The 57671-nt window shown below is 43.0% G+C and carries 44 protein-coding genes (2 of these 44 cut by a window edge); 18 read left to right on the top strand and 26 right to left on the bottom strand.

All coding sequences use genetic code 11. The features are described 5' to 3' along the window. Nucleotides 1–90, top strand: the final stretch of a protein-coding gene (gene gcvP / locus FTD44_RS15510; protein WP_222167289.1) for an aminomethyl-transferring glycine dehydrogenase. It extends 2793 nt beyond the left edge of the window; the window shows 90 of its 2883 coding nt (coding positions 2794–2883); its start codon lies beyond the left edge, outside the window; the stop codon is at nucleotides 88–90. A gap of 114 nt (nucleotides 91–204) precedes the next feature. Beyond that, nucleotides 205–852 (top strand): outer membrane beta-barrel protein, encoded by a 648-nt coding sequence (locus FTD44_RS15505; RefSeq protein WP_222167288.1) that lies wholly within the window; start codon nucleotides 205–207, stop codon nucleotides 850–852. A 195-nt stretch (nucleotides 853–1047) separates the two neighbouring features. On the opposite strand, the gene plsX is transcribed toward FTD44_RS15505, so the two are convergent. From plsX to trhO, 5 genes are all read right to left on the bottom strand, one after another. Then, nucleotides 1048–2004 carry a phosphate acyltransferase PlsX gene (gene plsX / locus FTD44_RS15500; protein ID WP_246625459.1) on the bottom strand — a complete coding sequence of 319 codons (957 nt, stop codon included), beginning with the start codon at nucleotides 2002–2004 and terminating at the stop codon, nucleotides 1048–1050. A gap of 79 nt (nucleotides 2005–2083) precedes the next feature. Beyond that, a complete protein-coding gene (gene rpmF, locus FTD44_RS15495; protein ID WP_222167287.1) occupies nucleotides 2084–2293 on the bottom strand; it encodes a 50S ribosomal protein L32 in 210 nt (69 codons plus the stop codon). A 23-nt stretch (nucleotides 2294–2316) separates the two neighbouring features. After that, complete coding sequence (locus tag FTD44_RS15490) at nucleotides 2317–2904, bottom strand: YceD family protein (RefSeq protein WP_222167286.1); 588 nt, start codon at nucleotides 2902–2904, stop codon at nucleotides 2317–2319. 52 nt (nucleotides 2905–2956) lie between these two features. Then, nucleotides 2957–3856, bottom strand: a complete 900-nt coding sequence (locus FTD44_RS15485) for a DUF58 domain-containing protein (RefSeq protein WP_222167285.1) — start codon at nucleotides 3854–3856, stop codon at nucleotides 2957–2959. Between the two features lie 160 nt (nucleotides 3857–4016). After that, nucleotides 4017–5081, bottom strand: a complete 1065-nt coding sequence (gene trhO / locus FTD44_RS15480; RefSeq protein WP_222167284.1) for an oxygen-dependent tRNA uridine(34) hydroxylase TrhO — start codon at nucleotides 5079–5081, stop codon at nucleotides 4017–4019. 172 nt (nucleotides 5082–5253) lie between these two features. On the opposite strand from trhO, the gene FTD44_RS15475 reads away from it, so the two are divergent. Further along, nucleotides 5254–6063, top strand: coding sequence for a prolipoprotein diacylglyceryl transferase (locus FTD44_RS15475; RefSeq protein WP_222167283.1), 810 nt, complete (start codon nucleotides 5254–5256; stop codon nucleotides 6061–6063). 67 nt (nucleotides 6064–6130) lie between these two features. Here the strand turns inward: FTD44_RS15475 and FTD44_RS15470 are convergent, their stop codons facing one another. The 6 genes from FTD44_RS15470 to FTD44_RS15445 form a co-directional block, all read right to left on the bottom strand. Continuing rightward, nucleotides 6131–8686, bottom strand: a complete 2556-nt coding sequence (locus tag FTD44_RS15470; RefSeq protein WP_317196844.1) for an ATP-dependent Clp protease ATP-binding subunit — start codon at nucleotides 8684–8686, stop codon at nucleotides 6131–6133. Between the two features lie 129 nt (nucleotides 8687–8815). Continuing rightward, entirely contained in the window at nucleotides 8816–9307 is a 492-nt protein-coding gene (locus FTD44_RS15465) for a phosphoribosyltransferase family protein (protein ID WP_222167282.1), read from the bottom strand. Between the two features lie 52 nt (nucleotides 9308–9359). Then, nucleotides 9360–11321: an LTA synthase family protein gene (locus tag FTD44_RS15460; protein WP_222167281.1), complete on the bottom strand. Its 1962-nt coding sequence runs from the start codon at nucleotides 11319–11321 to the stop codon at nucleotides 9360–9362. 90 nt (nucleotides 11322–11411) lie between these two features. Further along, nucleotides 11412–13550: a thioredoxin family protein gene (locus tag FTD44_RS15455; protein WP_222167280.1), complete on the bottom strand. Its 2139-nt coding sequence runs from the start codon at nucleotides 13548–13550 to the stop codon at nucleotides 11412–11414. Between the two features lie 76 nt (nucleotides 13551–13626). Beyond that, on the bottom strand, nucleotides 13627–14145 hold the full coding sequence (locus tag FTD44_RS15450; protein ID WP_222167279.1) for a TlpA family protein disulfide reductase: 519 nt from the start codon (nucleotides 14143–14145) through the stop codon (nucleotides 13627–13629). Nucleotides 14146–14177: 32 nt separating this feature from the next. Beyond that, nucleotides 14178–15521, bottom strand: a complete 1344-nt coding sequence (locus FTD44_RS15445; RefSeq protein WP_222167278.1) for a serine hydrolase domain-containing protein — start codon at nucleotides 15519–15521, stop codon at nucleotides 14178–14180. A 327-nt stretch (nucleotides 15522–15848) separates the two neighbouring features. On the opposite strand from FTD44_RS15445, the gene FTD44_RS15440 reads away from it, so the two are divergent. The 3 genes from FTD44_RS15440 to FTD44_RS15430 all read left to right on the top strand — a co-directional run bounded on the left by FTD44_RS15440 (nucleotide 15849) and on the right by FTD44_RS15430 (nucleotide 19956). Beyond that, nucleotides 15849–17318, top strand: coding sequence for a poly(R)-hydroxyalkanoic acid synthase subunit PhaE (locus tag FTD44_RS15440; RefSeq protein WP_129021958.1), 1470 nt, complete (start codon nucleotides 15849–15851; stop codon nucleotides 17316–17318). A 179-nt stretch (nucleotides 17319–17497) separates the two neighbouring features. Next, a complete protein-coding gene (gene porX / locus FTD44_RS15435) occupies nucleotides 17498–19051 on the top strand; it encodes a T9SS response regulator signal transducer PorX (protein ID WP_222167277.1) in 1554 nt (517 codons plus the stop codon). 119 nt (nucleotides 19052–19170) lie between these two features. After that, nucleotides 19171–19956, top strand: coding sequence for a DUF3050 domain-containing protein (locus tag FTD44_RS15430; protein WP_222167276.1), 786 nt, complete (start codon nucleotides 19171–19173; stop codon nucleotides 19954–19956). Between the two features lie 83 nt (nucleotides 19957–20039). Here FTD44_RS15430 and FTD44_RS15425 read toward each other — a convergent pair whose 3' ends face one another. Together FTD44_RS15425 and FTD44_RS15420 are read right to left on the bottom strand one after the other, a co-directional pair. Continuing rightward, nucleotides 20040–20576 (bottom strand): hypothetical protein, encoded by a 537-nt coding sequence (locus tag FTD44_RS15425; RefSeq protein WP_222167275.1) that lies wholly within the window; start codon nucleotides 20574–20576, stop codon nucleotides 20040–20042. 81 nt (nucleotides 20577–20657) lie between these two features. Continuing rightward, nucleotides 20658–20888 carry a hypothetical protein gene (locus FTD44_RS15420; RefSeq protein WP_129021954.1) on the bottom strand — a complete coding sequence of 77 codons (231 nt, stop codon included), beginning with the start codon at nucleotides 20886–20888 and terminating at the stop codon, nucleotides 20658–20660. A 110-nt stretch (nucleotides 20889–20998) separates the two neighbouring features. Between FTD44_RS15420 and FTD44_RS15415 the strand changes: the two genes are divergently transcribed. Then, the gene (locus FTD44_RS15415) at nucleotides 20999–22771 is read left to right on the top strand and encodes an ABC transporter ATP-binding protein (RefSeq protein ID WP_222167274.1); all 1773 of its coding nucleotides are present in this window, start codon (nucleotides 20999–21001) and stop codon (nucleotides 22769–22771) included. 752 nt (nucleotides 22772–23523) lie between these two features. Here the strand turns inward: FTD44_RS15415 and FTD44_RS15410 are convergent. From FTD44_RS15410 to FTD44_RS15375, 8 genes are all read right to left on the bottom strand, one after another. After that, nucleotides 23524–26055 (bottom strand): outer membrane beta-barrel family protein, encoded by a 2532-nt coding sequence (locus tag FTD44_RS15410; RefSeq protein WP_222167273.1) that lies wholly within the window; start codon nucleotides 26053–26055, stop codon nucleotides 23524–23526. 382 nt (nucleotides 26056–26437) lie between these two features. Further along, entirely contained in the window at nucleotides 26438–27025 is a 588-nt protein-coding gene (locus tag FTD44_RS15405) for a hypothetical protein (RefSeq protein WP_222167272.1), read from the bottom strand. 108 nt (nucleotides 27026–27133) lie between these two features. Then, nucleotides 27134–27619: a hypothetical protein gene (locus FTD44_RS15400; RefSeq protein ID WP_222167271.1), complete on the bottom strand. Its 486-nt coding sequence runs from the start codon at nucleotides 27617–27619 to the stop codon at nucleotides 27134–27136. A 270-nt stretch (nucleotides 27620–27889) separates the two neighbouring features. Next, nucleotides 27890–31210: a preprotein translocase subunit SecA gene (gene secA, locus FTD44_RS15395; RefSeq protein WP_222167270.1), complete on the bottom strand. Its 3321-nt coding sequence runs from the start codon at nucleotides 31208–31210 to the stop codon at nucleotides 27890–27892. 158 nt (nucleotides 31211–31368) lie between these two features. Beyond that, entirely contained in the window at nucleotides 31369–32151 is a 783-nt protein-coding gene (locus tag FTD44_RS15390; RefSeq protein ID WP_222167269.1) for an ABC transporter substrate-binding protein, read from the bottom strand. After that, complete coding sequence (locus FTD44_RS15385; protein ID WP_129021947.1) at nucleotides 32148–32462, bottom strand: hypothetical protein; 315 nt, start codon at nucleotides 32460–32462, stop codon at nucleotides 32148–32150. Before FTD44_RS15385 ends, FTD44_RS15390 begins: the two co-directional genes overlap by 4 nt. Nucleotides 32463–32558: 96 nt before the next feature. After that, entirely contained in the window at nucleotides 32559–33137 is a 579-nt protein-coding gene (def, locus tag FTD44_RS15380) for a peptide deformylase (protein ID WP_129021946.1), read from the bottom strand. Nucleotides 33138–33250: 113 nt separating this feature from the next. Continuing rightward, nucleotides 33251–33961, bottom strand: a complete 711-nt coding sequence (locus FTD44_RS15375) for a hypothetical protein (protein WP_222167268.1) — start codon at nucleotides 33959–33961, stop codon at nucleotides 33251–33253. A gap of 178 nt (nucleotides 33962–34139) precedes the next feature. Here FTD44_RS15375 and lon point away from each other — a divergent pair, with 178 nt between their 5' ends. From lon to nhaA, 3 genes are all read left to right on the top strand, one after another. After that, nucleotides 34140–36545: an endopeptidase La gene (lon, locus tag FTD44_RS15370; RefSeq protein WP_222167267.1), complete on the top strand. Its 2406-nt coding sequence runs from the start codon at nucleotides 34140–34142 to the stop codon at nucleotides 36543–36545. Nucleotides 36546–36695: 150 nt separating this feature from the next. Continuing rightward, the gene (locus FTD44_RS15365; protein ID WP_222167266.1) at nucleotides 36696–40214 is read left to right on the top strand and encodes a LamG-like jellyroll fold domain-containing protein; all 3519 of its coding nucleotides are present in this window, start codon (nucleotides 36696–36698) and stop codon (nucleotides 40212–40214) included. Nucleotides 40215–40331: 117 nt separating this feature from the next. After that, nucleotides 40332–41660: a Na+/H+ antiporter NhaA gene (gene nhaA, locus FTD44_RS15360; protein ID WP_222167265.1), complete on the top strand. Its 1329-nt coding sequence runs from the start codon at nucleotides 40332–40334 to the stop codon at nucleotides 41658–41660. Between the two features lie 65 nt (nucleotides 41661–41725). Here the strand turns inward: nhaA and FTD44_RS15355 are convergent, their stop codons facing one another. Next, entirely contained in the window at nucleotides 41726–42652 is a 927-nt protein-coding gene (locus tag FTD44_RS15355) for a hypothetical protein (RefSeq protein WP_222167264.1), read from the bottom strand. 193 nt (nucleotides 42653–42845) lie between these two features. On the opposite strand from FTD44_RS15355, the gene FTD44_RS15350 reads away from it, so the two are divergent. The 3 genes from FTD44_RS15350 to FTD44_RS15340 all read left to right on the top strand — a co-directional run bounded on the left by FTD44_RS15350 (nucleotide 42846) and on the right by FTD44_RS15340 (nucleotide 46535). Beyond that, on the top strand, nucleotides 42846–44828 hold the full coding sequence (locus FTD44_RS15350) for a T9SS type A sorting domain-containing protein (protein ID WP_222167263.1): 1983 nt from the start codon (nucleotides 42846–42848) through the stop codon (nucleotides 44826–44828). 168 nt (nucleotides 44829–44996) lie between these two features. Continuing rightward, nucleotides 44997–45353: a hypothetical protein gene (locus FTD44_RS15345; protein ID WP_222167262.1), complete on the top strand. Its 357-nt coding sequence runs from the start codon at nucleotides 44997–44999 to the stop codon at nucleotides 45351–45353. Nucleotides 45354–45410: 57 nt separating this feature from the next. Further along, nucleotides 45411–46535 (top strand): hypothetical protein, encoded by a 1125-nt coding sequence (locus tag FTD44_RS15340; RefSeq protein ID WP_222167261.1) that lies wholly within the window; start codon nucleotides 45411–45413, stop codon nucleotides 46533–46535. Between the two features lie 279 nt (nucleotides 46536–46814). Here FTD44_RS15340 and FTD44_RS15335 read toward each other — a convergent pair whose 3' ends face one another. Both FTD44_RS15335 and FTD44_RS15330 read right to left on the bottom strand, forming a co-directional pair. Then, entirely contained in the window at nucleotides 46815–47930 is a 1116-nt protein-coding gene (locus tag FTD44_RS15335; RefSeq protein ID WP_222167260.1) for a ligand-binding sensor domain-containing protein, read from the bottom strand. Nucleotides 47931–48667: 737 nt separating this feature from the next. After that, nucleotides 48668–50059 carry a serine hydrolase domain-containing protein gene (locus FTD44_RS15330; protein ID WP_222167259.1) on the bottom strand — a complete coding sequence of 464 codons (1392 nt, stop codon included), beginning with the start codon at nucleotides 50057–50059 and terminating at the stop codon, nucleotides 48668–48670. Between the two features lie 163 nt (nucleotides 50060–50222). Between FTD44_RS15330 and FTD44_RS15325 the strand changes: the two genes are divergently transcribed. From FTD44_RS15325 to FTD44_RS15315, 3 genes are all read left to right on the top strand, one after another. After that, a complete protein-coding gene (locus tag FTD44_RS15325; RefSeq protein ID WP_222167258.1) occupies nucleotides 50223–50732 on the top strand; it encodes a GNAT family N-acetyltransferase in 510 nt (169 codons plus the stop codon). A gap of 57 nt (nucleotides 50733–50789) precedes the next feature. Continuing rightward, nucleotides 50790–51170 carry a VOC family protein gene (locus tag FTD44_RS15320; protein ID WP_222167257.1) on the top strand — a complete coding sequence of 127 codons (381 nt, stop codon included), beginning with the start codon at nucleotides 50790–50792 and terminating at the stop codon, nucleotides 51168–51170. Nucleotides 51171–51334: 164 nt separating this feature from the next. Further along, nucleotides 51335–51697 carry a PKD domain-containing protein gene (locus tag FTD44_RS15315; RefSeq protein ID WP_222167256.1) on the top strand — a complete coding sequence of 121 codons (363 nt, stop codon included), beginning with the start codon at nucleotides 51335–51337 and terminating at the stop codon, nucleotides 51695–51697. Nucleotides 51698–52313: 616 nt separating this feature from the next. On the opposite strand, the gene FTD44_RS15310 is transcribed toward FTD44_RS15315, so the two are convergent. Both FTD44_RS15310 and FTD44_RS15305 read right to left on the bottom strand, forming a co-directional pair. After that, complete coding sequence (locus tag FTD44_RS15310; RefSeq protein ID WP_222167255.1) at nucleotides 52314–52967, bottom strand: phage tail protein; 654 nt, start codon at nucleotides 52965–52967, stop codon at nucleotides 52314–52316. 462 nt (nucleotides 52968–53429) lie between these two features. Next, the gene (locus tag FTD44_RS15305; RefSeq protein ID WP_222167254.1) at nucleotides 53430–55592 is read right to left on the bottom strand and encodes a T9SS type A sorting domain-containing protein; all 2163 of its coding nucleotides are present in this window, start codon (nucleotides 55590–55592) and stop codon (nucleotides 53430–53432) included. Between the two features lie 202 nt (nucleotides 55593–55794). On the opposite strand from FTD44_RS15305, the gene FTD44_RS15300 reads away from it, so the two are divergent. Both FTD44_RS15300 and FTD44_RS15295 read left to right on the top strand, forming a co-directional pair. After that, on the top strand, nucleotides 55795–55983 hold the full coding sequence (locus tag FTD44_RS15300; protein WP_222167253.1) for a hypothetical protein: 189 nt from the start codon (nucleotides 55795–55797) through the stop codon (nucleotides 55981–55983). A gap of 163 nt (nucleotides 55984–56146) precedes the next feature. Continuing rightward, a protein-coding gene (locus FTD44_RS15295; RefSeq protein WP_222167252.1) for a helix-turn-helix domain-containing protein crosses the window boundary here: on the top strand, nucleotides 56147–57671 show its 5' portion. The gene runs 74 nt beyond the window's last position; 1525 of the gene's 1599 nt are visible here — the first part of the coding sequence; the start codon lies at nucleotides 56147–56149; its stop codon lies beyond the right edge, outside the window.

Genomic DNA, 57671 nt, shown 5'->3' with positions numbered 1-57671 from the left:
TGGCCTACTGTGGGTCGTGTAAACAATACACATGGAGATCGTAACCTGATCTGTACCTGTGAGCCGATCGAAAGCTATATGGAAGCTTAATCAGTTTTCAATTAAATATCATAATATAACAAATACTACTCATCATTGGGTAGTATTTGTCATTTATGGTATATTACATCCTGAAACATTTACTTCTATTTAATTAAAATGACTATGATCAAACAAAGCTTGCTGGCTATGGCCCTGCTCGCTGCTTGTACTACCGCACAGGCACAATTTACCGTGGGTGCACAATACGGCCTTACCTTCTCCCGGACCGATGTGACACCAAACGGGACTAATAATCATTATGGCGTTTATGGTGAGTGGCAATCCGGTTTCAGGTTTCTGTCTCTTGCCATCAGCTGGAATGCCGGTACTTTAAGCGGAGGCAATAAGGAGACGGCCAATGATCTGTATTACAGCAATAAGTATAACCAGGGTGATCTGCAGCTGAAAGTGTACCCTTTACGCACCTTTGGCAAAAGTGACTCCAGCCGTGTCCTGTACTATCTTTCGGGGATTTATGCAGCAGGTGGATTCGGGCTTATGGGCAGCACAACTACCATACATGAAATACCCAATGGCAATTTCCGCTACCAGGGTAATTATAGTGGTGTAAACAGTGTGATACCTGTTTCTTTCGGTATCGAAATCCCATTGCGTAAGGCTTTTCAGCAGAAAGGACTTAGCCTTAATTTCAAATACCAGATCAATTACTGCATGAGTGATAAAATAGATGGGTACGATCCTGATCTGACGTCCAACAAAAACAAGGATGTATACAATATGGCTACTTTCGGATTGAGCTATAGCTTTTAGCCAATAGCCATCAGAAGTGTACTTATGGGGGGCTCAACAACCGGAAATTTAGCGCCCTTATGGGCTCGAAGGGAGATAACCCGATCAACGCGTATAATAGTCCAGAATGGCTGCAATTCCCTTGCAGGTCATTATAAAATAATAAAGCAGCCGTTTGATACGGCTGCTTTATACATAATTATTTGTCTTAACAGATTAAGCTTCTTTTACTACCTGGAAGTGCTTTTTCATCGCATCGATCAGGCCGGTAGAAATCACTTTCTCCGCGCTGCGGATCATTGCTTTGAATGCAATGGCATTAGAGATACCATGACCAATCATAACCGGTGCATTGATACCCAGAATAGGTACACCACCATATTGCTCATAGTTAAAGCGCTCCAGCAAAGGATCATGGATCTTATCGCGCTTCTTGAACAAGTCATATACAGACTCTGCCATTTTGAGTACGATATTACCGGTAAATCCTTCACAAACGGCTACTCTTGCTCTTTCGCCAAAGATGTCTCTGCCTTCGATATTGCCAATAAAATTAATGGCCGTATTTTCTTTCAGCAAAGGATAGGTAGCCTGGCACAGGATATTTCCCTTACCTTCTTCCTCTCCCAGGTTCAGCAGACCCACTTCCGGTTGCTTAATGCCCAGTACATACTCTGCATACAGTGCGCCTAATACGGCAAACTGATTCAGGTGTTCCGGTTTGCAATCAGCATTGGCACCAACGTCGAGCAGTAAATTATATCCTTCATCTTCTCTGGGTACCAGAGAAGCAATTGTAGGACGCAATACGCCTTCGATCGGGGCTACGGTATACATAGCACCTACCAGCATAGCACCGGTGTTACCAGCGCTTAAGAATGCATCAATTTTACCTGCTTTCAACATACCGAATCCCATAGCAATGCTGGATTGTTGTTTCTCCTTCAGCGCTTTGGTCGGATGTTCATTCATTTCAATCACCTGAGGAGCATGCACAAATGTGTATCTGCCGGAATACGCGTCCAGAGAGGACAGGTATTCCTTGCATGCATCTTCATTTCCTATCAACACTAAATGACTATCGGCAAATTCCTGGAAATAAGCCAATGCTCCCAGTACCGCTTCTTTAGGGGCTAAATCGCCACCCATCAAATCGAGCCCTATATTCATCATAATATAATTGGTGTGCAATATTTAGTATGATATAAAATAAAAATGTTGGTAAAATTTCCCTTACCAACATTTTTATATATTATTCAGCAGTTTCTGCAGTCTCTGTGGTAGCGTTATCAATAACTACTTTACCACGGTAGTACATTTTACCTTCGCTCCAGTGAGCGCGGTGGCGTAAATGTGATTCTCCAGTAGTTGCATCTGTACTGATTGTAGCTGCTACAGCTTTGTAATGCGTACGACGCTTAGCTCCTCTTTGTGCAGAATGACGACGTTTAGGATTTGGCATGATTTCTAGATTTTACTTATTGATTAATTCTGATTATTATTATTTTTAAAGGCATCAAGGCCCTTCCAAATATTATTTTTTTGTTGTTCTTTAGCGGCTTCTTCATCTTCCTCTGCCTGCTGCTGACTCATCTTATCCAAAAGGGCCAGATTGTCTTTGTTGCAGGTTGTATTACCTTCTGCATCATCCGGGTGAATGCGCTGCATCGGAATACTCAGCAAGATGAATTCATAAATCCATTCTGAAAGATCTATAACCGTTTCATTTTTGGAGAGGAATACAATATCACCATCATCTTCTGTTTCATCCTCGTCTTCCATTGTATGGTCCCTCAACTTCACGATCAGGTCAAATTCGTCCCATAAAGGCAGGGTGAAAATCTCACCGCAACGATCACAGGCTACATCAACGCTGCCATTAATATCGAACTTTAAGGCAAAAAAGTTAGGATGCTTATCCAATGTGACAGTTACCTGTACATTTACGGCTTCCAGATCTTCTGCTTCCGCTCCGATCAGTTCAAAAAACGGTTTCCCAATCTCGTAATTATAGGTATGAACGCCATTTTTTAAACCTACATATGCTATTTCAAACTCTCTGTGGTACCTCATACACAATACTACACTAAAATTAGGTTTGCAAAGGTAAATATTTTTTTCGATATTACATCAATTTATTTCTTTTCCTCAGATATTGTTGTAAAATTACATCCATCGAGGTATTGATATCGCAGGCTACGAGGTCGATATTATATTGTGCGCAACGCTCGTAAAGCCGCTCGTGGTAAGCTTTTAGCTGCGACAGATACTCGTCCCTTACCTGCTCCGGTTTCAACTTTATTTTTTGACCGGTCTCCATATCTACAAATTCATAAGGACGGTTTTCAAAAGCAAAATCCCATTCTTTTCTCCCCTCTCCCACATGAAATACGATCACTTCATTCTGCTGATGTTTCAGGTGCTGCAGGGAATCGTAAAATGCTTCTTCCCTCGAGAGGTCATCCATAAAGTCACTGAACACCATAATCAGTGATCGCTTGGGCATCGTTTCTGCTATATGATGCAGCACCTCAGGGAGGTTGGTCTGCCCTTCTATCGACGGAGCGATGAGCAACTTTTCCATTTCAGTAATCAGCATCTTATAATGCCGCTCACTGGACTTTATCGGAGAAGACCAGTATACCTGGTCGGCAAACAATTTAAGGCCCGTAGCATCCAGCTGTTTGCGCAATAACTGCATCAGGGCAGCTGCGGCGAGACAGGAAAAATACAGTTTATTCATCCCCTCGGCCGGGAAACGCATGGATGCAGAGGTATCTAAGGCAATACAACATTTCAGATTGGTCTCTTCTTCAAACTTCTTTACGAACATTTTGTCACTCTTGCCATAAACCTTCCAATCTATGTACCGCAGGTTATCGCCAGGATTATATAACCGGTGCTCGGCAAACTCGACAGAAAAGCCATGAAAGGGGCTTTTATGCAGGCCTATAATAAACCCTTCGACCACTTGTCGGGCCAGTAACTCCAGGTTTCCGGTATCAAAAGGCTGGTTCAGTTGCATGGGCTTAAAGTTAAGACGAGTTTCGCAATAAATGATGAAGAAATCAAAAATTCAACCGTCAGTATGCAAAAAATTATGCTTTTCTTTAAGAGATATTAGTCCAAACAAAAAAGTCAAAAACCGTATCCGGATTTTTGACTTTTGCATTTTCAGATTTGACTTATGCGTCTTTACGCTCCTGCGCCCATTCTGAGCGGTGTTTGCGTAAAGGATGATCTTTGGATTTATTAAAGATTTTAACGCCATTCTCGCGACCGGCACGGCGTTCGCGCTGCTCTTCTACCGGCAGGTGATACTCGTCGGTACATTCGGCACTGCAACAGCCATCATATGTGGCTTTACATTGCTCACACTGGATAAACAACAAATGGCAGCCATCATTATTACAGTTGGTATGGGTATCGCAAGGGGCACCGCACTGATGGCATTCCGAAATAATGTCTTCTGTAATGCGCTCGCCCAGGCGTTCGTCAAACACAAAGTTTTTCCCGATAAACTTTACCGGCAAGCCCTGTTCTTTTGCCTTACGGGCATATTCAATAATACCGCCTTCTACATGGAAGATATTTTCAAAACCCTGGTGCATCATATAGGCACTGGCTTTCTCACAGCGGATACCGCCGGTACAATACATTACAATATTCTTATCCTTCTGGTCTTTCAACATCTCTGCTGCCATAGGCAACTGCTCTCTGAAGGTATCGGAAGGTACTTCTATAGCTCTTTCAAAATGCCCCACTTCATACTCGTAGTGGTTACGCATATCTACAAAGATGGTTTCCTTATCATCAATCATCTGGTTTACCTCATCTGCCTTCAGGTATTTACCCACACGGGACAGGTTGAAGGTAGGGTCATCGATTCCATCGGCAACGATCTTATTGCGCACTTTCAGGCGCAGTACCCAAAACGATTTACCGTCATCATCCACCGCAATATTCAGGCGGATGCCATCCAGCTCAGCAGCCTGACTGTACAGAATGGTTTTAAAGGATTCGAAATTACTTTGCGGTACGCTGACCTGCGCGTTGATGCCCTCTTCGGCAATGTAAATGCGGCCGAAAACCTTGATCTGTTCAAATTTTACATACAGATCATCACGGAAAGCCTGCGGATTGGTAATTGGAAAATACTTGTAGAAAGAAACTGTTACGCGTGGCTCTGTTTCGGCCAGCATGCGTGCCTTCAGTTCTTCATTAGATACTCGGTTGTGTAACACTGGCATGGTGAACGTTCCTTGTTTTTAATGATTAGATTATAAAAATGACTGCAAAGGTACGATTTTTGGAAAAATAGCCGAAAAATATGCATTCAGGTTACTTAAATACTACAATCTGACTAATCCGATTCCGAAAAAGAAATGTTAATTTTGCAGGCAAATAACCAACAATAGCAACTTGACCATACCTTTTGAACCTTACCTGTTCCGTATCCCGCTTAATGTGCAGGTAATTTCAGAATGCCTGGCGTTTTCGGTTGGCTTCCGCTATTATGTTGTATCCAAGAAGTACTATGACGGAAATGTCTCCGGCAACTATCGCCAGGTAATCATCTGGGGTGCCATCCTGGGCACTTTCCTGGGGACCCGCATTATGGGCTTTCTAGAAAATCCTTATGGCATACACCAGTTAAGGCAGGTATTGATCCAGTTTAATGCCCGCTCTATTATGGGCGGCCTTTTCGGGGCTATGCTCGGAATCAAGCTTGTCAGAAAACTGGTAAAGGAGGAGCACCTTTCTTTTGACCTGTTTATCCTGCCCTTAATACTGAGTATTTTTATCGGGAGGGTCGGCTGTTTCTTAAACGGCACCAAAGACTTTACCTATGGTACGGAAACCGATTTCTTTATGGCAATGGACCTGGGCGACGGGCTATACCGGCACCCTATTGCGCTATACGAACTCGTATTCCTGGCACTGCTGTTCATCGGCATGCACCGCAACCGTCATGCATTATGGCAGATCCCCGAACTGATGTTTACTATTTTTATGATGAGCTATTTCGGGTTCCGGTTCTGTATTGAATACCTCAAACCAAATGTGTTTTTCGTATATGGGCTGAGCAGTGTTCAATGGCTGTGTATAGGCTGCTGTATATATTTTCTCCCAGCACTAAGCAGAAGCCTGAAACTTGTGTTCAGCAAAATACCGCTGCCGGAATTAGCACCGCCGGTTACAGTCTTAGACGAGGAGTCTATAAGTGTTTAAAAAGAACAGTTTATATAAAACAATAAAGCCCTGCAATTGCAGGGCTTTATTGTTTTATAAGGATGTATTATTCTCCGTCTTTGGTTTTGTCTTCGTTCTTACTGCTGCTCTTTGGTTTTTTAGCTTTGGTAATCTTGAATACAATTTTACCCGCTTCATCATCATAATCTGCAAGTGCCTGATCTCCCTCTCCCAGTGTTCTGTTGAGGATCTCTTCTGCCAGCGGATCTTCCAGGTATTTCTGGATGGCACGGTGTAACGGTCTTGCGCCAAACTGCTGATCGTAACCTTTTTCCACCAGAAACTTGCGTGCGCTTTCTGTCAGGCTGAGCGAGAAGCCCAGGTCTTTCATACGTTTCAGCACGTTTTTCATAATGATGTCAATGATCACATTGATATGTTCTTCGCTCAGAGAGTTGAACACGATCACATCATCGATACGGTTCAGGAACTCTGGACTGAAGGTACGTTTCAGTGCTTTTTCGATCACTGCACGGTTATTATCTTCTGAGTTAGACACTTTGGTAGAGGTAGCAAAACCTACTCCATCTCCGAACTCTTTCAACTGGCGTACACCAATGTTAGAGGTCATAATGATGATCGTATTTTTAAAGTCCACTTTACGTCCCAGACCATCGGTCAGCTGACCATCGTCCAGTACCTGCAGCAGGATATTAAAGATATCCGGGTGTGCTTTTTCAATCTCATCGAGCAATACTACAGAGTATGGTTTGCGACGGATTTTTTCCGTCAGCTGTCCACCTTCTTCATAGCCTACATAACCCGGAGGAGCACCGATCAGGCGGCTCAGGGAGAATTTCTCCATGTACTCACTCATATCGACACGCACCAGCGAATCTTCACTATCAAAGAGGTATCTGGCCAGTGAGCGGGCTAATTCTGTCTTACCCACACCGGTTGGCCCCAGGAAGATGAAGGAACCGATTGGCTTCTTAGGATCTTTCAGGCCTACACGGTTACGCTGAATGGCTTTCACCACTTTGCCCACCGCTTCGTCCTGTCCTACTACCACGCTTTGCAGGTCATCGGCCATACGGCGCAGCTTCTCGCTTTCGGCTTCCACCATACGCATTACCGGAATACCGGTCATCATACTGATCACCTCTGCGATATCTTCTTCGTGAATCGGATAGCGTTTGTTTTTCACTTCCTCTTCCCACTCTGCTTTGGCTTTTTCCAGCTCATCGCCGAGTTTCTTTTCCGTATCGCGCAGCGCAGCAGCTTCTTCAAACTTCTGGCTTTTTACTACTTTATTTTTTTCTACTTTAATCTCCTCGATCTTTTTCTCCAGATCCAGAACATTCTGAGGTACATCAATGTTTTTCAGGTGCACACGGGCTCCTACCTCATCCAGTACATCAATAGCCTTGTCCGGAAGCAGGCGATCCGTCATATAGCGTTCGCTCAGTTTCACACAAGCTTCTATTGCATCCTGATCATAACTTACATTATGGAAGTCTTCGTATTTCGGTCTGATGTTATTCAGGATCGTAATAGCCTCATCAATGCTAGGTGGCTCAATCAGTACCTTCTGGAAACGACGGTCTAATGCGCCGTCTTTTTCAATATTGGTACGATACTCATCTAAAGTAGATGCACCGATACATTGCAGTTCTCCGCGCGCCAGGGCTGGTTTGAAGATATTGGAAGCATCCAGTGAACCGCTGGCACCACCGGCACCAACAATGGTATGGATCTCATCAATGAAGAGGATTACATCTCTGTTTTTCTCCAGTTCATTCATGATGGCTTTCATACGCTCTTCAAACTGTCCGCGGTATTTGGTACCGGCTACCAGTGCAGCCAGATCCAGGGAAATCACGCGTTTATCGAACAGTACACGGCTTACTTTACGCTGTACAATGCGCAGGGCCAGACCTTCCACGATAGCGGTTTTACCGACACCAGGCTCACCGATCAGGATCGGGTTGTTTTTCTTCCTGCGGGAAAGGATCTGAGATACCCTTTCAATTTCTTTTTCACGACCTACGATCGGGTCCAGGCTGCCCATTTCTGCCAGACGGGTTACGTCGCGACCGAAATTGTCCAGAACAGGCGTTTTAGACTTGGCATTAGCGGTACCACCAGCAGGCGATTTAGGCTTTTGCGGTTCGTCTGCATCATAATCATCACCACTTTCAGAGAAATCGGATTTAGTCCAGTCTCCGAGTATGTGGGACAACTCTTCTACAAAACGCTCGTATGTTACCTGGTGGCTGTTCAGTATCTGCGTCGCCACGTTTTCTTTGTTTTTGAGAATAGACAGCATAAGGTGTTCTGGCTCTACCGTCTGGCTTTTCATGGCTTTTGCCTCCAGTACGGTAAAACGAATCACTTTTTCTGCCTGACGGGTAAGTGGTAAGGTGTTGGCACGACTTGCAGGTCCGTCTCCTTTATCTTTAATTGCATTTTCCACTTCGCTCTTGATAGCGGGCAGGTCTGCATGCATCAGCGACAAGACCTGTATCGGTGCTCCTGCACCCTCGCGGAAAATACCTAACAATAAATGCTCTGTGCCTATAAACTGATTGCCTAAACGTAAAGCTTCTTCTCTGCTGTAAGAGATGATATCCTTTACTTTCGGCGAGAAATTAGAATCCATCAGATAAAATATTTAAATCGTTAAAACAATATCCAAGCTTCACAAATCTTGAACCAAATTCGCTATTGCTAAGATAACGATATAAACAACTCAAAAATCATACTAAAGTAAATTTAGCGTCATTTTGGCTTATTTCAGAAAGGCTCCGGTAACTTTTTCTTCTTCGCAGGTGACAATAATATGCTCCTGTATTGTAGAAGCAATGGAGTAACCAATAATGTCTGCCGTAACAGGAAAATTTTTATGCTTACGATCCACTAATACAGCAATTTGCACCTTTTTAGGCTTGTGATCCAGTAAAGGCCTGATTGCATATAGAAGGGTCTTGCCACTCATGGCTACATCGTCTACAACAATCACTGTTCTGTTCTTCAGATCAGATTGCAGCTGCGGTGTAAAATCATACACTTTTTTCTTATCAATCTCCAGTGTTTCGAACTGTATCTTCAGCGGACTGATCTCTTCCAGGATACGCTTCAGGTTAGCTGCCACTACGGCACCACCGCTCTCAATACCTAACATCACAATCTCTTTCTCTCCACTGTTTTGTTCCCATATTTCATAAGCCATTCTCTTCAACTTATGCTCGATCTGTGTTACGGATAAAATAGGTATTTCCATTGTTTGATGAATCGTTTTGTTGCTTTATCTACAAAAATAGAATAAATACGGCTTATCGGGAGATATTTATTGGATAGGTTTCGCTGTGCATCTGGTTATGGATCACACTATGGTTGAATAACTGCAATAAGGCCTGCAGGTATCGCTGGCGGTTGTAAAAGGTATCTGTAGACTGCACCTGTGTAAAGATGTTCTGCTGGTCTTTTATATCGGCCGGGAAACGGTATACTTCTTTAATATCTGTCTCCTGCGTTTTCATATGCCAGTCGCCGATAATTGTATTGTAATTGCCACTGAGATTGGTAATGAAATAGCGCGGTGCAGCTGTATCCAGCGCACTGTTACCAAAGGCAAAAAACGGCTTGTGGTAATGCAGGTAATCCATAATAGTAGGCAGAATATCAATCTGTTGTATAAGGGTACTATCTCTCCTGGCCTGTGTACGCTGTTGCGGATCGAACAGGATGACCGGCACCTGGTAACGGCCCAGAAAATCGGTATAAAAACGATCCGGCGCAAATGGTGAACAATGGTCTGCCGTAATGACAAAAACCGTATTGCTATACCAGGATTGGCGGGATGCGGTTTCAAAAAAGCGACGCAGGGCATAATCGGTATAGCCGATACTGGCCTCTATACCCAAACGTCCTTGCGGAAACTTACCGGCATACTGTGCCGGAATGCTAAAGGGCGGATGAGAGGATAGTGTAAACACGGCTCCCATAAATGGCTGCGGCATAGCACTCAACTGCTTTGAAACAAATTGCAGGAAGGGCTCATCATAGATACCCCAGGTGCCATCATAGTCTTTTTCGTTATGATACTCATATCGACCAAAGTACTGTTCAAAACCTGCATTGGCTGCATAGGTATCAAAGCCCATACTGCCATTGGTACCTCCATGAAAGAATGCGGTTTTATAGCCTTCTTCCTGTAACAGGCCGGCAATAGAAGTAAACTTATTATTGCTGTACACAGAGGTAATGATCGGTCCCTGCATCATGGCAGGTATACCGGAAAGGATACCGGGAATACCCTCATTGGAACGCAGTCCGTTTGCATAAGCATTGGTATAGGCAATGCTGTTCCGGCTCAGGCTGTCCAGGAAGGGTGTGTAACTTTGGGCATCACCCAACCCGGTAAATACACGGGAAAAACTTTCCAGGATGATCACCACTACATTCTTACGCTGAAAGGCCTGATCTGTTGCATATTGCTTAACCGGGTGAATGAGTTTATCAGCCTCTTCGGCGGACATAAATTCATACTCTTTCAGGCGGCTGCTCTCTACAGAAGTAATAATACTGAAAGGTGTATTCAGCACCAGCCCTATTTTTTCTACCGGCAGGTAACTGATGGCATTACGTGCATTTACAGGTACCAGCTGAGTACCACCACGCATGGCCAGTACTACCAGTCCGGCAGTAAGTGCAATCATGACGAGCTTGGTCCCAAAGTATTTTTTGCCCTTTAGCTTAGGGAATCTTAATTGTTCAAATAAGTCATATCGCGCGCCAATAACCCTGTTGACCCTGCGGTGACCGTACCAGAGAAGGCCGATCAATACAATAGCCAATAAGGGCACATACCAGTAAGATACAATATAGCCCGGCAGTATGCTGACAAAATCGCCTTTGGTGAAGATCAGGTCGAAGATCTCTATGGTAGCGCGCTTGCGGTTAAAACGGAAGTACACCCAGTCGCTTACTTCAAACAAAATAGCCACGATATTGGGCAGCCAGAAAGCCCATTCGATCACCCGGCGCCATAGCCTGCCAGGCTTATGCCCGGAAAAGATCAGCATCAGCAGTATCCACAGGCTATTGAGGAAAGCAATGGCCGACAGATCGAATCTGAGACCTCCCTTCAATACCTGCCCCCATTCTGCCCTACTTACTGCACCGATCTCGTCATAGTTAAATGCATAAAACAGCCCACGGAATATAGCATAGGCCAGGAGCAGCAATAAAACATGCAACAGGATGGAACGCAGGGTAAGACGGAAATAAGACATAAACAATGCGGGACAAGTAAGACTAAAAATGTTGCCTGCTTTCCGATCGGGACCGGCAGACAGGCAACATCATTATGTAATCAGTTTGTATTAAGGATGCAGGCTTTTGTATTTGGCCTTCACTTCATTTAAGTGTTGTATGAATTTTGATACAGAAGGATCGTATTGGTATCCTTTAGGATGCAGCTGTACATCGTTCTCATCTATGAAGAAATAGTAAGGCTGTGTATTGGAGTTGAAACGGGTAGCCTGGAAATCTTCGTTCTTATCGCCTACTGTTACAACTCTTGCACCTAATATTTTAGAATCATATTGTTCTGCTTCCGGTAATACTTCTCCGTCAAAATCGCAGTATAAAGAAACAATCACGAAATCTTCTTTCAGCATCTTCATTACCTGCGGATCGGACCATACCTGCCCTTCCATCTTACGGCAATTGATACAGTTGATGCCTGTAAAGTCCAGCATCAGCGGCTTGTTCAGTTTCTTCGCTGCGGCTTTTGCCTCTTCCAGATCGAAGAAAGTAACCAGACCATATTTCTTAGCAACTTCCGGCTCATAAATCGCCAGTTTGTCTACAAATTTTACCGGTTTTATACCATCCAGACCATCATGTCCGCCGGATGCAGTGGTACTACCACCACTACCGATGATGAAATCCTGTGTACCCATTGGCGGTACAAAAGAGCTCACTGCTTTCAGCGGAGCACCCCACATACCAGGGAGCAGGTATACGGCAAAAGCCAGTGCGGATAAGGCCAGTAATAATCTCGGCACACCCAAATATTCTACACCAAAGTGATTTTTAGGCAGTTCTGAATCATGTTTGAAGCGTAGCTTACCTAACAGGTAGATACCCAGTAAAATAGCCAGGATCACCCAGATCGCGATAAATATCTCGCGGTCCAGTAAACGCCACCCTCTGGACAAATCGGCATTAGATAAGAATTTCAGGGCAAGACCTAACTCCACAAAACCTAAAGTTACTTTTACCGCATTCTGCCATCCGCCTGGTTTTTCCAGGTTCTTCAGGTAAGAAGGGAACATCGCAAATAAGGCAAATGGTAAAGCAATACCCAGACCGAAGCTGGAGAAGCCCACAAGCGGACCTACACGACCACCCTTGCTCGCCAGTACGGCAATACCACCAATGAAGGCAGAAGTACAGGAGAAAGACACGATAACCAGTGTCAGTGCCATAAAGAAGATACCACCATAACTGTTGGCATTTGATTTAGAGCCGATCTTATTGGTCCATGAAGAAGGTAAAGTCAGTTCGAAAGCACCCAGGAAGGAGAAGGCAAAGATCAGGAATACAGCGAAGAAGAACAGGTTGGCGATCCAGTTGGTCGACAGGTTGTTCAGCGCATTGCCCCCGAAAATAGCCGTAATAGCCATACCCAGTATTGCGAAGATGATAATGATAGAAAGAGAATATACCAATGCATATTTCAGACCCTGAGAACGGCTGGATACTTTCTTGGTAAAGAAGCTTACCGTAATCGGAATCATAGAGTAGATACATGGTGTAACTACTGCTGCCAGACCGGCTCCCAGACCTGCCAGGAAGATCATCCACAGCGATTCCGGAATCACTTTATTGTCACCATTACCATCAGACTTGGATTTATCTTTATCCGCATCTTTGTATGCAGGTGCAGCCGCTTGTGCAACGGTAGTTACCGGCTGGTCCTGTATGCTGTCGTTACCGGCAGCAGCCATAGCGCTACCCGCGGTGTCTGCATCGGTTTTGGTCGTATCGTTTACGGCAACAGCATCTGTGATATCAAAAGAGAATGATTTTGACTTTTGAGGCAGACATTGCGATTCATCACATACCTGGTATGAATAGGTACCGGTGATTTTCGTATTGCCTTTAACCTCTACAGACTGTATATAGTTTACATTATGTTCGAAATAGTGTTCCAGACCTTCTTCTCCGTCAAAATCTTTGCTGATCTTGTTACCGTTTTCAGAAGTCTTTCCTACTATTTTCACATCCTTATTCGGATTGAATTTAAAACGTGGCGGAATCAGCATGCCATCACCACCAGGATTGAAGGACCAGATATGCCAGTGTTCAGCCAGCTTCAGTTTAAAGACAAGGTCATATTTATTATCACCTTTCTTTTTTACTTCGAAAGACCAGTTAGTAGGGTCTTTAACGATCTGGGCCTGAGTTGCGACGGTGAACAAGAGTGCCGCGAACAAGAATAGAATTCTTTTCATTAATGTAAAATAAACGGTATGTAATTTTTTGGTTTTGCAATTTAGTAAAATAAATTTAATACTTGGTCATGCCATTTTACTTATTGCTCTGCTCCAGCAGTTCGATCAGCTGTGGCTCATCGGGTTTTACAATGTAGTATGCTCCTATTTTCCCCTTGGTAGTCAAGACCATATATCTTGGAATCCAGTTCAGGTCTATGTAATTATTGAACTTATTTTTCCAGCCGGCTTTAAACCAATAATTCTCTTTTCCTGCCAGTCCATGCTTCGCCATACTGGATTTCCAGGCGCTATCGGAACGGTCCAGTGACAAATAGACAAAAGCTACTTTGGGATATTTCTGAGACAAAGCCTTGCTTTCCTCCATTACAGCAATACAATCTTTGCACCATCCGGCCCAGAGATCGAGTACTACTGTTTCCTTCTTATGCTTCTTCAATACATCGCCCATGGTGAGGGAATCACCACCAGGTGTATATACATATTGCGTCAGGGCTTCTTTGCTGAAACCTGTTTTCATCACTTCGGGCTTTTTCTGTGCCTGCAGGCTCGCTGCAGTGGCCATTAAGATGCCCAGACCAAAAATCTTCTTCATTTATATAATTAATTCCTGTTGTATAAAATAGTTTACTCTTTAGTAAAGGTAAAGCTGCCACCGCCCTGCTTCAGCGTCATGGTTTTTGCTGCGGGATCAAACTCGAATACAGCAGCCGCCTGCTCGAAGCTGAACTGATTCTTAGCAGTAGCGGTCAGCGGCATGGCCGGCTGGCCGGTAGCCTGTGCGGTCAGTACATCTTTGTCCCTTTTGAACGTAATCTTCATCGGTGCCCCTTCTACGGCATATACGCCCTCATATTGTGCAAGCTCTGCTTCGGTAACGGCATAGGTAGTGAAAACAGGTATTTCGAAAGGTTGCTGAAAGGCAGCCTGACACAATACGATAGTGATATTATTATTGACATAATTACTACCGTTGGATATAAAGGAGAAAGAGACCTTATCGTCCGGGAAGTAACCCACCATTGAGGAAAAGCCATCAATTGCGCCATCATGGCCATAGCCTTGCTTTTCATTGAAAGGAAATGCAAACATCCCGATACCAAATACATCTTTTTTGGTCTTCATCTGTTCCAGCGTTTCCGGCTTCACCAGCTTTGTGCTGAATATCCCTTCCTCAAAACGGATCAGGTCGGCTGGTGTCGATACTACCCCACCTGCACCTAAGGGTACAGAAGGGTCTGTCTCGGCTTCTTTTTCCCAGCGACTGGTATAATTATAAGAGTATGCTTCTCCTTTCTTTGTATCTATTTTGCCGCCATAGTAAGTGTCTTTCAGTCCCAGCGGAGTAACAATCTTCTGCTTCAGCAAGTCGGCATAAGGCTTTTTATATATTTTCTCCAGGATCAGGCTGAGCAATACATAATTGGTATTGCTGTATTTGGTTGTTTCGCCTGGTGCAAAATCACTGTCCATAGCCTCTATGCGCTGTTGCATAGCGCCAGGAGCCTGAGGCTGTGTATACCATTTCTGGTAGTCATCGTCGCTGGTGAAGTTGTGTATACCGCTCTGGTGGCGTAGCAATTGGTCTATACTGATCTGATCTGCATTCTTTACTTTAGGGAAATATGCGGACAGTTTAGTGTCCAGGCTGAGCTTTCTTTCTTCCACCGCCTGCATGATCATCGTTGCCGTAAACATTTTGGAAATGGAACCGATATGCAGATGAGGTCTTTGCTGCAATGGTACTTTCTGATCTACGTCGGAATACCCAACGGATCTGGTATACAAGACTTTGCCATCTTTAGCTATGGCAACAGATCCCATGAACTTATTATTTGTTTCCAGGGTGGCAAAATACTGGTTCAGCTTTGCCGTGTCCAGGTTTTGTGCATGTGTTTGAGTAATGGTAGTGCCGAACAATAAACCGGCCAGTACTGAAATTTTAATTGGGTCAGGGAGTAAAGGATTCATAGCTTCCGAAGGTATAAAAGTTCCCCGTTATGGGGATATTTTAACTGTTAAGATTTTCTTCATAATGCACATATCTTGCTGCAAATGAAGGGAATATTAAATTTTGATAAAAATTATAAGCCATTTAGCTTATAATTTATTTATTATATATTTATATAATTTGATAACAATTAGTATAAATGCATTTACATATTACACTAATAAATAAATTAAAAAGAAATATAGATTTAACGCAGATCTACTTGCCTATTAAAAAAAACCATAATACTTTTGCCTCATTCATTTAGTATTTAACCACATTTATTCATATTAAAAAACTTATTAGCTATGGCTTCAGAAAACAAAAACTTTGTAGAAACCGTATTGGAAGCACAACAGAAAATGGTGGACAATATGGTAGAAACAACTAAACAGGCTACCCAGAACAATGCGTTTGTAAACGACAACATGGAAAAGGGTAAAGAGTTCTACAAAAACTGGCTGGAGCAGCAGAAAAAAGCATTCTCCGGTTCTGCAGAAAAAGTAGAGCAGGTTACCAATAACGCTAAAGAACAAATGGAAAAAGCAGGTACCTTTTATCAAAACTGGTTAAACAACCAGGTAGAAATGGCTAAAAAAGCCTGGGAAACAAACCAGTCTTTTATGAAACAACATACTCCATCAGCTGACAAAATGTTCCAGTTCAACCCAATGGAAATGATGAACAACTGGAATGGCTGGTTTCAAAAATACCAGACTGCAAATAACTGGATGAACCTGATGCAGTCGTTCAGCCCAATGAACAGCTTTAACGGTCAGTCTGACTGGAACGGCATCTTCGGTCAATACAACGATCTGCTGAAACAATCTTTCTCTCAGTTCTCTCAGAACTTTCAGCATAACAACAGCAAAGATGCATTCTCTAATATGATGAATGTAACATCTGGCTTCAGCAAATTTTACGAAATGTGGCTTCCTTTCTGGAAATCTATCCAGGACAAATCTTTCAACGCTGAGCAGTTCAAAAAAGCATTCAACTTTGAAGCATACAAAGAACTGATGAACAACTATTTCGGTTTCAATACAGACGAAAGCCGCAATTACATGCAACAGGCTACTGAAATGATGAGCCAGTATGTAAAAGATGCTGCAGGTCAGGGTCGTAGTTTTTATCAGCAGGCTACTGAAGCGATGAATGGTATGAATCCATTTGGCGGTCAGAATGTATTTTCTGCTATGACGAATATGTACCAGGCGATGCAACAAAACCTGAGCGAGTCTGCTGCTCCGTTCACTAAAATGGCTACCCCTAACCAGTTTACCAAAGCGGCAAGCGAATGGTCTTCTATCCTGGATAAGACTGCTATCTACAATATTAAAAATGCAGAACTGCAGTTCATGGTATATCAGCAAGGTCAGAAAGTAATCGAGTCTCTGGCTGATAATATTACCGGAAAGATCGAAAACGGTGTTGAGATCAACAATATTGCTGCTTTATATCAAGAGTGGTTAAACATTGGCGATCAGGTATATGTATCTCTGTTCGAAAGCGATGAGTATAGCCAGCTGATGGCTGAAGTAAGCTCACTGCAACTTAAGATCCGTAAAGAAATGGATATGCAGTCAGAAAAAATGCTGGCTGGTATGCCGGTTGCGACTAAATCAGAACTGGATGAGTTATATAAAACAATCTATGATCTGAAGAAAGAAGTACGCCAGCTGGAAAAAATGCTGGAAGTAAGCGATGAGATTCCTGAAACGGAAGAAGAAGGTGCTGAAGTGGAAGGTAAAGCCGCTAAGAAAGTAACCAAAAAATAGTCTTTACAGATTTTATACATATAGCAGAAAAGCCATTCTCCGGAATGGCTTTTTTCGTTACAGGCTTGTAAAATATAGGTAAATACTGGCATTTTGTATTTTTATTAGTACTTAAAGTAAAATAAATGTTTGATATTTAACGTCTATAAGCTATAAACAAGAAAACAATCCACAACTATATGAATTCAAATATTCTTTGGGTCGATGATGAAATCGAATCACTGAAATCGCAGATATTATTCCTGAAAAATAAAGGTTACGAAGTTACCCCGTTTACGAATGGTTACGATGCCCTGGAACACCTGAGAAGCCATCAGGCAGAAGTGGTCATCCTGGACGAAAGTATGCCCGGTATGACCGGCCTGGAGACCCTGAGCCAGATCAAAACGCTCTACCCCAGCCTGCCGGTTATTATGGTAACCAAAAACGAGGCAGAGAATATTATGGAAGAGGCCATCGGCGGCCAGATTTCTGATTACCTGATCAAACCGGTAAATCCAAACCAGGTATTACTTTCTTTAAAGAAAATATTTGACGGCAAACGACTTGTTTCTGAAAAGACAACTACGGAATACCAGAAAGATTTCCGTAACCTGTTTATGACCCTAAACTCTAACCCCGATCTGGGTGAATGGAAGGACCTGTATAAAAAACTGGTATACTGGGAGCTGGAAATGAGCAAAAGTGACAGTCCGGAAATGCTGGAGGTATTCAACAGTCAGAAAGTGGAAGCCAACACCGAATTTTTCAAATTCGTATCCCGCAATTACCTGGACTGGATCAATAAAACGACTAAGGATATCCCGATCATGTCGCACAATGTATTTGCCGACAAGATCGCTCCATACCTGACCAAAGATCGCCCTACCTTCGTGGTATTGATTGATAACCTTCGTTTTGATCAGTGGAGAACAATTGCCCCAATCATTAATGAGCAATTCCGCACTGAAGATGAAGATATGTTTTTCAGCATACTGCCTACCTCTACGCAATATAGCCGTAATGCAATCTTTGCGGGTATGATGCCGCTGGAGATTGAGAAAAAATATCCTAATGAGTGGAAGAACGACGATGAAGATGGTGGCAAAAATCTGCATGAAAAAACATTCTTAAAAGGTCAGTTACAGAAACTGAGATTAGACAACCTTAAGTGGGATTACCTGAAAATCACGAATAATGATGATGGTAAATCTATGGAAGATAACATCCATAACTACCTGCAGAATGACCTGACGGTAATCGTGTATAACTTCGTAGATATGCTCTCTCATGCCCGTACGGAAATGGAGGTACTTAAAGAGCTGGCCAGCGATGAGGTTTCTTACCGCTCCCTTACTACCAGCTGGTTTGAACACTCTCCCCTGTATCGCGCACTGAAGAAAATTGCTGATAAAAATATTCAGCTTTTCATCACTACAGATCACGGAACAACAAGGGTTAAATCGCCTAGTAAAGTGGTGGGTGACCGTACCACAACGACCAACCTGCGATACAAGCATGGCAGAAACCTGCAGTACGAAAGCCGTGATGTATTTGACATCACCAATCCTAAACAGGCCGGTCTGCCGCAACCGAATGTAAATTCTAAATATATCTTTGCTAAGGGAGATGTATTCCTTTGTTATCCGAACAATTATAATCACTTTGTAAACTATTACAAGAATACCTTCCAACATGGCGGGGTAAGCCTGGAAGAAGTGATTGTGCCGATTGTGCGCATGAGCAGCAGATAGACAATATTTCATTTCTATATTTAAAGGATGGCCGATGGTCATCCTTTTTTCATTAAAAAAAACGTGTGGCAATGTTTTTACACTTAATTTTGCCGCGCCTGCTAAAATGGGCTTTTATAATGCATCAACATATCCAGAAAATCCAGGAGGCTTCTGCGCCCTATCGCGATCAGATCATCAATCATAAGGTATACTCTGTGATTGAAAATATTGAAGACCTCAGCGTATTTATGCGCTACCATATCTATGCGGTATGGGACTTCATGTCTTTACTGAAAGCATTACAGAACAACCTGACCTGTACCAGCATTCCATGGTTCCCGGTGGGCGATGGTGAAACCCGTCAGCTGATTAATGAAATTGTGGCCGGAGAAGAATCGGATATAGACCAGGATGGTAATAAGAAAAGCCATTTTGAACTGTACCTGGACGCGATGGAACAATGTGGTGCTGATACCAAAGAAATACATACCTTCCTGGATGCACTGAAAGCCGGAAAAGATTTTACCACCGCTTTCGATACAGCTCATACTCCACAGGAAGCCAGAGACTTCGTTAATTTTACCTTTGATACTATCAACAGCAATAAGGCTTATCTGCAATCTGCAATCTTTACCTTTGGTCGTGAAGACCTGATCCCGGGCATGTTTCATGCAATTATCGAAGATATGTACCGCAGCCTGCCGGAGAGTATCTCTATCTTTAAATATTACCTGGAGCGCCACATAGAAGTGGATGGCGACCATCATAGCCACCTGGCCCTGCAGATGACCAGCAACCTGTGCGGTACTGATGAGCAACAATGGGCAGAAGCAGAACTGGCAACCATTGAATCGCTGAAAAGCCGCATCCGTTTATGGGATGGTGCATATGCCGAACTGGCAAAAAAGAAAAACCTGGCTTAAGCCGAATGGATATAAATTAAGAGTATAAATAAAGGAGTCCTGTATACGGACTCCTTTATTTATATGTTGTTGTAAAAACAGTCTTACCTTCTTCTTATATACGTACTGGTTTCTATGCTCTTTCCAAAATAACGTTTACTGCCTTTTTGTTTTTGCAGGTCAATATATTTTGAAATTTCCGAAACGGTCTCCTTCAAAACCTGCAGTTTGTTCTGGGGCTGAATATGATACAGTATATTTTGCTGTCCATCCATTATATCCAACTGGTTCATATTGCTTACATTCAGCTGCATTGCGGCGATGTTGCTATAATAGATTACTGTTTCCTCTTTATTGTTTTTATATATGGCTATTTTATCCGGATAAAATTCGATTGTATTTTTAGGCATTACAAAATGCCGCAGCACAAAGAACGGTGCCAGAAACCCCAATCCAACCAGAAGCCCTACTCCCTTTGCACTACCGAAATTGTTCACAGCATCTGCCATGCCTATTATGCCGCCAAATATCAGGTAGCAAATCGTAAATACGGTAACAAAATAAACCACAGCCAGAGGTATACCTCTTTTCAGATCATTCTGCTTAAACTCAATTTTCTTCAACTGATTACCGGTGTCCATGTGTAGCGTTTTTTAATGAGTTGATTAGATACAAAAATAGCCCGGCAGGAATTGCTATGGGCTATTTAGAAAATGATTAAACTACTTTTTATGCTGTTGCTTTTTCAGCGAATCGATCATCGGCTTTAATTCAATTTCTCTGCGGATGGCCAGATCTTTCTCCGACTCTTTCTGTATCGATTTTATCCGCTCTGCCTTGGCAGAATCCAGTACGTGCTTTGCCTCTTCCGGGGTATACATTTTATCTTCTGATGTTTTGGAACAACTGCTCCAGATAAGTACGCCCAGGATCAGGCTTATACTCTTTTTCATATTTTACTTAACGGGAATATTGATTTATCTGATATAGAATGATGATACAAAATTAGCAAAACCAAAAGACTTTAGGAACGTACCTTTGTGAAAGTATTATTAAACACAAGATGAAAGAACTTAAGGCGCTCAATAAATATTTTTTCAAATACAGACTCCGTTTCGGTTTAGGCATTCTGTTCGTAACTATATCCAATCTCTTTGCGGTACTGCCACCGGTAGTTATCCGGACGGTCATCGACCAGGTGTACAGCAATATCAATCTCTACAGACTGGTAAAGGATACCGCCCTGAGCCAGGATTATGTGACCCTCATTATGAAAATGGTTATGGTGAGCGGTTTACTGCTGATCTCCTTTGCATTGATCCGCGGCATTTTCATGTTCTTCATGCGGCAGACCATTATCGTGATGTCCCGTCATATAGAATATGATCAGAAGAGTGAGATTTATAACCAGTATCAGAAGCTGAGCACAGCCTTCTTTAAATCGCACAGCACGGGCGACCTTATGAGCCGCATGTCGGAAGATGTGAGCCGGGTACGCATGTACACCGGACCGGCGATTATGTACACGATGAACTTTATTGTACTGACAGCGCTGTCTATCTGGGGTATGTTCCGCGTAGATGCTATGCTGGCAGCCTGTTCTCTCCTGCCCTTACCCCTGCTGGCGTTCAGTATGATCCGTATCAATTCTGTGATCAATAAAAAAAGCAGCAAGATACAGGCCGAGCTGGGGCAGCTCACTTCGCTGGCACAGGAATCGTTTTCCGGTATCCGTGTCGTAAAATCATTTGTACAGGAAAAGGATATCCAACAGAATTTCGAAAATGCCTCACAATCATATCGTAAAAGCACGATTGGCCTGGCCAAAACGGAAGCCTGGTATGTACCTTTAATGAGCTTCTTTATTGGTATCAGCTTGCTCATCACCATCCTGATGGGTGGTATGAAAGTAATTGACGGCACCATTACGGTAGGTAATATTGCAGAGTTTATCTTCTACATTACAATGCTTACCTTCCCGGTATCGACCCTGGGCTGGACCAGTTCTATGGTACAACGTGCAGCAGCATCTCAAAAACGCATTAATGAATTCCTGCAATTGCAGCCGGATATCATTAGCCCTGAAGATGGCCGTGAGGCAGCAATGGCGGGTGATATCAGTTTCCAGCATGTCGATTTTGTTTATCCGCATACCGGCATTAAAGCATTGTCTGATTTCTCGCTGAACATTAAACGCGGGCAAAAGGTGGCTGTTCTGGGCAAAACAGGATCGGGCAAGTCTACCCTGGCTCATTTGCTGTTGCGCATGTACGATCCGGCAGCAGGAACGATAAGCATCGACCATGTAAATGTGAAGGAATGGAACCTGGAATCTCTGCGCCAGCAGATCAGCTATGTACCTCAGGAGGTATTCCTGTTTTCAGATACCATCTCTAATAATATTGCCTTTGCGCAAGATCATATTTCCGAGGGGCAGATCAAACATGCTGCTCAGCTGGCACATGTAGATAAGGACATTCTGGGTCTTAAGGATCAATATGATACGGTAGTAGGCGAAAGAGGAGTAATGCTCTCCGGTGGTCAGAAACAAAGGGTAAGTATTGCCCGTGCTCTGCTGAAGTCGCACCAGATACTGATCCTGGACGATTCTATTTCGGCAGTAGATACCACCACGGAACAGGCTATACTGCGTAACCTGAAACAGGAATTAAAAGACCAGACGGTGATCATCATTACCCACCGGATATTTAAGAACTGGGATTTTGACCAGATCGTGGTACTGGAAGATGGCAAAATTTCAGAGCAAGGTACGCATGAGGAACTCATGCAGCGGAAAGGTTTTTACTACGACCTGTACCAATACCAGGTAAATTAAGAAAATTGATTATCCGCATACAGGAAACAAAGATTTGCCTTTTTCCTCGCGTTAATTTCTATGGCTACCTTTTGCCTTGATGCAAAAGGTAGCGCCAAAAAATCAAGGCTGTATAAATCCCTGGCTAAAAATCAATGTGTCGGTCGGTCGCAAACCAGACTCGCTGCGCTCAGACAGTGGTTTCCGACTTTATCGACCGAGCCAATGATTTTATTAACGCCGGATTTATAAGGCCTTTCGAGCGATCTGTACTGTACGGATCGCTTGTTGTTTTCATCACAGCGATAGCCATTTTGGAGTGGAGATGCGATCGTTGAGCAGCGAGCGGATCACACGTTAAGCTCAAACGATCAGGGCACGCAACGGTACAAAATGGCAGTGCTATGCAATCGCTTTGATGAAAACAAAGGCATTTTTGGTCCTTTTGTTGCCGGACAAAAGGACAAGTAAAATAGTTGACTAAATGTGGATAGTCAGTTTAAGAAATTCAAAAGTAAAAAGTCTGAGTGTAAAAATAGCTCCATTTCGTTATGCTAACTGAGCATTGTGAAATGGAGCTATTGGTTTATGGTCTTATCATCCGGCTATTTTAAGGCGCAAGTTTGAAACTTGCGCCTTAAAATTTCATGCATTTCTAATGCGGTTTTGGATGTAAGCTAAAAAATAAAGGCCGTCTCAAAGAATTGAGACAGCCTAGAAAATAAAAGGGATTGTATGAAAAAAAGGTATGATTCTTTTTGTATCAGGGAAGATTAATTTCCGCCCATTCCTCCGCCCATTTGTCCGGAGTTGTTTTTCTTCAGGTCATCGTTGTTAACGGCCTTTTCTTTACCGTACTGCATTTTACCAAAGTTATAGTTGAAGCTCAGTCTTACGCCACGACCTACATAGGTAGTCATCATATCATAAGTAGCATTCTGGTAACGGTAGGTAGTCGGGATATCGATCTTAGCCGTCAGGAAGTTTTCTGCAGCAACACCGATTGTACCTTTACCTTTCAGGATGTTCATCTGCGCACCGATGAAGTAGTAGTACCATCCGCCTTGATTACCTTGCAGTTGTACCTGATTACCATTCAGCATACCGAAACCGTTCAGGCTGAATTTATCATTGATCGTATAGTTGGCATAAGCATTACCTCTTACCTCCCAACCGGTATTTTTAATCTTTATCAGATTGTTCTTATTATCTGTAATAGTACCGTTCAGTTGTTTGTAATAAGCACTACCATTCAGGTTGATCATCAGTTTACCAAAGAAAGTGCTGCTTGCAAACAGGTCAACACCAGTAATATTAGATTTCGCGATATTGCCGTAGTTTGTCATACTTATCCCATTACTCGTATCTACAATTGTAGTTGCTTCAATAGCATTGTCAGTATAACGGTGGAAAGCAGTCAGGTTAATACTCGAACGACCGATAAAAGTACTATAGCCCAGTTCAATATTATGCGTTCTTTCCGGCACCAGTCTTTCATTACCTTGTTTCCAGTTCAGCGGATCACTGTAGTCAATATAAGGATTTACAAATTCGATTGAAGGGCGCTCGATACGTTTGTTATAGCTCAGCTTCAGTTTATTGAAGTTCTTCAGATCGTACATGAATACCACATTCGGCAGGAAGTTGTTGAATACCGGCAGGGTAAAATCACCACCATTATTATCACGGATATTACCGTTAATATGGGTAATCTCGTAACGGGCACCAGCAACCATGCTTATTTTTTTACTCAAAGGCGTAGTCAATTGCCCGTAAGCTGCACCTACCAGCTGATTATATTTCAAAAAGTTTGTTCTTCTTGGATCAACCACATAATCTGCTTGTCCATTAGACTTAAACCAATTTTGAAGACTGTAATCACTGGAGATTTCACGATTGATCGCTTTAACCCCGAACTCCAGTTTCTGATTTTTGCCTTTTAATGGTTCAACATAATCTACCTGCAGGGTTGCTTCATTATTTTTAGTCTTATTATCATTGATTTCCTTGTACGTAACTTTATTACTGTCCAGATCAGTACTGTTAAGCGTATATCCAGCGTTCATCGATTGTGCAGAATACGCCACCAGTACATCTAAAGTACGTTTAGGATTATTCTTGAATTTTTTAGAATAAGCAGCATTTACTCCTACTGTATTTCTCGGGTTCTTCTGATTAATATCACGCAAAATGTTAGTTCTATTCGGTGCAGGGTAGAACATTGTTGTCTGCATTTCCTGGTTCCAGGTACCCGGGTTATAGTTTACACTGGCCTGGATAGACTGCAGGGAGTCAATCTGGTAATCGGCACCTAATTTACTCCAGCCGAAATTACCATAACCCAGCATATGCTGCGTCTGCTCCAGGCGCGCTTCATTTGCAGTTCCAGGTGCATCAGTACGACCACCTTTGCTGTCCAGTACCATAGCCCAGCGGCTGAAACCGAAACTGGTATTTACCCCCCATTTACCCTGACGGTAATTGATGTTGGCACCAACATGGCCCATCAGCAGATCGCGGTCTATATTATAGCTTGGTGCACCAAATACGGTACCGCTCAAACCTTTAACCAATTTACGTTTGGTAATGATATTGATGACACCGGAAGCACCTTCACCATCATATTTGGCACCAGGGCTGGTCAGTACTTCAATACTTTTGATATTATCTGCAGGAATCTGGCGCAGTACATCTTTTACAGAAGAGGCCATCAGCTCAGAAGGCTTACCGTCGATCAGTACTTTGATATTACTATTACCTCTCAGCTGTACATTACCTTCCATATCTACGGTTACCATCGGTACTTTACGCAGTACATCAGTAGCAGAAGTACCCTGATTGGATTTATCATTTTCTACGTTGTAGTTGATACCATCCGGGCGTTGTTCAATTATCTTTTTGAAATCAGTAACCGTTACTTCTTTAAGTGTAGTTGAAGTAGTCATGTTAACGGTACCTACATCGGAAGTACCGGAACTGATGGTTACATCCTGTTCAAAGTTTTTATAGTTTACAAAATATGCAGAGAATTTATAAGCACCATTCGGCACGCTTTCGATAGCAAATTTTCCGCTTTCATCGGTATAGGCAAAGTACTGCTTTTTATTGGCGCCTGTCAATACGACGTTGGCCATTTCTACCGGTTGTTTTGTATTGGCATCCAGTACAGTACCGGTAACCGTTACGGCACTCACATCGGCCGCTTCTACAGTCGGAACGGTGATCTGAGGTGCAGTAGTTTGTGCCTGAGCCAGGGATATGCTAAGGCTGCCGGCAACGGTCATTAACAGTGGAAGAGTCTTCATAATTAGGAATTTACGGTACAAAATTAGGTTGATGTATTTTCTTTTTTGTACCCCCATCTGGGGGATTTTGTTCTTTTGTTGCACAAAGGTATCGGCATCATGAGCTTATCATCAACAGCACTTCGGTGAATGTTGTTAACCGCTCGGTAAACAAAAACGAAGTGTTGCAATTGCTGCCCGTAAACAGAAAATGATATACCGCATGGTATATCATTTCAATTGTTTTTCGTTTGCCGATTCCAGACTGTCTGACCATCTGTTTTGCGCCTCAACCGAGTGCTGTTCATAATGATGCCGTAAAGAATCAAAACTCATCTCCTGCCCCCGGAGAAAGCCGTAATGGGCATTCTATTTTTTATGACGGGATGATATTGCTATTTAATCATTTTGCATTCACCACTTCTATTTTACCTACAGGAAAACCTAAAATTCTTTCAATAACAAATCGAGTAGCTTGCATATCATCTTTCTTATTTAGAATTACTTTATTTGGGGCAACAATAATTTCGGCTGGAACCTTAAACCCCATACCTAACCACTCAATTTTGTTCTTTGGGAAACATTGATTTATAAATTGTTTTATACTGCTTCTATGCTCAATTGCAGACGTACCAGATGATGGAATATAATACGACTCCATACCCCAGCTTCTGTGCCTTTCTAAAACTGCTGTATCCACTTTATCATCAGCTAATAACAATACTATTTTCTTATGCAGCTTCTTGTTGTTAATACTGTCTTGTGCTTCTTTATAAAACTGATCTATTGTTTCTTTAGCACCATCGCACCATGTAGCGTATAACACAATAACATTAGTATCATTATTTGAAATGATAGCATCTAATTTTTCGGAAGTAATTGTGTATTTGTTATCTGGAATCTGTGCTTGTAAAAAGCTACAGGAACTCATAGACAAACTCAAAACGCAAATTACAGTGGCAGTTAGTAGTTGGTGTATATAGTGCATCATCTCAAAATTTGCATTACAAAGGAGCATATTTAAATAGGAACTACCTTATAGACAAGGCAGTTCCTATTTTGTTCAATGTGAAACAACCTAAACAAACGTTTAACATGATCAATTAGCTATTGCCGCATAAAACTCCGGATATGGGAAAGAAAGTTCTGATGAAACGGTGTGATTGCATCGGCCATTTGTTTCTTTACCACATTTACAACCTATATCAAAAGTTCCGGTAAAATCACAATTGCTACAGGGGTTGCCGGAACAGGTATGTTTGTACATAAGGTCGTTGCCAACACTTTCATTATCAATAATCAAAGAGCCTCCTTCATTAAGTAGTTTTTTTGCTAATAATGCTCTCGTTCCATCTTTGGACACAACGATAATCTGCAATACATACACTTTGTTATCTGTGGCTATATTGATAGATTCTACAGCAGCATATCCAGAAGTAACCAGAAAATTTTTTATCCTGCTTTCATCTGTTCTAAGTACCGGCAGGCCATTTTCAATAGCACCAATCTTCTTTTGTGCAATTGCACAAGAGGATCCTACAAGGAAACAAAACATTAAAGCACAAAACAATTTTATAATTTTCATATAGATTTTTTTTCGCCCCTTCCACTTCATACAGGCTTTCAGAGGACTTATTACTCCCGGTAAAGATTGCAACCTGATTACAGATACAAACCTATACACAGTTTCATTGCTGCACTTTTCTTTGCTCCTAACTTTTGTACTGTTTATTTCCTCTATCTGTTACTTTTTATAACTACACCTATTAACCACAATACTTTTGTTTAGTTTAAAAGCAAAAAAGAGGCGGTAAGCATAATGCTTACCGCCTCTTTCATAAAAACCGGGTGCTACTTACTCAGGAGCATGTGCACCGTGGCATTGTTTGTATTTTTTACCGCTACCGCAAGGGCACAGATCATTGCGACCGATCTTAGGCTCAACCGAAACCGGTTGTTGCTTAGGTTCAACATGATCTTCGGTATAGTAATCATTTTCATCAGCAGCATATGCTTCACCACGACGATCGATTTCCTGGCTGTTATCAAACAGCTCTTCAAAATCTGCATATTCTTGCGGGATCTGCTGTACGTGCTCCTGTGGTTCTTCCTGAACCGGTACACCGGCGCGGAATAAGAAAGACATAATGCTTTTATTTGTCTCCATCAGCATTTTCTTGAACAGTTCGAATGCTTCGAATTTATAGATCAGTAAAGGATCTTTCTGCTCGTAAGAGGCCATCTGTACAGATGTTCTCAGATCGTCCATTGCTCTCAGGTGATCTTTCCATGCTTCGTCGATCAGGGCAAGGGTAATAGATTTCTCCAGGCTTTCCACTACCGGTTTGATCTCTTTTTCAATTGCCTCGTCCAGAGTTACCTGCACCTGCATACCTTTCACACCATCAGAGAACGGAATCATCACATACTGGATCTGACCCTGGCTTTGCTCTTTAATGTTGATGAACTGTGGCAGCATAATCTCACGCATAGTGTTGGATTTGTGCTGATAGAAAGCTTTCGCCTCATCGTATAACAGTTCAGCGGCATTATTGCTGCCAGCCTGCTCTGCAGTCAGTTGTGGTTCGAAGGCCAGGTGTTTGATTACTTCCAGCGTCCAGGCTTCATATTTCATGCCTTCCTGGAACTGAGCGATCAGGTCGCTGGCTACATCATACATTGCATTGTCGATATCGATCGCTACGCGGTCTCCGAACAGGGCATTATGACGGCGTTTGTAAATCTGGTTACGCTGTGCATTCATTACATCATCGTATTCCAGCAAACGTTTACGTATACCAAAGTTATTTTCTTCTACTTTTTTCTGTGCACGTTCGATAGATTTGGAGATCATGCTGTGTTGCAGTACCTCACCTTCTTTATGGCCCATTCTGTCCATCAGGGCAGCAATACGCTCAGAACCAAATAAACGCATCAGTTCATCTTCCAGTGACACAAAGAACTGTGAGCTACCCGGATCTCCCTGACGACCTGCACGACCACGTAACTGACGGTCTACGCGACGGCTCTCATGGCGTTCTGTACCGATAATGGCCAGACCACCAGCTTCTTTCACACCTTCACCCAGTTTAATATCCGTACCACGACCCGCCATGTTGGTAGCGATGGTCACAGCACCTGGCAAACCAGCCTCACTTACTACTTGAGCTTCACGGGCATGTTGCTTGGCATTCAATACATTATGTGGAATTTTGCGTTGCTGCATCATACGGCTCAGCAACTCAGAAACCTCTACAGAAGTAGTACCTACCAGGATTGGGCGGCCGATAGCACGCAGTGCTTCTACTTCGTCGATTACAGCTTTATACTTTTCACGTTTGGTTTTGTACACCAGATCCTGCTGATCTTTACGCTGGATAGAACGATTGGTAGGAATGTTTACCACGTCCAGTTTGTAGATCTCCCAGAACTCACCTGCTTCTGTTTCGGCAGTACCGGTCATACCACCTAATTTGTGGTACATACGGAAGTAGTTCTGTAAGGTTACCGTCGCAAAGGTTTGCGTAGCTGCTTCGATGTGTACATTTTCTTTTGCTTCGATCGCCTGGTGTAAACCATCAGAATAACGACGACCTTCCATAATACGGCCGGTCTGCTCATCTACGATCTTCACTTTATCATCGATCACGACATACTCTACATCTTTTTCAAATAAAGTATACGCTTTCAGTAATTGTTGTACAGAGTGGATACGGTCTGCTTTTGCAGCGTAGTCCTGTAACAGCAGGTCTTTCTGTTGTGCTTTAACCTCTTCGCTCTCGTTGTTGCGTTCAATTGCAGCCAGACCTGTGCTGATATCCGGTAAGATAAAGAAGCTGGTATCTTCTGCATCACCGGTAATCATTGCCAGACCTTTTTCGGTAAGGTCTACACTATTTTGTTTTTCATCTATATAGAAATACAGCTCTTCATATACCTTAGGCATATTACGCTGTTGTTCTGCGATATAATGGTTTTCTGCCTTCTGCATGATCTGGCGGTTACCTTCTTCACTCAGGAATTTGATAATCGCACTATTCTTAGGCATACCTTTAAAGGCACGGTATAATTGCAGACCGCCGGTATCTTTATCCGCTTTACCTTCTTTAATCAGTTTCTTCGCTTCGTTCAGGGCCTGGTTCACCACGCGTCTCTGCACTTCCACGATTTTCTCAATTCTTGGTTTCAGGAACTGGAATTGCTGATCATCACCTTTAGGTACCGGACCGGAAATGATCAACGGAGTACGTGCATCATCGATCAGTACGCTATCCACCTCATCCACAACGGCAAAGTGGTGTTTACGCTGCACCATCTCTTCCGGACGATGTACCATGTTATCACGCAGGTAGTCAAAACCAAATTCGTTATTGGTACCGTAAGTGATATCTGCGTTATATGCATTACGACGTGCAGCAGAGTTTGGCTGATGCTTGTCGATACAGTCTACTTTTAATCCTAACCATTCAAACACAGGACCGTTCCACTCAGAGTCACGACGGGCGAGGTAATCATTTACCGTAACCAGGTGCACACCAAGGCCGGCAAGTGCATTCAGGTAAGTAGGCAGTGTGGATACCAGGGTTTTACCCTCACCGGTAGCCATCTCAGAGATCTTACCCTGATGCAGTACCGTACCACCGATCAGCTGCACATCATAGTGTACCATGTTCCAGGTTACATCTACACCGGCAGCCTGCCAGCTTGTATTATATATTGATTGGTCTCCTTCCAGACGTAAATTTGTACGTCCCTGGGCAACCATTTCTTTATCCAGTTCAGTTGCAGTAGATACCAGCGGCTGGCCTTCAGCAAAGCGACGTGCAGTCTCTTTCATTACAGCAAACGCTTCCGGCAGAATCTGCTCCAGAACTTCCTCTAACTTCTCGTTTCTTGTTTTACCCAGCTTATCAACTTCGTTCAGTACCGCTTCGCGTGTATGCAGGTCTTCAATCGCTTCAGCATCTGTTTTGCGGGCAGCAATCTGTGCATCTATATCCGTTAAATATTCACTGATTCTTGCACGGAATTCCTGTGTTTTATGTCTAAGCTCATCGTTAGATAATGAACGGTAACTTTCGAAGTGCTCATTAACTTGTTTAACGATTGGCTGAAGTTTCTTAATATCTTTCTCAGACTTACTGCCACCAAGTAGCTTTGATAAAAATCCTAACATCTTTGCTGTGTTTGTTATGGTTGCCGCATTTATGTTGCGAAACACCCCTGCGGTTAAAATAAGGTGTTGCGAAGTTAAAGTATAATTTTACAATCTCAAATTCTGTGCTACAATAAGGTACGTGCCAAAAAGTCGCAAATAAAATATTTTTTCGCCAATTAAATAAATAACTCGTTAAAATATGTCACAGCATGGAGCATACGACTGCCATACCAGCTGAACAGCTCCCCGTCTACCAGCATGATTGTTGTTTCCGGCAGGTGTTCCTGAAATATTTTAATATGTTTTTCGGCAAATGGAAAAGGCTCTGAACTCAGCAATAATAATTCCGGCTGTAGCTGCTGTAATGCCTCCATATCCAGCTCGGGATAACGCGGTGCATTCTTAAGTACATTTTCAAAACCAATGCGGGATAATACTTCATGAATAAAGGTATCGTTCCCGGCTGCCATAATAGGATTATACCAGATCAGATAAGCCACTTTCCGGCCCAGGCAATTAGCTAAGGGCAAAGTAGCAAAGTCGGACTGCAACTGTTGTATGATCACCTCCGCTTTAGGACTGGTTCCGGTTAAAAGGCCAATCTGGCGTATCATCTCCAGGTTATCTTCCGGGCTGCGGATATCACTTACCCATACCGGGGCAATGGTACGCAGGGCTTCTACCTGATCCTGCACATTCTCTTCCTTATTGGCAATAATGAGATCGGGTTGCAGTGCCTGCACCCTGTCGAAATGTACGGTCTTGGTACCGCCAACTCTCGCTTTAGAACGAAACCAGGCTTCGGGGTGAATGCAGAATTTGGTGATCCCCACCACTTCCTCCTCCAGGCCAAGATCATATAACAGTTCTGTCTGTGAAGGAACTAGAGATACAATACGACTGGGAATACCTTCCAGTCGCAGCTCCTGCCCCATCATATCTTGTACCGGATAACTCATTCCATTCTGCGGTAATAGTACAGGATGGCAAAAGAGAACAGGATATTTACCGGCACTGGCAATACCTTGCCTTCATATGGGATATATAACATTAAGATATCCAGCAGACGCTTATACTCCATGCCGGTGGCAAAGTAAAAGACCGATACAGTCAATGCCGTCAGCAGCAGGAAGCCCAGTGCACCCCACTTCTGGAATAAGGTAGCGCCGATCCAGAATATGGTCATCAGAATCATGATGGCGGGTCTTATCTTATATATAAAATCGGTGTCGCCATTCGTCAGGAACAGCTGTACCTCATTCACTGCCATGAAGAGCAAAAAACAAGCCACCAAAGGAAAAATTACTGGTGGCCTGCTGAAAAATCTATTTATGAATTGTTTCATAATCTTGTGTCAGGTATACGGTTATTTAGGATAGATCATTCTGTAGCCCATGTTTACCTTACCTTTAGATATATCATCTAACTTCTTCTTGATCAGTCTTTTTTTGATAGGCGCAAGATAATCGATAAATAATTTACCATCGATATGATCATACTCATGCATGATTACACGGGCAGTAATACCATCGAATGTTTTTTCCTGCGGTTCAAAATTTTCATCCAGGTAAGCCAGGGTAATAGACGATGGACGCATTACGTCTTCACGCACTTTAGGTATGCTCAGGCAGCCTTCATTATAAGCCCATTCATCACCCTCCATACGCACTACATGTGCATTGATAAATACACTTTTGATCGATTTTTCATTAGGATATTCTTTTTTATCCTCATCATCAAATCCTTCTACGATCTGGTCAGTATCTACTACGAATAAACGTATAGCTTTATTGATTTGCGGAGCGGCAATACCTACTCCATTGCTATGATACATAGTTTCCCACATATCTGCAATCAATTTTTTCAGTTCAGGGTAATCCGCATTTATGTCTGCACTAATTTTTCTCAGTACCGGATGTCCGTATGCTACTATTGGTAAAATCATCTAAAAAATTGCTCTAATAATAAGTGGGCAAAGATAATAAAAAAAGTGATTTGTATGGCATGGTTATGCCATACAAATCACCTGAGGCATATCCTTAAAATATGCCTGTATAATTAACTTTTAGGACGGTAAGGAATATCGATACCCAGGGTTACCATCGCCAGGTTCACATTATAACCGGCATAAGGTTTTGTAGATACATTATTTACAGTCTTTACATAATCCGGATTCAGGAAGTTGGTCGGATAGTACTGCAGTTTCACATTCAGGCCCGGCTTAAAGTGTGCACCAATAAATACGTAAGGCATTACAGCAGGTGTCTGCTGGCCAAACCATTCATTGAATTTTTGCTTGTTACTTCTTTTTACAAAACCTTTTTCTCTGAAGTTGAACGGGAAGTCTACACCACCACCAATCATACCATAGGTACCAAACATATTACCTACTTTCAGGCCCAGTGGTAAACCGATCGTGTAAACGCGGCGTTTTACAGTAGAGTCAGAATTATCAAATTTCTCAATGAAACCGATATTCTTGATACCCAGACCACTGAACAGACCTACATGGCTGTTGAAGTTATAATGTGCAGTAGTACCAATATGCAGGAACGCCGTAAAACGCGGTGTACCGATATTGCTGTTAGCCACTTTTGTACCATTATACATAGCTGTAGACAGGATATAGCCATCCATCTGGGTAGAGAAGTAAACAGAACCGACTTTTGTTTTAGGGGTAGATTTAGTCATATGCCCACCAGGGTTTTCCTGAGCCTGGGCACCATATATGCAAAGCATTGCTAATGAAGAGGTAATGAGTTTTTTCATATAGTTTGTCATTTTTCACAAATATAGGTCTGCCTGGCAAAATACTGAAATTATTTCAGCATAATATTTCTGGCATATTAATTGAACCTTATATAGTGTCAGGTAGTATTGCACCTTTTTTGTCTGCAACATTGCCAACTTGTCACTTATTCGTAACCATACACGAAAAACAATATTGATGAACCTTAAGGATTTAATAAATAACAACACAAACGATCTGGAGTTTCTGCCGATCGTTCCGTTGGGTGAGACCGAAATACAGGAAGAAGATAAAAAGAAATTACCTAAAGAACTGCCTATAATCGCTTTACGCAATACCGTACTGTTTCCGAATGTAGTATTACCGATCACGGTAGCCCGCGACAAATCGCTGCAGGCTATAGAAGCCGTACAGAAAGGTGATGGCCTGATCGGTGTACTGGCGCAGAAAGATGCTAATAATGAACACCCCGATACCGATGAGATATATTCTGTAGGTACCGTAGCCAAGATCATCAAGCACATCAAACTGCCGGATGGTAACACTACCCTGTTCATCATGGGCCGTATGCGCTTCGAAGTAAAAAAATACACTCAAAGCAATCCTTATCTGAAAGCTGAGGTAAAATATCTCGACGATAAATTCCCCAAAGCCGATAAGGAATACGATGCCATGATCTCTTCGATGAAGGATATTGCAGAGCGTATTATTCAACTCTCCCCGAACATCCAGCTGGAAACGGGTATGATGCTGAAGAATATTGAAAGCCATTCTTTCCTGATCCACTTTATTGCCACTAACCTGGATGCTAAACTGTCGGAGAAACAGCAATTGCTGGAAATGAGCGACATCCGTGAGCGTACCAGCCAGTTGCTGACTTTGTTACAGGCTGACCTGCAAATGGCAGAACTAAAAAATGAGATCACCAATAAGGCCCGCGGTGAAATGGACAAGCAGCAGAGAGAATACTTCCTGCAGCAGCAACTGAAGTCCATCAAAGATGAGCTAAACGAGGGTAATGAAAAGGAAATTAGCGACTTACGCAAAAAAGGAGAAGCTAAAAAATGGAATACCAAAACAGAAGAGGTGTTCTATAAAGATATTGAGAAGCTGGAGCGTATGCATCCGAGCACGCCCGACTATTCTATAGTGTATAATCACGCAGAACTGATGCTGGACCTGCCCTGGAACGAATATACTACAGATAAGTATGACCTTAAAAAGGTGATGAAAGTAATGGATGCCGATCATTTCGGTATGGAAAAGATCAAGGAGCGCATACTGGAATACCTGGCTGTACTGAAACTGAAAGGCGATATGAAATCGCCGATCCTGTGTTTTGTAGGGCCTCCGGGTATTGGTAAAACATCGCTGGCGCACTCTATCGCCAAAGCCATCAACCGCACATTTGTGCGCCTGAGCCTGGGCGGAGTAAGCGATGAGAGCGAACTGCGCGGCCATCGTAAAACCTATATCGGTGCGATGCCGGGCCGTATTATCCAGTCTTTGAAAAAAGCCAAATCATCTAACCCGGTATTTATCCTGGATGAGATCGATAAGCTGGGCAAAGATTTTAAAGGAGACCCGAGCTCTGCTATGCTGGAGATCCTGGATCCGGAGCAGAACCACTCTTTCTATGACAACTACCTGGAGACAGAATACGATCTGTCTAAAGTATTGTTCATCGCTACAGCCAATAACCTGAGTGCGATACCGCATGCCTTGAGAGATCGTCTTGAGATCATTAACCTGAGTGGTTATGCGATTGAGGAGAAGATCGAGATTGCCAAAAAGCATCTGATCCCGAAACAAAAAGAGGCCCATGGCCTTGCAGATTATAAACTGAACTTCAGCAATACCGTTCTCCAGCAACTGATTGAGAGTTATACCCGCGAGTCGGGTGTGCGTGAACTGGATCGTAAAGTAGCCGGAGTAATGAGACACCTGGCTATGGATGTAGCCCTGGAAAAAGCCATCTCTCCTACTGTAAAAGCAGAAGTGGTGCGTACAGCCCTGGGCAGACCGGTGTATATGAATGATGAATATGCCAGTGTAAATATACCGGGCATTGTGATGGGCCTGGCCTGGACCTACGTGGGCGGCGATATCCTTTTTATTGAAACCATATTGAGCAAAGGCAAAGGCATACTTACCCTGACCGGTAACCTGGGTAATGTAATGAAAGAAAGCGCCACCACTGCCCTGTCTTACCTGAAAGCCCACAGCGATACTTATAATATTCCTATTGGCCGTTTCGATGAGACCAATATTCACGTACATGTTCCGGAAGGGGCACAACCCAAAGACGGACCTAGTGCGGGTATTACCATGCTGACCTCTCTTGCATCGGCATTTACTGGTCGTAAAGTACGTAATCGCCTGGCAATGACCGGCGAGATTACCCTCAGAGGACAGGTATTACCGGTAGGAGGCATTAAGGAAAAAATACTGGCAGCCAAACGTTCCGGTGCCAAAGAGATTATTCTCTGTGCCCAGAACAGAAGTGATGTAGAGGAGATCACACCGGCCTTTATTAAAGGACTGAAATTCCACTATGTTACCCAGATGAAAGAAGTGCTGGACCTGGCACTGGTTAAGAAATAACTCAAATAATTCAAATAAATTACTAAAGCATACAGCTCATCCTGTATGCTTTTTTCGTGTCTGTTATCCACAATTGGTTTAAAATAATACAGATATGTTAAGCTATTTTTAATTATTTTCGTAAGCCTAATTTTAATTTTATAGCAGCATATGAGAAATCTTTACCAATCACTATGCGCTGCACTGGTTTTATCGGCCCTCACGCCATCGCTTGAAAGCCGGGCACAGGATACTACCTGGGTGCAGACATACACTTACGATTCGCTGTGGACCAGAAGAGCCAAGTTCTTCTTCCCTACTGCCAATGAGCAGTATCGTAAGGTCCTGATGTACTTCACAATCAAGTGTTACCCAACCTTATCGGGCGATGGTAACTATGCATGTGGAGAATGGGATTACATCTACTTCAATAACATTTATGATCATCGTGGAGTACTGGACTCTACTGCAAAAGCAGGTCGCTACTTCAAGTTGTATAACGGCTCCAGCCCGGATAGCCTGCGCTATGCCATCAATCCGCAGTTTGACCTGTACAAATCATGGATCTATAATACTGTACCAACCAATACTGCTACCAGCAACTATACAGTGGGAGCAGCAACTGTTGCACAACCGCATCCGTTCAACCTGGCAGCAGGTAAAGAAAGAGCACAGTTTGTATGGAAAGCATCTGAGCTGCAGACAGCAGGCCTGACTGCCGGCAACATCACCGGTATCAAGCTTAACTTTCAGGGCAGCAATGCTACCCTCAACAACCTGCAGATCCGCATCAAACAAGTGCCTTACGACAATTTTGACGTAGCGGCAATGGAGGTAGATACACTGACCAGGGTATACAATTACAACCGTGTAATTACTACTGCAGGTTTAAATAACTTCCAGTTCAATACACCATTCAACTGGAACGGCACCTCTCATCTGCTGATCGATTTCTCCTTCGACAACAACAGCACGGCGACTGCAAACCAGTTACTGGGCGAAAACACCAGCTATACTTCGGGCCTGTACAGTACTACCGGCAACTATGCATTGAGCACATCTCAGGCACAGGGCGGTAATGTACGCTTCCCTGCCAGTGTAAACATGTTCAGTGGTAATGCCCCGCGTACTTATGAGATCTGGATGAATGTAGATTCCTTCATTTCCCCTGAAGGAACATTGTTCAGCGCCGGCCGCAGAGGCAGCAACAGTGCGGATTTCACAATGCGTACGACCAGTCCGAACAATAATTACCGTCTGAATCTCTGGAGCAGTGCCAACAGCCAGGAGCCAATCTTCTCCGGTCCGAATACAAAGAACTCCTGGAAACAGATGACGGTTACCTATGCAACAGATACCTTCCGTTTTTATATGAATGGTAAGCTGGTGTACACTAAACGCAGAACCGGCGTCAACACACAACCTAATGGCGGTGAGTTCTTCATTGGTGAGTCACGCGAAGGTGGCTACAACTACCTGGGTAAATTATCGCATCTGCGTATCTGGGATAAAAAGCTTTCTGAGACTGACATTAAAGAATGGGTTGGTAAAGATATTACCGCCACTCACCCTGATTTTGCACACCTGAAAGCCGATTACCGCATCAATACCGGTATTGGTTCTGTAGTAACAGATGCATCTGCCAATGCGCAGGCATCCGGTAACATCAACAATAATCTCTGGTGGCAAAAAATCAAACCAAGAGACTACTACTACAATGTACAAAAACTGAGCTGGAGACCCCAGATTCAGTTTGAACGCAATACCTATACCAGCACGACAGACTCTGTCCTGGTAACAGATACTGTATATAAAGCACCAACTACTGTATATATATACGGTAATCCCGGCGCTAACCAGATCATCAGTGACAATTCACCTGTAAATCCGGGTATCAGTACCGATACACTGAACGTATGGACACAGAAATACAGATATACCTATACTAATGGTGTAAAAACAGATTCTACCCTGAATGTACTGGATAGCGTAATCTACAATCACAATATCAACTGGTACAGCAATACTGTACAGTATGAGATCGGTCGCAGCATCTCTCCTTACGGCATCAACCTGGACCTGGGTACCGGCCGTACCCGCATCTATGATGTAACAGATTACTACCCGCTCCTGCAGGATACAGTAGACCTGGAGGTGGGCAGCACGCAGGAGTTACAAAATGTACGCTTTGCCTTCATCAAAGGGGAGCCTGCAGCGGAAGTAAACCATATTGCACAGCCTTGGCCGCAAAGTGGTTATAAGTCTTATAAGTATGGAGCCATTGTATCTGACACGGTATTATCTCCTAAGAACATTACCCTGAAAGCCGGAACGGACCAGGTGAAATTCAGAAGCTATGTGAGCGGACACGGTGGTGCAGAAAATGCAGGACCGGCTTACCCTAACGGCTGTTGTGAATTCATGTATAATAATCACTATTATAAATCGAATGGTCAGACAATCAAAACTTTCCGTATCGAGCGTACAGATTGTTCGGTAAATCCTATCTTCCCTCAGGGTGGTACATGGGTATACCGTCGCGAAGGATGGTGTCCTGGAGACATTATCGAATCACATGATATGAATGTGTCTCAATACATCAGTGGCGGACAGATCAACCTGGACTACCAGATTGCTGCGGCACCTGCAGGTAATGAAGCGACCTATAACGGTAACTACAACGTAGGCCTGCAACTGATCGAGTATAAAACACCTGGTCGTAACAACGATGCAGAGATCTATACCGTACGTAAACCGAGCGATGATTTTGTACTGTCCCGTATGAACCCGATCTGCGTTAATCCGCAGGTAGTGATCCGCAATGCCGGTAAGAATAACCTGACCAGCGCAGTGATCAAATACAAAGTATCGGGCGGACAGGAAGCCAGCTACAACTGGAACGGCAACCTGAAATTCCTGGATACGGCTATCGTAGACCTGCCGGTAAATACTTCTTCATTCTGGGTGGGCGATAACACAAACCGTTTCCTGGCATGGATCTCCGGCGCAAATAATACTACTGATGAATATGCTGGCAATGATACCGGCATCTCTAAGTATAACCTGCCGGATGTACTGCCGACACAGAAAGTTGTTTTCAAACTGAAGACTAACAGTAGCCCGCAGGAGAACACCTTAACCATCCGCAATATGGCAGGTACTGTAGTCCTGTCTAAAACGGGTATGACGGCAAATACTACGTATAATGATACGCTGAACCTGCCATTTGATTGTTATACCCTGACCCTGGACGATAATGGTGCCGGTGGCGTAGGTGATGGTTTACAATGGTGGGCCAACACTGCCCAGGGCAGCGGAACCTTTGCTATCCTGAATGGCAACAACGGTCAGACACTGAAGACCTTTCAGCCCGATTTCGGAGCACAGGTGTTCTATACCTTTACTGTAGGCTGGCCTTTAAAACTGAATGATAAAGACCTGAGCAAACACGTAAGCGTGTACCCGAATCCGAACAACGGTAACTTTACGGTAAGTGCTGCCGGCTTTAGTGGTACGGTAAGCCTGGAACTGACCAACTCATTGGGCCAGGTAGTACTGAAAGATGCATTTGACTGTTATGGCGGTACAGCCGAGCATAATATCAATGCACAAGGCCTTGCTGCCGGTGTGTATATGCTGCGCATGAACAGTGATAACAGCCAGGCGGTACAAAAGATCATTATTAAATAGAGCATTTATATTATTTCAAAAAGAGTTCCCTGCCGGCTATGCCGGCAGGGAACTCTTTTTATGTCTACCCGCAATTTTCTGTATCTTAGCATACTTTCTCCAATCAACGTTCCGATTATGTCTTACCAGAAGCCCTCTCCCATTGAAAAAGCCATCCAACCGATTCAGCGATTCATACAACAGGAGAAGTCGGGAGGCATTGTACTGGGCATCAGTGTATTACTGGCCCTGTTTCTGGCCAATTCACCCTGGGCTGAAAGTTATGTTCATTTTTTTGAACACCGCATTGGCCTCCGCTTTAATGATACACCCGTACTGGAGTACAGCCTGCATCACTGGATCAATGACGGACTCATGTCGGTATTCTTCTTTGTAGTGGGCCTGGAGCTAAAGCGGGAGATTGTAGCCGGAGAGCTGTCTAATCCCCGCAATGCCTTGCTGCCTATTGTTGCAGCGCTGGGAGGAATGATTGTACCTGCACTGATCTACATTGCCCTGAATCCCGGTGCAGCGGTAAGCAGTGGCTGGGGCATACCTATGGCTACAGATATTGCCTTTGCATTAGGCGTATTGTACCTGCTGGGCGACCGTATTCCCTTATCGCTGAAGATATTTTTAACCGCATTAGCTATTGTCGATGACCTCGGCGCGGTGCTGGTGATCGCTTTTTTCTACACCTCCGATATTTCCCTGATGCACCTGCTGATCGGCTTACTGTTTTTACTGATTATGTTTATCGGCAATAAAATGGGTGTCCGTAGTGTGCTGTTCTATGCCATATTGGGCATACTTGGGGTATGGACAGCCTTCCTGCTATCAGGCGTGCATGCAACCATTGCCGCAGTGCTGGCTGCCTTTGCCATACCTGCCCGCATCAAGGTAAAAGAACAGGTATATACCGGTCGGGTAAAACAATACCTGGACCAGTTTACCGCAGCAGACAGCAGTAATGAAAAGGCTGTACTGACCGGCGAACAATTACACACACTGGATCATATACGAAAAGAAACAGATGATGCTACCCCACCCATGCAAAAGCTGGAACATGCACTGCATCCGCTTGTAACCTTTATTGTCATTCCTATTTTTGCCCTGGCCAATGCCGGCATAGCGCTGGATATGGATGTCTCTACCCTCTTCAATACAAACGTGAGCCTGGGTGTAGGTCTGGGACTGCTGATCGGAAAGGTTGTCGGTGTAGTAGGCTTTACCCTGCTGTGCATTAAGCTCAGGATTGCCCCATATCCTGAAGGCATGCATTTCCGTAACCTCCTCGGGTTGGGTTTCCTGGCGGCAATCGGCTTTACCATGTCGCTGTTTGTAACCTCACTGGCATTTACCGATGAGCTGTATATGACTCAGGCCAAGGTAGGCATCTTTGTTGCGTCCATCATCGGTGGTGTAACCGGGTATCTGATCCTTGCCAGGAAGGACAGAATGAAATAGAAAGACTATGAATTTGGCTATTAGCAAAGCTGTATTCATGCAGCAATATACTTTTGCAGGCTACATTAAGATCGTTTACGCCAGAGTCTGGTCTTACGTTTGACCGGATAATTAGGATACTTTTTCTTGAATCGGTGCATCAATAATATAAGGAAATAAAACATTGGTGATATAAAGAGGCATAACAGGAAGCCTTTAAGGCTGCTGCGTGCACGCTCTTCAAAGGGACCGGAACGGGATTTAAAAATCATAATTTGCCTGCCCGTCTCCTGGCCTATATGTTCCAGAGCATCCTTAAATCGATTACGACCTAGTTTGTTGCCCATCACTTCCAGATACTCAAACTGTTCAAAATCAGTATCGTGAATCTCCCACATCACCTTATCAGAAAATAGAATAAAGGCATCATTTAATGCTTTCCCCTCTAATCTTCCCTGCGTCGTTTGATCATAATCAACTGCAAGCCAGTACCGATGTGCCTGCCAGCCGGTATCCGAAATGTTGTCTAAAAGCGGTATTACGATATACATACGCATATGGAAGGTTCTTTTTTTACTCCCTTCAAAACCGGCATACCGGTAAATACCTATATGCTTTTTGTCCAGATAATACTTTTTCAGTGCATAGTATTTTGTTGGCTTATGATCCGAAATATCACTGCTTTGCTCCACTTTAGTCAGCTTACCGGTAGCCTTTAGCATATAATGCTGTAGCACTATTGTGGGGACCGCCATAGCCATACATGCCAGCATAATCATACCAGAGCTTCCTTTATCAAATTTAAGCAACTGTATTCTTTTCCGTAGCCAGATTAATACCGGCACTACGGATAACAGAATCGGAAGAATGTTTATAACAACATCTTCATTTACATCTATCTGGAAGTATGCCAGTAATAGCCAGGTGAATAAGGTAAAACTAAGCATGTATATGATACTGACCCAGAGAAATGGCAGGAAGATCAGGGTAAACTTGTAGCGTATATTTTTCATCAGAGCCGCAAATATACAAGCTGTTTTTGGGCATTATACTTTATCTCAAAGCGGCTATCTTGTTTTTATTTCCATATAAGTGAATTAAACTATCATAAAACATTGTATTTCAACAATATAATTTATAATTTAAAGCACTATTACTCAACGACTTACCGGTAATATTGCCGTTCATTTATAAAAACCCCATGAAATGCAGCAACACAACACTACCCCAAAAACCTTATCGCATGTGTCTCGCTTAGCCGCGCGACCGACTATCACTAACCGCTCCGGATGGAAAGGAGTATTCCGTCCACTGGGCCTGCTCAGTGCCCTGGGCTTTATGGCCCTGCCCGTAATGGCGCAGGTACCTAAAGAGATCAGCCAGGTGTATGACAGCTATGACATGAAACATTACAGTACAGTGCAGCAACCTGGTCTGGATGAATACTCCATGGCAGGTACTATGTATGATTTTAACAATAACCCGGGCGATCATGCTGCGCACCTGCTCATGTTTGATGCCGCTTCGGCTACTCCCGTAAGCATGGTCTTCAATAATCCGGAATATGCAGAACGTACCGTAGGCATGCATTACCTCAACTCCGGAAAAGGTGTTATAGTGACGAGCTATGACCCGATCAACGGTGCACCAGGCAATAGTGGTATACAACTGATTACTGTCGATGCGGCCGGTAACTACCTCACGAACAAGGTAATCAGTATCCAAAATGGTATCGGCATTAATTTTCGGCCCCTGGGCACAGAGATTGATCCCAGCGGTGACGTCATATATATCTGCGGATTTATGACCACATCCATCCTGCCGGGCATCGAACCAACCTTTGCCGGTACTAAAAGTGCTTTCCTGCTTCGGTATGATTTCGTCAATGACCGTGTAGCAGCCATGAAAACATATGACTGGAATGGCGGACCGGACGACTATGATGTGGCCCATAGGGTGAAGATGCTCAGCGACAATACCTTATGGCTGGGTGGTATGTGTAACAGCAGCAGTAATGCAGAGGTGGCCATGATGAACATGATTGTAGATCCCGTTACCCTCAGTCCCCTGGTAGATGTTCCGCTAGACATTCCAGCACCACTGCAGCCTAACAATTTAAAATCGACCAGCTTCGATATCTGGGAAGATCCGGCCGATCCGGCCAATGCCTATATCTTCAGTAACTACTGTGCCGCCCACCCATCTTCCATTGATATAGCACCTTTATTTGTAAACATTACCAGCGTAGACCGCAATACCCTTGTCCCGGCAAGCGGGCTGAATAACGGGCTGAATAACCAAGCTGACTATACATGGGGGACTAACGTCATCACGGGCAATATGAATACCAGTAGTGCGAGTTCCGTCATACTCGGTGGTTTCCAGTCATTTTTTCACTGTGGCGGGCAAAACAATGCCACATCACCAGATAATATAAACCCATACCTTGCAGAAATGAGGCTATTTACAACTACTACAGGCAACCTGTCTATCAGAACGCTGTACTGGTCTACTATAGAATCGCTTATGGGAACAGGGGTAGACAATACTGACCCTAACAGCTATCCTGATCTCGGGGGTGGTATGAGCAATTTGGCCTGGGGCCCTAAAACGACGGTACGGTATAACAACAGCCCCATGACGGATATTATCCTGAATGCACCGTTATGGAATCCTGCACCAAACCGCCTGAATATGAAATTTATCCGCACGGATATGAATGGCAATCCTTCCTGCAACAATAATTACTGTGTGCCTAGTTATCTTTTCTATCACGTAGATGCGGCAAGCAATACTGTAATGGAACATAATGTTATCACCGGAGAAGAACAGCCCTTCCTCGCGGTTACAGATGTGCCTGCCGATGGCCTGTTTGACTGTACTACAGGAAGTACATTCTACAAAAAAGACCTCAAGACTATAAAAACAGCCGTTACCGGTGTAGGCATATCGCCTAACCCAGCCAATGAGTACATACAGCTTGACTTTAAAGGCACTGTCAATCCATCAGACAACATCAAAGTACAGATCTATGATGTGACCGGCAGGGTGAATAATACCTTGTTTGATGGCACACAAAGTACGATGCAGGCACAGATCGCATTACCGAAACTGGCGCCAGGTGTATACATGGTGCGTGTACAACATAACGGCAAACAGCTGAAATCTGTACCGGTAGTGATTCAATAATTATATTGTCCTAATACATTTACCAAAGCCCCGATACTTGTGCAATGCAATATCGGGGCTTTATTTTGCGGATATATACCTGTAGTCTTCGCTATAATCAGGCCAAAACTGGGTATATTCGCAGTTGGTATACTATCCATATCATTATACAATAATTGCATATTCAATATGAATACACCTTACAAAAATCCCATCAGGATACTGGCCATAATTGCCCTGATCCTGAGTATCTTTTTAGTCCGCTCAACAGTAGCCTCACTGAGCGATCACTCTCCTGCGGCACTGCCCATTGCTTCGGGTCTGCTCATCGTGATCCGTGGTATCAGCATCATATTTATATTTATAGATAAGAAGACTGCTGCCATCTGCCTCTTAGCAACCACATTGCTGTTTGGCTTAAATGCCCTGTTGCTGACGCATTACCTGTTCATTCCTGCATTTGTAACGGACCTTGTTCTGGGTATCTTAGCGATTGTTTCTGCACGCAAAACGGCTGCATCGCAGACTCCGGAACAGTCATCATAAATCTGTAAATCTATGGGCCCCATTATTTTAACGGGAAAACGAAAGCTTGCGTTGTTTATGGCAATACTATCGCTGTTTGCCTGCAGCGTCCTGCAGGTAAGCGCGCAGGGTAATTGTAAGCCTAAGCTCAAATCCAACCGGAATAAATCATTTATATACGAAGGCAAAGACCGCATTGAAGAATCTTATGAATTCGGAGTCTATTCCGTGAGCATAAAGAAAGGTGAGGTAGACACGGTATCCGTTCACAAAGGAGATCAGTTCATTACTACATTTCTGAGTCGTTATGGGAATATTGTTTCTACCAGTATCGACTACCTTATAGATGGGATTACCTATACCGACACACTGGACCTGAATACCACCGACAGGAAGGTCAAATATGATTATTACGGCAATTTTACCAGTGCTCAACTGTTCACAACGTATAATCATAGTACCGGAGCACAGGTGTACTATGCTGTTTACGGTGCAGACTCGCTTTATGTAAACCGTTATGATAATGGCCAGGTACAGAAAATGATCTGGGTAGACTATGGTACCGAGTATGCCCGGAAGCAATGGAACATGGAAGGCAAACTGTTGTATGAAAAATACAAATCGAGGGAAACGACCTATGAACCTCCGGGGCAGCTGCAAAGCCAGCGATACGACACATTAATGGCCGGTAGAACTATTCAATGCAAAGCAACCTGGTATGAAAATGGAGTCCCGGAATCTGTAACTTATTTTTATCATGGAAAACCTTGCCATGTATGGTCGTATTATGACTATAGGGGCAAACCGACCAAAACGGTTAAAAAGACACCTCTGGGCAAATTACCCATGGAGGTGAGGGAACCACCAGTTGCTTATGTACTCCGCGAACCCGCCATATTCAGAACCGTATCTATTGGAGAAGAGTATCAGGGCGATTTCAAAACATTCCTCCATACTGAGATGAGCAGAATACTGTGTACCAGCTCAAAAGAACTAAAAGGGAATTATACCGTAAGAACGTATCTGAGTATAGAAGGAAGAATGCGCCTTGTCAGTGCCAGTGGCGAAAATATTGAAGCCATTACACCAGCACTGCGACAAATGATCGATAAAATGAATCTCTGGAAACCCGCCAAGGAAAATAACCGGGCTATGGCATTGGTACTGGAATTCAGGTTTAAGGTAACAGAAAACGAAAAATAAATGGCTGAAGATGTCTACTGCGATTAGACATAGACCACAGGTCATAAGACCCGAAGATGCGATGAAGGAGTTGCCTTGGGTACATACTATTATTGCTAATGCAAGAGGCAATAATAGTATGTACCTCACTCTATCAATGCAGCATATTTGCAAAATTACTTGGACCAGTTTGTATACAAATTAATCGTAGAAACTTCAAATCCAGGGATATGTTTGACAGCATGATGGAAGCTGCTGTTTCAACTACTTGGCATTAGGAGGTTATAGTCCTTTTGTCTGTTAAAGATTTAGCTTTTTAAATGTTTTTCCATGCAATTTGCTAATACCTTCACCTTCTGTTATAAACCACATAGAGTCTTGTTTGTCTTTAAAAATTAAACTGATCTTGTTATTTGTAAGTCCATCTTTTGTAGTGAAATTTGTCAAGAGCTTGCCGTCATATTTCCAGGCACCATTGTCAATAGTTCCAATCCAAAGGTTTCCATCTTTGTCTTCATTAATCGCCCACACTCTAGCAAGGTTTGGCTTGTTGTTAGATGTTGTTTTCTTGTTGATAAAATCAGGATTTTCTAATCCATTCTTTTTTGTAAAATTTGTAATTGTTTTACCATCAAAATTAAACAAGCCAAAACCATTATTACCAAACCAAATATTTCCTTTTTTGTCTTGAAATATAGCTCGAACGGCACCCCCATTTAATCCTTGTTCTGTAAAGTAAGTAAATACCTTTCCATCAAATCTACAGACACCTTTTTGATCTGTTCCAAACCATAAATTACCTGACTTGTCTTTTAAAATACAATAAACACCATAAGGTCTGTCTAAATCTGTTGATGAAGGGTTATATGTATTAGGGTGAATGATGAATTTGAAAAATGATGTTCCATCGTAGCGATAGACAAAGCCATCATAACAAAAGAACAGGTCAGTTTGACTATAAGCTAAACTTTCTCTTGATACATTTTTAAGGGTATCACTATAGGTGCTAAATTTCTCTCCATCAAATTTACAAAGTCCCTTATTCGTATTAAACCACAAATATCCATTAACGTCTTCCTGAATATCTGTTACAGAATTTCCACATAAGCCATCCTTTTCTGTAAATTGAAATAAGGATTTTTGATCAAAATAGTATAAGCCTTCTAAATCAGTTGCAAACCAGTAATTGCCTTTTTTGTCTTGGAAAATATATCGAATGTTTTTTCCTAACGTGTTAGCTGCATTTTCGCTAAAACGATGAGGTGCTATTGGACTTTGATCAGATTTTTGCTTAGTATAATCTGTTTTGGGGTTGCATTGTCCATTACAAGATGTTAATAATAATAGCAAAACAATAAAGCCAATAGGGATAAAGATTGTCTTTACTGAATTATCTTTTGCTTTAAGTGTAAACATTTTCCTCATTTAGTCATTTTGAACAACAAAAGAATGTAATTATTTGCTGATTTTAGTCAGGCAATACACCTTTTTAATATATACGCTATGAAACATGTAGAAACATTTAATGATTATAGTCATATACGTCCATGTGTAGAATATAAGGAGAGATGAAATTGAAAAGGATCAAATAAAATTTACCTGGTTATTTTGATTTAATTCTCGCGTAATCCAGTTTTTGCTTAATGTCAACTTCGATTAACAGAGCCGAAGGGTTTTTTGAGCATTTATCTTCAACAAATACGGAGCATTTTGTTCATAAGAAAAAGAGTTGCTTGTTTTGCGCGCAAAAGACATAATGTGAAGTACAATACAAATATTTTTAGAATAAAATGTTTAATCTCACTTACTACAATATTACTAACGTTATGTGCTTTACTACTACTTATGGGTACTAACTTCAATAAGCATATTTCGATTACTGACTCCATTTCTATTGACTCCAGTGGCTATTCAAATAAAGACACAGCGATACAGGATGCGACTCAGCATACTTTAAAGTTATTAGATGAGCACTTTAAAGGCGGTCCTCTCTGGTTATTGGGAGAATAAATGTAGTTTAAAGATTACTGTTATCAAGTCGATATGAGTTTTCATATCGAGATGGCTGTACCGCTGTCCATTCATTAATACATAGTCTTCATATATAAAAAGCATCCCGGAAGGGATGCTTTTTATATTGTATCTGTTGCGGACTATTCTTTTGTAAATACCACATCTACACTACCCTGCATAAAGCGCAAAGTATGTGCAGCCGGATCAAAGATCATTTTGATTTGTGCATCATCAAACCGGAATGTATGATTTTCATAAGCATCCATCGGGAAAGCCCCCTGCCCTGTAGCCTGGGCTGTTAATGCACCGCCACTTACAGCAACGGTAAGCTTGATCGGTGCATCAGGATTGGCATACACTCCCTCATATTGTTTTAATGCATCTGCTGTAGGAGTGGCCTTATTCATTACTTCCGCAACAGGAAAAGGTTCGTTATACAATACCTTACGAATATCCTTTGCCGGTATTTTGGTAAACTGCGTACTGTTATTCTGCAGGATGATGATAGTTTTATCATTATCCATATGTCGCTCTATATAGGTTACATAACCTGCCCAACCACCTGAGTGGCTGGCGATTGTACCATATTGTTTATTTTTGGATACCTGCCAGCCAAAGCCATAATTGGTTTCCTTACCATCAGCTGTTTTTGCCGAAGCAAAGATCTGCTTGCGGTCTTCCGCATTGATCAGTTTATCGGTGTACAGAGCACGATCCCATTTCAGCAGGTCATCCAGGGTCGAATTAACCATACCATCCCCTACAATACCATCGAGATAATAGGTATAAAAATCTTTACCGAATGAATTCGTCAACACCTTGTTGCCCAGACTATCCTGTACATAGCCTAAAGCATAGTTGTCTACTTTCTGCGGCTGATAGCGGCTTCGGTACACAAAGGTATGATCCATCTTCAGCGGTTTGAAAATGGTTTCTTTAAGGTATGCACCGAATGTTTTTTTGCTTACACGCTCTATAATAGCCCCCAGCAAGGCATAGCCGGTATTGCTATATTCGTACTTCGCACCGGGGCTAAACAATGTATCCGGTTTGTACTGCGCAAATATTTTGATCACATCTTCATTAGTCGCAAACTTTGTTTTATCCCATTTTTCCTCAAACAGGTCCATATAATCCGGCAAGCCGCCGGTATGGTTGAGCAGGTTACGGATCGTAATACCTTTATAGAAAGCCAGCTCCGGGATATACTTTGCAAGCGGATCATCATATTGCAGCTTGCCCTGTTTGTGCAGCTGCACAATACCCATTGCGGTAAACTGTTTGGATACAGAAGCCAGTTCAAAAACGCTTTCGGGGTTCAGCTTTCTGCCGGTACTTTCTTCGGCAATACCGTAGCTCTTCCGAAACAGCACTTTACCTTTATCAGCGACCAGCACATTTCCGTTAAAGCTGTTTTTCTGATGAGCAGCTGTTAACACGCTGTCTAAAAGATGCTGCTGTTGTTCGGACTGACCAAATACGAAAGTCTGCGTACATAAGATTGCAGCTGCGAGGATGATGGATTGTTTCATAGTAATCATAATGGGTAATGTTTTTTTTGGAAATCAATTGCCGGTAAAACCAAAGCTACAAAAGAAATCAGTTCAAAGAAAAAACTTCCGCACAATGTGATGAATACCTGCATACAATACAACCACATAAACCGTAATTTTACGCGCAGTAAACAAAGTATACATGGAATACATATTCAGACAAGCAAAGCCGGAAGACGCACCACAGATCTGGACGATATTACAACAGGCGATACAACGCCGGAAGGCCGATGGCAGCAAGCAATGGCAGGATGGCTATCCCAATCTGGAGGTGATACAATCGGATATTGATAAAGGATACGGATTCGTTCTGGTCGTGCAGGATAAACTTATCGGATATAGTGCAGTGATGCAGAACAATGAACCTGCATATAATGATATTGAAGGCCAATGGCTTACAGATGGGGACTTTATTGTGATACATAGAGTAGCTATCGATGAGCAGGAGTTAGGCAAAGGCTATGCCAGAACCATTATGCAGGCTATAGAAGATCATGCCCGGAACACAGGAGTATATAGTATCAAGGCCGACACCAACTTTGACAATCCCGGTATGCTGAGCATATTTACCAAAATGGGTTATCAATATTGCGGTGAAGTGTATTTTCGTGGCAGCGCCAGAAAGGCTTTTGAAAAAGTACTGGATAAATAGTTGCACGGTGTGCATCGCAATTAATTCCTGCGTATATTCACTTTAAAAACAACAAACATGAAAAGAGTAACAGGTATCGGCGGTATTTTCTTCAAATGTAAGGACCCTGAAAAAATGAGGGAATGGTACAAAACCCATCTCGGTTTTGATATGACCCAGTATGGAGCTAAGTTTGAATGGGAGCAGCCCGAAGGAGCAGCAGAACCAGGTTATACCCTCTGGACCCCATTTGCAGCTGATACGAAATACTTTGAGCCATCATCAAAAGAGTTTATGATCAATTACCGTGTGGCTGATATTGAAGCACTCACAGAAGCCCTGAAACAGGAAGGCGTAACCGTACTGGACGAGATCGCTACCTATGCCGAATACGGCAAGTTCGTGCACATCCTGGATATAGAAGGCAATAAAATTGAATTATGGGAACCAGCCGGATAAGGCACTGGTACCGGATTATACATAAGATGCAAAGTATTACAGTATAGCTGTAACACTTTGCATCTTCTTCATTTATACAATGCATAAATCCATAATACTTAACATAAAACAACAATATGTTCATGATTAATAGTTACATTTGGGATACACTAAAAACATAAAAAATGAAAAAACGTATCCTCTTAGCCGGCCTTTCATTATGCACCCTGGCCATGGCCACTACTATTACTTCCTGTCGCAAGACCATTGACTGTGCAATCGAAGGTGCCTTTACCTCTATCACCGCCACAGAAGATGATAACAATGTAAAAGAATATACTTTTAAACCGAACTATTACGGCGATCATACAGTGAATACTGTAGAATGGGATTTTGGCGATGGTCAGCAGGCTACAACCAACGGCACCGAAACCGTAACACATGTATATAGCTCTGCCGGCACGAAGAAGGTGACTGCACGCATCAATATTAAATACAAATCGATGACCTGCAGTGCAAAACCCGAAAAATCAATTGATGTGCAGTAAAATAATTATTGCGGAGTATGCGCTTTTAGGAAAGCAAGTGCAAATGAGATGAAGTTTGCTACAGAAAGAGAAATGTTCTTTCTACTTCGCGTGACAAAAAGAGATATCTCCACTTCGTTGCACTTCGGTCGATATGACGAATCGATCCATACAGAACAGATTACTGGACCGGCTGTATAAATCCCTGGCTAAAAATCAATGTGTCGGCCGGTCGCAAACCAGACTCGCTGCGCTCAGACAGTGGTTTACGACTTTATCGACCGAGCCAATGATTTTATGAACGCCGGATTTATAAGGCCTTTCGAGCGATCTGTTCTGTACGGATCGCTTATTGTTTTCATCACAGCGATAGCCATTTTGGAGTGGAGCTGCGATCGTTGAGCAGTGAACGGATCACACGTTAAGCTCAAACGATCAATGCACGCAATGGTACAAAATGGCGGTGCTCCGCAATCGCCTTGATGAAAACAGGCACTTTTGGTCCTTTTGTTGCCGGACAAAAGGACGAACAAAATGGTTTCCCCATACAGATACTTAATAAGCTTAAAATATTCATCCCCCGGCAGTATGCCGGGGGATGAATATTTTAAGCTTATGATGGGCAAACCCCTTATCTCTATGGATAATCAGGGTAAATACCATAAACACAGATGATATAGTTAATACCCAGGGAAGGCTGAATATTATTTACTGGTAATGACTGACCAGGTACAGTCAAGGTAAGTTGCGTACCAGAAGGAAAGCTCACCGGCAAATTAGCATTGATAGAAATAGGCACATTCATGTTGAATGCCTGCATATTACTATTCGCTGTACTACTGTAAAGTGAGGCATCGCTACCCAAGCTGTCCACAGCATTACACACTGCTGGCACATTGCCGGAAGGATTGTTCGTGCTGCCGCCGGTATTGCTACAAGGGATAGACACACTTGCTGCACTGCTACCACTGATCGTGCCCTGTGCGGAACCTGTAAGACCGCTAACATTGCCTACAGCAGCAAATGAAGGCATATTGCTGCTCAGCAGGGTTACAGTTGGTGTACCCTGTACCATACCTAAAGCAGTCGCATTGCTGCGGCCCATACCTACACGGTCGCGAAAGTCCGGCAGCGCAAAATTCTGCTGGCCATTACCACCGTATGTTGTACCAATAACGCTGAACAAAGCCTGGTTGTTATTGATATTCAATAACGAACCATCGCAAAATGCCCAGTCCCGAGGGACTCTCGTCCCGGCCCACATCCGGATTTCTCCTATGTAACCTTCCATGTTGTAATTGTTTTATTGTGAATAAATGAGTGAATGCTATTATTGTTTATTGAATTCGGGATACCGGCACATTGCCCGGCTGACTCTTACCTGATCAGGGACTAAATAATGAAACAAATTATCAATATTTAAAAACCTGAATACCAAGCAACAAAATCATTTCCTGATTCTTATTTACAAATCTATAACAATAATTATCTCCCTCATACGTGAAAAACACCTGTTACGGTACCGTATAAAAGCCCGTATTTAAATCCGGCTAAACCGGTGGATATCAGGAGCATAATCCTTACACCATACCGCACAAAGCACAAAAATGGTCCGCTGAAGAATCAACGGACCTTTCCTCCTCTCTATTATTTTGCTTAAAAACAATAGTACTTTTTCAGGGTAGATAAACACTCCATAAACCTGGCACCTAAAAAATGGATTATTACACTTGCAATTATTCCCAATAAACCATTACTGTTTTACTAATCGGTCATGGATCTTATTGCCATTCTCTGACACGATCTCTACATAGTAAATACCTTTTCCAAAATTGTGAATATCAATATCAGCCGAATATGCAGAAGCCGTGTAGTCAAACATAATTCTTCCGGATGGATCATAAATCCGCACTCTGTCATTCTTCGTCAGCCCATCAATATGTACATTATTCTGTGCCGGATTAGGGAAGATGGTCACCATACCTTCTTTACCAAAGCTGATCTGTCTTACTGGACTGAAATCAAAGATTCCGTCGAAGTCAATCTGTTTTAATCTATAGTAGTTTTTTCCGGTTACAGGGTTGATATCTGTAAAGCTGTAATACAACTTCGCATTACTGCGGCCTTCCGGTGCCAGAGATCCTGCAAAGCCTATGCTTGTCCAATCGTTTCCATTTGTACTTCTCTGAATTTCAAATCCTTTGTTATTCATTTCCTTTGCGGTGATCCAATCTAACACAACAGCATTTTTAGCTCTGTTCAGCGTGAAGGCCTCCAGCGAAATTGGTGTAGGTACAGCAGCACTAAACGTTACCTGAGTTGATGAAGGGCAGTCGCCAGAGGTAACCTGGTATCCTACGCCAACAGTACCTGCTCCCGTAATGGTCACCGCGCCGGTTGCAGCATTAATTGTTGCCGGTCCGCTGATGATAGAGAAGCTTCCTCCTGACGGAGAAGCAGTCATATTATAAGTATTGCCCACCGTTGCATTTACAACAGGGAATAGGGTTGCTGCTTCGGTGCTCGCTCCGCAAACATCCATCTGGCTGGTAGAGAAGGAGTAGTTAGGGATATCTGCATCCGTAGAGGTACCATCTCCCATACTGCCACCTGTTTTGTGCCCTACATATCCAAAGAAGCTGGAACACTTTCTGATCGACATTGTGGTATGACCACCGGTCTCTACAGCAATTATTTTATCACCAGCCGTCAGTCCACCAAGATTAGTAGACGGGTCTATACTCGCGTTAGCCGTACCGCCACCCAGCATCTGGCGGTTGTTTCCACCCCAGGCATACAGAACAGTATCTGCAGTGATGGCATTGATAGAACCTGTATTGGTATATCCCAGATCATGCTCGTTCGGGCTTATCCATACCACATTGGCAAGGTAATCGCCGGCTGCACTTGATTTCTTAACCTGTATCCATTGTTCTCTGACTGTAGTCGTAAAATCTCCGGCTTGTTTTTGGGCATTGTATCCCAAAGCATAAAGATTACCATTAGTGGCCAGCAGATAATAGGTAGAGGTATTAACCGCATTAGCAGCAGTCATCCCTACCATTTTAGGCGTAATGCCGGAAGGCATCTCCATTGATGAGGCATAATTGCGCACGGCATACGTATTATCATCTCCCAGATAGGTACTTTGCCCCCATGTATATAATGTACCCGTAGAGGTAAGCGCAATAAAGTTCATTCTTCCATTACCGCGGATCGCAACCACATTAGTCAAGTTGGTAGTGGAATTGGTTTTTACACGGTGCCAGATAGCATTATTTGCTGAGCTGTAAGATGATCCGTCGCCATAAGCACTGGCAGTCGCAGCATCTGAAGCTGCTACTAATGTATATACGTTTCCGTTACAGGTAACCAGGCCCAGCATACGATTAGTACCAAACAGCATCTTTACATCTGCTGGAGTAACCCCGGCAGGTAAGCCATTTGTTTGTCCGTCGATCGTTAATTTCTGAAAAGAGGTGCCTGTACCGATACCCCATTGGTCTGTACCCCAAAAATATAAGCCATTGGTGGTCAGTACAAAATGTTGCGAATTGGTATTGATTTCTGAGCCTCCGGCAAACTTCAGGATCTCACCTGTAAGACCAGGATAATTAGATGCGTTCACTTCCTGCGGAGCAAGCACATTGCCACCGGTGCTTCCGATTTTCTCTCCCCATACCAGTACGCGGCCATCTGCCTGGCGCGCAAAGGTGCTGTGGAATAAAGAAACGACATTGTCATACTCTATGGTACCGGGTGTAGTTGAGTGCAGGTAAGCATTTGTACGGTCATTTCCGGCGCAACCCACTGATGGAGCTACACATTGCGCAGTCGCATTTAAGGAAGCCAAAATGGCAGACCCAAGTACATATACTTTGGGATTTAAGGGTAAAGATTTGTAATGCTTCTTCATAACACTTGATTTAGTAATAAATAGGTTAGCAATAATTTTGAAGCTGCAAAGCTATTTACACTATCAAGGCCCAGCAATCCGATACCTTCCCCTATTCAGCAATACAGGAAAGTGTACACTCCCCCTCTTCGATCAAAACCAGTGTCAATAAACATTATGGCTTCCCTTTTTCAGTCAAAAGGGAAGCCATAAATTTCGCCGCATGGATCAAAACACCCAATTTAAGCAACTGATACCGCACAAAGACAATATTGCTGATTCAGCAGAAACCAAGGAATCCATTTTTTCAGACAAATTCATATTACATAAAACCAATATTGCAAAAATGACAGTTCAACACCATTTAAAACACCCGGAAACCCAAACGACGAAAAAAGACCATTATACCTGAATGCCGGCTTTACAATATAGATTTAAGAGAATCATGAACCTATGTTCAGTAACAAAGATTATATCATGAACATTAGAATAATATGGTCAAAATCTTAGTACATTTATCCAGACTGTTAACCTAAGTCAATATTTATCATTTATCACAGATAAACTATTTTACCTTGAAATTAATACTACTATTCTTATCCCTAATTAGCATAGAATTATCTGCATTAGCACAAAACCCGGAAGCCTTCGATAAAATCTATTACAAAACATACCTGGAAACGTCGCAAACCGATTTTAAAAAAGCACTGTATATCGCAGACTCTCTGTATAAGCATTCCGCTACCGCTCCATACCAGGTGAAGAGCCTGATGCTATCAGCATCATTACTACAGCAGAGCGGCGACCTGAGCCGGGCCGTAGACTATGCAGAAAAGGCGCAGGAAATCGTTATCAAAACCAATGACTACAACTGGCAGGCCCGCATTGCAGGCTTCCTGGCTACCCAATACCGCTTGCTGAAACTATACGCCAAGTCAAATGTATATACCAACAAAGCGATGGCCGCTGCCGAAAAGATCAATAATACAGAGGCAGCAGACAACCTGATCGGTCTCATGCACCAGGAGAAGGCTTACTATCAGTTAGACCAAAGGAACTATCGCAAAGCGATTGATCACGTGCTTATGGCTCAGCGCTATTTCAACCATAGCAAACAGGACCTCAATTTTCTGACCGCCAACAATGAGCAACTACTCGGGGATAGTTATCAGGGCTTGCAACTATATGACTCTGCGCTATACCATTACCGTAATGGGCTAAAGTCGCTGGGCCATGCACCAGGCAATTTCCTCAGCGGTTTAATCATGAATGGTATGGCAGTGACCTACCTGCAGCAGGGCAAATTGCCGGAAGCACACCGCTGGCTCGATAGCGCACAGGCTATTGCTGATGGCTCTAATTACCTGCAATTGAAAAATGTAATATATGAAACAGAAAGAGCATATGCAGAAAAAGTGAAGGATATGGACCGGCTCACCGAGGCGCAAAAAAAGCAGGATACCGTCAGGGGTGTTTTGGCCGATCGAAAAGATTCGTTTCTGAACCATACACTGGAGCACCTGGAAGATAATTATAATAAAGAAACAAGGAGGGGTAGTTATAAAAACATACTCATCCTTATTGCAATGATTATTATTGCCGGCACCATCTCATTTCTTATGGTACAGCGGCGGCAACAGAAAGCCCGGTTCCGGAAGATACTGGAGCGTATGCGCGAAAGAGAAGTGCTGCGGCAACATAAGATAGCGCAAAACATGCCTGTACAGGAGACACCAAAAGAAGTGGAGCATCTTGTTGCAGATAAAAGTGCTGCACCCAAGGAGCCGGATGCTGCTATGATGACGGAGGAGACCATGCAAAAAATATTAAATAGCCTGGAAGTGTTTGAAACCGGCACGCTATTTAATAACCGTAATATGTCCCTCTCCTTCCTGGCCAGTCATTTCAATACCAACACAAGGTACCTGTCCCGTGTCATAAACCACCACAAGCATAAAGATTTTAGCAGCTACATCAACGAGCTGCGTATAAATTACATTGTTGAAAAACTGAAAAACGATCCGGTGTGGCGACAATATAAAATCAGTACCCTGGCCGAGGAAACGGGATTCTCCTCTCATGGTAAGTTCACTCCTGTAT

The sequence above is a fragment of the Edaphocola aurantiacus genome, assembly GCF_019797745.1.
In the GTDB taxonomy this organism is placed as follows: Bacteria; Bacteroidota; Bacteroidia; order Chitinophagales; family Chitinophagaceae; genus Edaphocola; species Edaphocola aurantiacus.
Note: the sequence above shows the minus strand (reverse complement) of the source record. Positions and strands in the feature narration are given on the sequence as shown.

Coding starts and splice junctions, on each gene's coding strand:
- FTD44_RS15470 (WP_317196844.1), bottom strand. CDS start 8,686: ATGGATTCTAATTTCTCGCCGAAAGTAAAGGATATCATCTCTTACAGC.
- FTD44_RS15345 (WP_222167262.1), top strand. CDS start 44,997: ATGAATACACCTTACAAAAATCCCATCAGGATACTGGCCATAATTGCC.
- FTD44_RS15300 (WP_222167253.1), top strand. CDS start 55,795: ATGGATCAAAACACCCAATTTAAGCAACTGATACCGCACAAAGACAAT.
- FTD44_RS15365 (WP_222167266.1), top strand. CDS start 36,696: ATGAGAAATCTTTACCAATCACTATGCGCTGCACTGGTTTTATCGGCC.
- FTD44_RS15485 (WP_222167285.1), bottom strand. CDS start 3,856: ATGCAACTGAACCAGCCTTTTGATACCGGAAACCTGGAGTTACTGGCC.
- FTD44_RS15385 (WP_129021947.1), bottom strand. CDS start 32,462: ATGGCAGTGAATGAGGTACAGCTGTTCCTGACGAATGGCGACACCGAT.
- lon (WP_222167267.1), top strand. CDS start 34,140: ATGAACCTTAAGGATTTAATAAATAACAACACAAACGATCTGGAGTTT.
- FTD44_RS15490 (WP_222167286.1), bottom strand. CDS start 2,904: ATGAGGTACCACAGAGAGTTTGAAATAGCATATGTAGGTTTAAAAAAT.
- FTD44_RS15355 (WP_222167264.1), bottom strand. CDS start 42,652: ATGAAAAATATACGCTACAAGTTTACCCTGATCTTCCTGCCATTTCTC.
- FTD44_RS15335 (WP_222167260.1), bottom strand. CDS start 47,930: ATGTTTACACTTAAAGCAAAAGATAATTCAGTAAAGACAATCTTTATC.
- plsX (WP_246625459.1), bottom strand. CDS start 2,004: ATGATGAATATAGGGCTCGATTTGATGGGTGGCGATTTAGCCCCTAAA.
- FTD44_RS15445 (WP_222167278.1), bottom strand. CDS start 15,521: ATGAATCCTTTACTCCCTGACCCAATTAAAATTTCAGTACTGGCCGGT.
- trhO (WP_222167284.1), bottom strand. CDS start 5,081: ATGCCAGTGTTACACAACCGAGTATCTAATGAAGAACTGAAGGCACGC.
- FTD44_RS15310 (WP_222167255.1), bottom strand. CDS start 52,967: ATGGAAGGTTACATAGGAGAAATCCGGATGTGGGCCGGGACGAGAGTC.
- FTD44_RS15430 (WP_222167276.1), top strand. CDS start 19,171: ATGCATCAACATATCCAGAAAATCCAGGAGGCTTCTGCGCCCTATCGC.
- FTD44_RS15330 (WP_222167259.1), bottom strand. CDS start 50,059: ATGAAACAATCCATCATCCTCGCAGCTGCAATCTTATGTACGCAGACT.
- FTD44_RS15375 (WP_222167268.1), bottom strand. CDS start 33,961: ATGAAAAAACTCATTACCTCTTCATTAGCAATGCTTTGCATATATGGT.
- FTD44_RS15325 (WP_222167258.1), top strand. CDS start 50,223: ATGGAATACATATTCAGACAAGCAAAGCCGGAAGACGCACCACAGATC.
- FTD44_RS15415 (WP_222167274.1), top strand. CDS start 20,999: ATGAAAGAACTTAAGGCGCTCAATAAATATTTTTTCAAATACAGACTC.
- FTD44_RS15465 (WP_222167282.1), bottom strand. CDS start 9,307: ATGGAAATACCTATTTTATCCGTAACACAGATCGAGCATAAGTTGAAG.
- FTD44_RS15320 (WP_222167257.1), top strand. CDS start 50,790: ATGAAAAGAGTAACAGGTATCGGCGGTATTTTCTTCAAATGTAAGGAC.
- FTD44_RS15455 (WP_222167280.1), bottom strand. CDS start 13,550: ATGAAAAGAATTCTATTCTTGTTCGCGGCACTCTTGTTCACCGTCGCA.
- FTD44_RS15340 (WP_222167261.1), top strand. CDS start 45,411: ATGGCAATACTATCGCTGTTTGCCTGCAGCGTCCTGCAGGTAAGCGCG.
- FTD44_RS15440 (WP_129021958.1), top strand. CDS start 15,849: ATGGCTTCAGAAAACAAAAACTTTGTAGAAACCGTATTGGAAGCACAA.
- def (WP_129021946.1), bottom strand. CDS start 33,137: ATGATTTTACCAATAGTAGCATACGGACATCCGGTACTGAGAAAAATT.
- FTD44_RS15460 (WP_222167281.1), bottom strand. CDS start 11,321: ATGTCTTATTTCCGTCTTACCCTGCGTTCCATCCTGTTGCATGTTTTA.
- FTD44_RS15315 (WP_222167256.1), top strand. CDS start 51,335: ATGAAAAAACGTATCCTCTTAGCCGGCCTTTCATTATGCACCCTGGCC.
- rpmF (WP_222167287.1), bottom strand. CDS start 2,293: ATGCCAAATCCTAAACGTCGTCATTCTGCACAAAGAGGAGCTAAGCGT.
- FTD44_RS15305 (WP_222167254.1), bottom strand. CDS start 55,592: ATGAAGAAGCATTACAAATCTTTACCCTTAAATCCCAAAGTATATGTA.
- FTD44_RS15400 (WP_222167271.1), bottom strand. CDS start 27,619: ATGAAAATTATAAAATTGTTTTGTGCTTTAATGTTTTGTTTCCTTGTA.
- FTD44_RS15425 (WP_222167275.1), bottom strand. CDS start 20,576: ATGGACACCGGTAATCAGTTGAAGAAAATTGAGTTTAAGCAGAATGAT.
- FTD44_RS15505 (WP_222167288.1), top strand. CDS start 205: ATGATCAAACAAAGCTTGCTGGCTATGGCCCTGCTCGCTGCTTGTACT.
- porX (WP_222167277.1), top strand. CDS start 17,498: ATGAATTCAAATATTCTTTGGGTCGATGATGAAATCGAATCACTGAAA.
- nhaA (WP_222167265.1), top strand. CDS start 40,332: ATGTCTTACCAGAAGCCCTCTCCCATTGAAAAAGCCATCCAACCGATT.
- secA (WP_222167270.1), bottom strand. CDS start 31,210: ATGTTAGGATTTTTATCAAAGCTACTTGGTGGCAGTAAGTCTGAGAAA.
- FTD44_RS15350 (WP_222167263.1), top strand. CDS start 42,846: ATGCAGCAACACAACACTACCCCAAAAACCTTATCGCATGTGTCTCGC.
- FTD44_RS15420 (WP_129021954.1), bottom strand. CDS start 20,888: ATGAAAAAGAGTATAAGCCTGATCCTGGGCGTACTTATCTGGAGCAGT.
- FTD44_RS15405 (WP_222167272.1), bottom strand. CDS start 27,025: ATGATGCACTATATACACCAACTACTAACTGCCACTGTAATTTGCGTT.
- FTD44_RS15450 (WP_222167279.1), bottom strand. CDS start 14,145: ATGAAGAAGATTTTTGGTCTGGGCATCTTAATGGCCACTGCAGCGAGC.
- FTD44_RS15410 (WP_222167273.1), bottom strand. CDS start 26,055: ATGAAGACTCTTCCACTGTTAATGACCGTTGCCGGCAGCCTTAGCATA.
- FTD44_RS15390 (WP_222167269.1), bottom strand. CDS start 32,151: ATGAGTTATCCGGTACAAGATATGATGGGGCAGGAGCTGCGACTGGAA.